48 protein-coding genes (1 of these 48 only partly in view) are annotated in these 57,671 nt (G+C 40.9%); 24 read left to right on the forward strand and 24 right to left on the reverse strand.

The features are described 5' to 3' along the window. Nucleotides 1–147: 147 nt before the first annotated feature. The 9 genes from rrp42 to MSHOH_RS14445 all read right to left on the reverse strand — a co-directional run bounded on the left by rrp42 (nt 148) and on the right by MSHOH_RS14445 (nt 8,122). Nucleotides 148–948 carry an exosome complex protein Rrp42 gene (gene rrp42, locus MSHOH_RS14405; RefSeq protein WP_048140629.1) on the reverse strand — a complete coding sequence of 267 codons (801 nt, stop codon included), beginning with the start codon at nt 946–948 and terminating at the stop codon, nt 148–150. Then, entirely contained in the window at nt 932–2,386 is a 1,455-nt protein-coding gene (rrp41, locus tag MSHOH_RS14410) for an exosome complex exonuclease Rrp41 (RefSeq protein WP_048140632.1), read from the reverse strand. The genes rrp42 and rrp41 overlap by 17 nt, the downstream gene beginning before the upstream one ends. A gap of 79 nt (nt 2,387–2,465) precedes the next feature. Next, entirely contained in the window at nt 2,466–3,248 is a 783-nt protein-coding gene (rrp4, locus tag MSHOH_RS14415; protein ID WP_048140634.1) for an exosome complex RNA-binding protein Rrp4, read from the reverse strand. An 11-nt stretch (nt 3,249–3,259) separates the two neighbouring features. Further along, entirely contained in the window at nt 3,260–3,952 is a 693-nt protein-coding gene (locus MSHOH_RS14420) for a ribosome assembly factor SBDS (protein WP_048140636.1), read from the reverse strand. A 78-nt stretch (nt 3,953–4,030) separates the two neighbouring features. Beyond that, complete coding sequence (psmA, locus tag MSHOH_RS14425) at nt 4,031–4,780, reverse strand: archaeal proteasome endopeptidase complex subunit alpha (RefSeq protein WP_048140638.1); 750 nt, start codon at nt 4,778–4,780, stop codon at nt 4,031–4,033. Between the two features lie 1,252 nt (nt 4,781–6,032). Beyond that, nucleotides 6,033–6,383: an Rpp14/Pop5 family protein gene (locus tag MSHOH_RS14430; protein WP_048140639.1), complete on the reverse strand. Its 351-nt coding sequence runs from the start codon at nt 6,381–6,383 to the stop codon at nt 6,033–6,035. Then, on the reverse strand, nt 6,380–7,099 hold the full coding sequence (rnp3, locus tag MSHOH_RS14435; RefSeq protein WP_048140640.1) for a ribonuclease P protein component 3: 720 nt from the start codon (nt 7,097–7,099) through the stop codon (nt 6,380–6,382). The genes MSHOH_RS14430 and rnp3 overlap by 4 nt, the downstream gene beginning before the upstream one ends. After that, nucleotides 7,092–7,535: an RNA-binding protein gene (locus MSHOH_RS14440; RefSeq protein WP_082089366.1), complete on the reverse strand. Its 444-nt coding sequence runs from the start codon at nt 7,533–7,535 to the stop codon at nt 7,092–7,094. Before MSHOH_RS14440 ends, rnp3 begins: the two co-directional genes overlap by 8 nt. After that, complete coding sequence (locus tag MSHOH_RS14445; RefSeq protein ID WP_048143511.1) at nt 7,532–8,122, reverse strand: 50S ribosomal protein L15e; 591 nt, start codon at nt 8,120–8,122, stop codon at nt 7,532–7,534. The genes MSHOH_RS14440 and MSHOH_RS14445 overlap by 4 nt, the downstream gene beginning before the upstream one ends. Nucleotides 8,123–8,478: 356 nt before the next feature. Here MSHOH_RS14445 and MSHOH_RS14450 point away from each other — a divergent pair, with 356 nt between their 5' ends. After that, nucleotides 8,479–9,006, forward strand: coding sequence for a hypothetical protein (locus tag MSHOH_RS14450; RefSeq protein ID WP_048140649.1), 528 nt, complete (start codon nt 8,479–8,481; stop codon nt 9,004–9,006). A gap of 157 nt (nt 9,007–9,163) precedes the next feature. Here the strand turns inward: MSHOH_RS14450 and MSHOH_RS22255 are convergent, their stop codons facing one another. Together MSHOH_RS22255 and MSHOH_RS22260 are read right to left on the reverse strand one after the other, a co-directional pair. Then, the gene (locus MSHOH_RS22255) at nt 9,164–12,451 is read right to left on the reverse strand and encodes a PAS domain S-box protein (protein WP_052730876.1); all 3,288 of its coding nucleotides are present in this window, start codon (nt 12,449–12,451) and stop codon (nt 9,164–9,166) included. A 432-nt stretch (nt 12,452–12,883) separates the two neighbouring features. Then, nucleotides 12,884–15,457: an MEDS domain-containing protein gene (locus tag MSHOH_RS22260; protein WP_052730877.1), complete on the reverse strand. Its 2,574-nt coding sequence runs from the start codon at nt 15,455–15,457 to the stop codon at nt 12,884–12,886. 405 nt (nt 15,458–15,862) lie between these two features. Between MSHOH_RS22260 and MSHOH_RS14465 the strand changes: the two genes are divergently transcribed. The 5 genes from MSHOH_RS14465 (at nt 15,863) to MSHOH_RS14485 (ending at nt 25,698) form a co-directional block, all read left to right on the forward strand. Beyond that, entirely contained in the window at nt 15,863–17,779 is a 1,917-nt protein-coding gene (locus MSHOH_RS14465) for a DUF2207 domain-containing protein (protein ID WP_048140651.1), read from the forward strand. A 242-nt stretch (nt 17,780–18,021) separates the two neighbouring features. Further along, nucleotides 18,022–19,806: a DUF2207 domain-containing protein gene (locus MSHOH_RS14470; protein ID WP_239450988.1), complete on the forward strand. Its 1,785-nt coding sequence runs from the start codon at nt 18,022–18,024 to the stop codon at nt 19,804–19,806. 24 nt (nt 19,807–19,830) lie between these two features. Beyond that, complete coding sequence (locus tag MSHOH_RS14475) at nt 19,831–20,385, forward strand: LemA family protein (protein ID WP_239450989.1); 555 nt, start codon at nt 19,831–19,833, stop codon at nt 20,383–20,385. 433 nt (nt 20,386–20,818) lie between these two features. Continuing rightward, nucleotides 20,819–23,560: a DEAD/DEAH box helicase gene (locus tag MSHOH_RS14480; RefSeq protein ID WP_048140658.1), complete on the forward strand. Its 2,742-nt coding sequence runs from the start codon at nt 20,819–20,821 to the stop codon at nt 23,558–23,560. A 668-nt stretch (nt 23,561–24,228) separates the two neighbouring features. After that, nucleotides 24,229–25,698, forward strand: coding sequence for an NAD(P)/FAD-dependent oxidoreductase (locus tag MSHOH_RS14485; RefSeq protein ID WP_048140662.1), 1,470 nt, complete (start codon nt 24,229–24,231; stop codon nt 25,696–25,698). Between the two features lie 1,068 nt (nt 25,699–26,766). Here MSHOH_RS14485 and tnpA read toward each other — a convergent pair. The 3 genes from tnpA to MSHOH_RS14500 all read right to left on the reverse strand — a co-directional run bounded on the left by tnpA (nt 26,767) and on the right by MSHOH_RS14500 (nt 29,380). Beyond that, nucleotides 26,767–27,231: an IS200/IS605 family transposase gene (tnpA, locus tag MSHOH_RS14490; RefSeq protein ID WP_048137183.1), complete on the reverse strand. Its 465-nt coding sequence runs from the start codon at nt 27,229–27,231 to the stop codon at nt 26,767–26,769. A gap of 1,284 nt (nt 27,232–28,515) precedes the next feature. Next, complete coding sequence (locus tag MSHOH_RS14495) at nt 28,516–28,980, reverse strand: Fic family protein (RefSeq protein ID WP_158024189.1); 465 nt, start codon at nt 28,978–28,980, stop codon at nt 28,516–28,518. Further along, on the reverse strand, nt 28,952–29,380 hold the full coding sequence (locus MSHOH_RS14500; protein WP_162197642.1) for a Fic family protein: 429 nt from the start codon (nt 29,378–29,380) through the stop codon (nt 28,952–28,954). Before MSHOH_RS14500 ends, MSHOH_RS14495 begins: the two co-directional genes overlap by 29 nt. A 552-nt stretch (nt 29,381–29,932) precedes the next feature. On the opposite strand from MSHOH_RS14500, the gene MSHOH_RS14505 reads away from it, so the two are divergent. From MSHOH_RS14505 to MSHOH_RS14525, 5 genes are all read left to right on the forward strand, one after another. Further along, a complete protein-coding gene (locus MSHOH_RS14505) occupies nt 29,933–30,412 on the forward strand; it encodes a hypothetical protein (RefSeq protein ID WP_158024191.1) in 480 nt (159 codons plus the stop codon). A gap of 351 nt (nt 30,413–30,763) precedes the next feature. Next, a complete protein-coding gene (locus MSHOH_RS14510) occupies nt 30,764–31,123 on the forward strand; it encodes a transposase (RefSeq protein ID WP_048136859.1) in 360 nt (119 codons plus the stop codon). Nucleotides 31,124–31,128: 5 nt separating this feature from the next. Next, nucleotides 31,129–31,569, forward strand: coding sequence for an IS5/IS1182 family transposase (locus MSHOH_RS14515; RefSeq protein ID WP_052730774.1), 441 nt, complete (start codon nt 31,129–31,131; stop codon nt 31,567–31,569). A gap of 184 nt (nt 31,570–31,753) precedes the next feature. Next, complete coding sequence (locus MSHOH_RS14520; RefSeq protein WP_048140670.1) at nt 31,754–32,254, forward strand: hypothetical protein; 501 nt, start codon at nt 31,754–31,756, stop codon at nt 32,252–32,254. A 226-nt stretch (nt 32,255–32,480) separates the two neighbouring features. Further along, nucleotides 32,481–33,218 carry a hypothetical protein gene (locus tag MSHOH_RS14525; protein WP_048140672.1) on the forward strand — a complete coding sequence of 246 codons (738 nt, stop codon included), beginning with the start codon at nt 32,481–32,483 and terminating at the stop codon, nt 33,216–33,218. A gap of 204 nt (nt 33,219–33,422) precedes the next feature. Here the strand turns inward: MSHOH_RS14525 and MSHOH_RS25885 are convergent, their stop codons facing one another. Then, entirely contained in the window at nt 33,423–33,650 is a 228-nt protein-coding gene (locus MSHOH_RS25885) for a tyrosine-type recombinase/integrase (protein ID WP_052730878.1), read from the reverse strand. 634 nt (nt 33,651–34,284) lie between these two features. Between MSHOH_RS25885 and MSHOH_RS14535 the strand changes: the two genes are divergently transcribed. Continuing rightward, nucleotides 34,285–34,464: a hypothetical protein gene (locus MSHOH_RS14535; protein ID WP_048140674.1), complete on the forward strand. Its 180-nt coding sequence runs from the start codon at nt 34,285–34,287 to the stop codon at nt 34,462–34,464. Nucleotides 34,465–34,948: 484 nt separating this feature from the next. On the opposite strand, the gene MSHOH_RS14540 is transcribed toward MSHOH_RS14535, so the two are convergent. The 3 genes from MSHOH_RS14540 to MSHOH_RS23940 form a co-directional block, all read right to left on the reverse strand. After that, entirely contained in the window at nt 34,949–35,674 is a 726-nt protein-coding gene (locus tag MSHOH_RS14540; RefSeq protein ID WP_048140676.1) for a hypothetical protein, read from the reverse strand. A gap of 190 nt (nt 35,675–35,864) precedes the next feature. Beyond that, the gene (locus MSHOH_RS14545; RefSeq protein WP_048140678.1) at nt 35,865–36,704 is read right to left on the reverse strand and encodes a DUF6602 domain-containing protein; all 840 of its coding nucleotides are present in this window, start codon (nt 36,702–36,704) and stop codon (nt 35,865–35,867) included. A 280-nt stretch (nt 36,705–36,984) separates the two neighbouring features. Continuing rightward, nucleotides 36,985–37,152: a hypothetical protein gene (locus MSHOH_RS23940; RefSeq protein WP_158024192.1), complete on the reverse strand. Its 168-nt coding sequence runs from the start codon at nt 37,150–37,152 to the stop codon at nt 36,985–36,987. Nucleotides 37,153–37,439: 287 nt separating this feature from the next. On the opposite strand from MSHOH_RS23940, the gene MSHOH_RS14550 reads away from it, so the two are divergent. Beyond that, nucleotides 37,440–37,700 carry a hypothetical protein gene (locus MSHOH_RS14550; RefSeq protein ID WP_048140680.1) on the forward strand — a complete coding sequence of 87 codons (261 nt, stop codon included), beginning with the start codon at nt 37,440–37,442 and terminating at the stop codon, nt 37,698–37,700. A 586-nt stretch (nt 37,701–38,286) separates the two neighbouring features. On the opposite strand, the gene MSHOH_RS14560 is transcribed toward MSHOH_RS14550, so the two are convergent. The 3 genes from MSHOH_RS14560 to MSHOH_RS14570 all read right to left on the reverse strand — a co-directional run bounded on the left by MSHOH_RS14560 (nt 38,287) and on the right by MSHOH_RS14570 (nt 40,289). Then, complete coding sequence (locus tag MSHOH_RS14560) at nt 38,287–38,796, reverse strand: hypothetical protein (protein ID WP_048140684.1); 510 nt, start codon at nt 38,794–38,796, stop codon at nt 38,287–38,289. Between the two features lie 157 nt (nt 38,797–38,953). Further along, nucleotides 38,954–39,691 carry a M48 family metallopeptidase gene (locus MSHOH_RS14565; RefSeq protein ID WP_048140686.1) on the reverse strand — a complete coding sequence of 246 codons (738 nt, stop codon included), beginning with the start codon at nt 39,689–39,691 and terminating at the stop codon, nt 38,954–38,956. A 316-nt stretch (nt 39,692–40,007) separates the two neighbouring features. Continuing rightward, nucleotides 40,008–40,289: a type II toxin-antitoxin system RelE family toxin gene (locus tag MSHOH_RS14570; RefSeq protein WP_048140688.1), complete on the reverse strand. Its 282-nt coding sequence runs from the start codon at nt 40,287–40,289 to the stop codon at nt 40,008–40,010. A gap of 1,278 nt (nt 40,290–41,567) precedes the next feature. On the opposite strand from MSHOH_RS14570, the gene MSHOH_RS14580 reads away from it, so the two are divergent. From MSHOH_RS14580 to MSHOH_RS14625, 10 genes are all read left to right on the forward strand, one after another. Continuing rightward, nucleotides 41,568–43,232 carry an ABC transporter substrate-binding protein gene (locus MSHOH_RS14580; RefSeq protein ID WP_048140691.1) on the forward strand — a complete coding sequence of 555 codons (1,665 nt, stop codon included), beginning with the start codon at nt 41,568–41,570 and terminating at the stop codon, nt 43,230–43,232. Further along, on the forward strand, nt 43,210–44,070 hold the full coding sequence (locus tag MSHOH_RS14585) for a class I SAM-dependent methyltransferase (protein WP_048140693.1): 861 nt from the start codon (nt 43,210–43,212) through the stop codon (nt 44,068–44,070). The genes MSHOH_RS14580 and MSHOH_RS14585 overlap by 23 nt, the downstream gene beginning before the upstream one ends. A 27-nt stretch (nt 44,071–44,097) precedes the next feature. Beyond that, nucleotides 44,098–45,081 carry an ABC transporter permease gene (locus MSHOH_RS14590; protein ID WP_048140695.1) on the forward strand — a complete coding sequence of 328 codons (984 nt, stop codon included), beginning with the start codon at nt 44,098–44,100 and terminating at the stop codon, nt 45,079–45,081. Further along, nucleotides 45,078–46,007 (forward strand): ABC transporter permease, encoded by a 930-nt coding sequence (locus tag MSHOH_RS14595; protein WP_048140697.1) that lies wholly within the window; start codon nt 45,078–45,080, stop codon nt 46,005–46,007. The genes MSHOH_RS14590 and MSHOH_RS14595 overlap by 4 nt, the downstream gene beginning before the upstream one ends. A gap of 2 nt (nt 46,008–46,009) precedes the next feature. Further along, nucleotides 46,010–47,731 (forward strand): dipeptide ABC transporter ATP-binding protein, encoded by a 1,722-nt coding sequence (locus MSHOH_RS14600; protein WP_048140699.1) that lies wholly within the window; start codon nt 46,010–46,012, stop codon nt 47,729–47,731. A gap of 175 nt (nt 47,732–47,906) precedes the next feature. Continuing rightward, a complete protein-coding gene (locus MSHOH_RS14605; protein WP_048140701.1) occupies nt 47,907–48,512 on the forward strand; it encodes an ATP-binding cassette domain-containing protein in 606 nt (201 codons plus the stop codon). Next, entirely contained in the window at nt 48,509–49,231 is a 723-nt protein-coding gene (locus MSHOH_RS14610) for an ABC transporter permease (RefSeq protein WP_048140702.1), read from the forward strand. Before MSHOH_RS14605 ends, MSHOH_RS14610 begins: the two co-directional genes overlap by 4 nt. A 240-nt stretch (nt 49,232–49,471) precedes the next feature. Then, nucleotides 49,472–51,394, forward strand: a complete 1,923-nt coding sequence (locus MSHOH_RS14615) for a hydantoinase/oxoprolinase N-terminal domain-containing protein (protein WP_048140704.1) — start codon at nt 49,472–49,474, stop codon at nt 51,392–51,394. 167 nt (nt 51,395–51,561) lie between these two features. Continuing rightward, the gene (locus tag MSHOH_RS14620; RefSeq protein WP_048143515.1) at nt 51,562–53,559 is read left to right on the forward strand and encodes a hydantoinase/oxoprolinase family protein; all 1,998 of its coding nucleotides are present in this window, start codon (nt 51,562–51,564) and stop codon (nt 53,557–53,559) included. Nucleotides 53,560–53,843: 284 nt separating this feature from the next. After that, nucleotides 53,844–54,395, forward strand: coding sequence for a pyruvoyl-dependent arginine decarboxylase (locus MSHOH_RS14625; RefSeq protein WP_048143516.1), 552 nt, complete (start codon nt 53,844–53,846; stop codon nt 54,393–54,395). 150 nt (nt 54,396–54,545) lie between these two features. Here MSHOH_RS14625 and MSHOH_RS25295 read toward each other — a convergent pair whose 3' ends face one another. Together MSHOH_RS25295 and MSHOH_RS25300 are read right to left on the reverse strand one after the other, a co-directional pair. Further along, the gene (locus tag MSHOH_RS25295; protein ID WP_338037944.1) at nt 54,546–54,836 is read right to left on the reverse strand and encodes a tetratricopeptide repeat protein; all 291 of its coding nucleotides are present in this window, start codon (nt 54,834–54,836) and stop codon (nt 54,546–54,548) included. A gap of 92 nt (nt 54,837–54,928) precedes the next feature. Further along, on the reverse strand, nt 54,929–55,066 hold the full coding sequence (locus MSHOH_RS25300; protein WP_239450990.1) for a hypothetical protein: 138 nt from the start codon (nt 55,064–55,066) through the stop codon (nt 54,929–54,931). Between the two features lie 242 nt (nt 55,067–55,308). On the opposite strand from MSHOH_RS25300, the gene MSHOH_RS23945 reads away from it, so the two are divergent. Further along, nucleotides 55,309–55,470: a hypothetical protein gene (locus MSHOH_RS23945; RefSeq protein WP_158024193.1), complete on the forward strand. Its 162-nt coding sequence runs from the start codon at nt 55,309–55,311 to the stop codon at nt 55,468–55,470. 165 nt (nt 55,471–55,635) lie between these two features. Here the strand turns inward: MSHOH_RS23945 and MSHOH_RS14640 are convergent, their stop codons facing one another. After that, nucleotides 55,636–57,671 carry the 3' end of a DUF3320 domain-containing protein gene (locus tag MSHOH_RS14640; protein ID WP_048140708.1) on the reverse strand. Its footprint extends 3,742 nt past the window's final position, so the window shows 2,036 of its 5,778 coding nt (coding positions 3,743–5,778); the start codon falls outside the window, past its right edge; its stop codon occupies nt 55,636–55,638.

The raw sequence follows: 57,671 nt of genomic DNA on the forward strand, positions 1-57,671 counted from the left end.
AACGTAAATGTTAAGCCAGAAGGGATAGAACCCGGAGCCTTCTGCGGGACGGTTCACCCTGAGGCAAAGGTCTTCTATCACCTTAAGACATGCACTTAGACCGTAATACTGGCATTTAATATTTATATTTAATTAATCCTGCCTGATTTACTCGCTTTTTGCAAGTCCTTCAAGATAGAGCGCACGAAGTTCGGCTGCCTTTTCGAGTGCCAGGTCTATTGCCTCGAAAAGCTCTTCCTCGGTAAGAGGGGCAGGACCCATTTTCTGCATGCCTGCAACAGACCCGTCCGAACTGGAAACTATGGTCAGTTTTGTTTCACAAACTGCTTCCTCATCAAGGGAGGGATCAACCATCAGCTTTGAGCCTATCTTTGCAAGGGTTATGCCAACAGGCATTTCTTTCATTGCAAGGGGCACATTCTCGCCCAGTCCCTGCTGTTCATTCGGGACCATAGTGGTCATGAGGGCTGCAATTGCAGCAAGACAGGATGCATCAATGATATTTCCGTCATCATTCAGGATATGGACATCTATAAAGACAATCCATACGGATTCTCCAACCGTTATGCAAAGCTTCTTTATATCAATTGCGCCTGATTCCCTGATTCCCCTGTCAACAACCCTTGCCATTTCGATTGCTTCTTCTCTAGGAGGCCCGGGCTCAAACTCAGGAGAAGCTATGGGATTAAGTTCAAGGTTGGTGATGATCACGCCTTCATCCTGGGAATCCGGGAACGGGGTTCCGGTCTGAAGTTTCACACCTACAAGCACCTGGGTGTTTCCGAGGGTGACCTTCGCGGAGCCTTCCGCTTTGGAAATGACATTTGTTTCAAGCTTTAAATCCCTGAAATCTTTAAACCCACGCCCATCCTGGCGATTTCCTTTAATCAGCAGATTGTAAATGTAATCCTTCTTAAGTGTGGCTATGATTTCACTCATCTTTTTCACCCCTGGTTCCGGCTTCAGAGGGGTCTTTTACTACCTTCCAGGGACCTTCGGACTTTTCTTCTTCAGGTTCTTCTTCAGGTTCTTCTTCTGTTTCTACTGCTTCAGTGGAAACTCCTTCGGTTTCAACCTCAGGTTCGACCTCAGTCTCTGGTTCTACAGGTTTTTCTGAGACAATGGTTTCCTCAACTTCAGCTTCTTCTGAGATCTCTTCCCCGGAAATTTCCTCGGTTTCGAGTCCTATTTCCTCTTCAGCTTCTCTGGAAGCAGCTTCTCTCTCGAGCCTGGCTTCAATCTCGTCAAACTCTTTCAGTTCAGGAGCAGCTTCAAAAGAGGCTTCAAATTCAGCTTCGTCTTCGAGAGCTTCCTCTTCAAATTCTTCCTCCTCGAGCTCTTCTCCCAAATCTTCCTCTAAATCTTCCTCCAAATCTTCCTCTAAATCCTCTTCAGGCTTAGCTTCTTCCTCAAAAGCTTCCTCTTCAAACTCCTCTTCTTCGGTTTCGAACTCTTCTTCAACCTCTTCTTCGAGTTCTTCTTCAAAGTCAGGAATTACCTCGCTGGCAAGGACTGCTGATTCAACTGATTCTTCTGAGATCTCTGCTCCAGGTTCTTCGGTTTCCTCAAGCGCTTCTTCAACAACTACTGCTTCAGGAACAGACTCTGGTTCTTCTTTTTCGCCTTCTTTCTCAACTTCTGCTGTTTCTTCAGAAATTTCTTCAACAGGGGTCTCAAACTTCTTTCTCAGGACTGCCTGCTGGATTTCAAGAATCTCCTTGCAGCCCTTCTTTACGAGTTCCAGGCCCTTCTTGATTTCTTCAGGAGTCAGGTGCCCGTCCATCTGGATAAGGGTAATTTCTCCGTCCTGGGTCATTGCTACAGGGAAATCAGCTTCTCCATAGTTGTCCTCTTCTTTGTTAAGGTCAAGCACAATCTGCCCGTCAACTTTCCCGAAGGCACAGGAGGTAATGAGTCCCTTCATGGGAATTCCGGCGTCTGCAAGGGCTATGCTTGAAGCATTGATTGCTGCTGTTCTTGTCCCTGCGTCAGCCTGAAGCACTTCTACAAAAATATCAATTGCTGTTTTCGGAAACAGCTCGGCCATAATCACAGGTTCGAAAGCTTCCCTGGAAACCTTTGAAATTTCGATGCTCCGCCTGCTGGGTCCCGGACGAGCGCGGTCTTCCACGGAGAATGATGCCATATTATATCTGTAACGGATAACTGCCGCATCTGCGCGCTGGCTGCGGCGGGGATGAGCTTCCCTGGGGCCAAATACACCTACCAGGATCTTGTTCCTTCCCCATTCAAGATAACATGAACCGTCGGCTCGTGAAAGTACGCCGATCTCAATTTTCATGGGCCTTATCTCATCTGCACGTCTCCCATCAAGGCGCAGCCCATCGTCAGTGATTAATGTTAAATTTTCAGGTTTATTACTCATACTTTAATCTCCAAACAACTCCTAAACCAAAATACTCTTTAGAGAAGCTTACCTAAATTCTCCTGACTCTATCCGGAACTCAATCCTTCGGGTCCAGCAGTACATCGATCTTCCTGTATATGTCTTCGGAATGATCTTCCTTTGCCACACTCACACCTTTCTTCTCATTTTTAAAAAATTTAACGGGCTTGGACTCTTTCTTTTTCATCCGTTCATTTTTCAAAAAATTGTAGATCCGGTCTGTCAACCCGGAACGCTGGGCTTCAGCTTCGATTTTCCGGAGAGCTTTGCTCAAAAGCTCTATATCCTCATCCTTTCCATCGATCCATATTCTGCCGTTCTGGCCTACGAAAATGCTGCAGTTTGTCTCTTTCTTCAGCATTGAGATCATGGAACCGCCGTGTCCTATTACACGGGGAACTTTCACAGGCTCAACTTCAACAATCTGACCTGTTTTGAGTTTATGAAGGTTCGGATCCCTCAGAGCGAGCTCTATTTTCATGGAGCTATCCACATCTTTTACCCTGAGAATTACAGAATCGCCTACATCCAGAATTTCAGGCATTTCTCGGGATTCGACTCTTCTAGGATATTCGGATACATGGAGCAGACCGTCGTAAGGCGCTGCAATATCCAGTATCCAGTTGGATGGAGTAACCACAATAACGATCCCTATCACCACATCATTCACTGAGGGGATATACGCTCCTGCAAGTGGGATCACTCCAACTTTATCCTCTTTACGGTTCTCAATACCGCAAAGCGAAGAATAGATCTTGTCGTTCTTGACATACGTCCCGTATCCGGCTTTTTTCTGGTTCTCGGATAACAGGTCACCAGGGATCACTATTTTTTTATCCATCCAACGTCCTCTTATAAAAGTTTAGTCTGAGCCTCTCCCTTTGTGAGATGATTTATAAGAGCGTAAAAATCAGTCTGGACTCCTGCAGGAATCCTTACCACTGCAATCCATGAGCCGTCACGCTGCCATTCTTCCTTCGTAATGGTTCCGGCTTTGGAAATATCTCCATATGCTTTGGGGGCATACTCGGGAGGGATTTTTACAGCAATATTAATTTCTTCAAAGCGTATAGGGATAAGCGGGCGAATGGCTTTCATTGTAATGGCTACCAGCTGATCCACGCTTTTTAAAGGGTCTATGTGCACCTTTGCCTCTTCCATTGCTCTTTCTATCCTTGCGGGAGGGTGTGGTGCTCTAGTCTGAGGGTTTATAGCATTTCTGGAAATGGTATAGATAACCTTTTTCTTTTTCTCTTCAAGCATTCGTTTTCTCTGCTCAGCGGTAAGCTGAAGCTCTCCGCTTTTCAGGATCACGGCAGCAATCTCAAAGGGGTCGGTTGTCTCAAAAGAGTTGAGAATATCGGACTCCGCTGCCCGGTCCCCTCTGTTTGCATCTTCGAAGATAGTTTCAACTGCCAGAATGTTTTCGAGGTTTACTTCTTCACCTCGCTTATAGGCCAGAGCCCCTTCGGGTTCTACCAGGACTTCGAAATGTTTGCTGCCTCTTTTGAGCCGGGCAGTCACTGCCTCGTCCAGGGACACCATTTTCGAATACCTTCTCTAAAATATAGGGTTTGAGAATCAGAATTCTCTGATTACTCATTCTCTAAATACTTATAGGTTTTATTCTTTGCTTTCGGTTCCCTTGTGCTTCTCAAGGATCTGCTGAACATAGTTCTCAACTTCTTCAGGGCCTAATTTCCTGAACTTCTTATCCTGAAGGGACACAACACCCACTTCAAGGGTTCCGGCATCAAACTTGCCTTCAGCAGCTTTGTAGAGCGCATCCATACCAAGGAGGATAGCAGCATCAATATTCATATCTTCCCTGTAGTCTGCCTCAAAGACCTCAACAACTGCATTTCTACCTGCGCCTATGGCTGTTGCCTTGTACTCAAGGAGAGCGCCGCTCGGATCGGTCTCAAAGAGTCTTGGCTTGTTATCGTCCACGCCTGCGATCAGGAGTGCAGTTCCGTACGGGCGAACTCCTCCGTACTGGGTGTATGTCTGCTTGTGGTCACAGATTTTCTTGGAGATAACCTCCACACCTATGGGTTCGTCATAAGAAACCCTGTTTACCTGGGCTTCCACACGGGCCCTGTCGACAAGAGAGCGGGCATCTGCCACAAGCCCTGAGGTTGCGGCTCCAATATGATCGTCAATCTGGAATATTTTTTCGATTGATTCGGCTTCCACAAGCCTGCTTGTTATTCTCTTGTCAACCAGCAGCACTACCCCATCGGCTGCCTTAATTCCTACGGCTGTTGTTCCCCTTTTGACCGCTTCGCGGGCATATTCTACCTGGAAAAGTCTTCCGTCAGGGCTGAAAACCGTGATTGCCCTGTCATAACCCATCTGTGGTGCCATCTGCATATTCCGTATCTCCTTGCCTTAATTTATGTTCTATATTGTTTCAATTTTCCCGGCCAGAAACCGGCATTTTTCCTTAGGAATCTCAAATCCGCAGAATCGTGAGCTAAACCACCGCATGCCCGAAAAAGGCTTTGGTCAGTAAGCGTTAACCTGTGCGGATATCCTGAAAGCTCAGGAACTTAAAGTCCCGGACCCAGTGTTCAGGTAAGGAAACCGATTTTTGATTTCCTATAACATGTTTCTTCCTTATTAGAGTTTTTAACCATTTATGCGGGACTTTCAATCCTGAACCGATTTTTTGGACGAAACCAGAGGAAAATACCCCGGTTACAGGGAGTTTAAAGGCACTTTTACCCTGTAAAGCACGTTTATCAGGTATAACCCGGACTTACGCACTTATATTAGTTTTTTATGTTTTTTTACAGAGTCTGAAAGTCCATTCCAATGTTAACTATGTCCGTTAATAAAGTGTATTTACTCAGTTATAATGCTTATGAGAGTCCAGGGCTTTTCTGGCGTTTAATGTCAGATTTGAAACCTGTAAGGAGGAATTTCCCCCTGCAGTCCCTCTAAACCGAAATTCTGGAGTGCCTCCGATCCAGACCCTCAGATCACTTGTGCATAAACTACCAGGAGTCGATGCACAGCTGCTCTTCTGTCAATCAGTTCTGCCAATCAATATTATATTTTGTTACACTAATACTCATTCATTATAATATATATTAGATAGCTTATACGACAATTCCTGCAGTTTTCAGCCCTGATGACTTCAGCCTGAAATTCTTTTGCAAATAATTACTTTAAATAATTATTTTAAATAATTACTTAATACTGGATGATTGTACACCTGCAGGTTTCTGTCATTGCTTTAAGGTAGATTTTTTCCGGGTCATGTTTCATATAAACAAGACCGGATATAAGCAAAGCAACATATAAACCCTATGAGCCAGTTTATGTCTATTGTATGTAGAGGATATAGAATATCTGTATTTTTAATTAATTTTAAGCAGAATTAGACATGCTCAGCTTCCTAATAAATGTTCTTATGTAATTGTAAACTTTTTCATCAAACTTTTTAGCAAATATTAAAATTCTGCCGAATAACCGTCTGGTATAATTTTTAGATTAAAAGACGAAAATTCAGGACTCCAGGCCTCAGCCCTGATTTCTTCAGGTTTCAGGGCAAGTTTCCAGGACCCTAAATTCGGCTCTTCATAGTCTGACCCAGATCTTTAAAAGCCAATCCTGAAACTCAGGAGCTTAATTTACTTTCATTCTGCAGAAACTTCTCCGTAGCCCTTTTAACAGTACCGGAAGTTCCCAGTACATGGAGAGTTGCCCTTCTTCCGTTAATGCGGGTAAAAGCAGCAAGAGAGGCTCTTGTTTCCTTAACCTTTGTGTGGGAGCACTGGATGATTCCTTTTCCATTTTCAAATCCCAGTACCTTAATATCGCAGTCGCTGGTAGTAACATCTCCAAGTAATGATGACGCAGAAGAGATAACTTCTTTAACAATGTCACTTCTACTCGCAGGCTCTTCTGAGATCAGCTCAAAAGCAAGATAGCGCTTTTTAGCGCGGAGTGAAGGAAGCAGGCGCTTCAAAAGATATCCCCTCCTTCAAGAACTTCAATTCCTTCCCTTACATACCCGGGACCTGGGCGGTTCTTTTTCAGAATATTTTCCGGAACAGTACTTATAGCATCAAACGCCTCATCTTCTTCAAGCCCGCAGACCTCAGCAAAAGCAAGAGTTTCCATAGGGGAGCGCAGATCAAAGCAAGACATGGCATCACTGCACAGTACAAGAGAAAACTCGTATTTTCTGGCAAGCTCAAGATTTGCCTTAAGGTCGGACAGCATACGAATGCGCCTTGAACCCCTGGAATGTAAAAGAGGTCTCAGGGTAATGCCTATTGCAACCCCGTTTTCAGCAGCTGCTTTTGCCAGCACCTGGTTTAATCCACTGCTCCTGTCAAAAGCCGGATGATTCAGGATATCTACTCTGGAATTTTCAAGCGCAGCCCTGTTGACTGCTTCGGAGCCTCCGTGAACAATCAGGACATCCGTTGAGTTCCTGAATTTTCCAATCAAACCGTGAAGCTTCGAAGGGTTCTCTTCCACAAGCTCAATTCCCCTGAAGACCTCAAAACCCTCGATCGAAGGCAGAGGCGGTTTCTTATCAGGGAGTTTGTCAGAATGGTTAGCAAGTGCAATCCCGCTATATCCAAAATGCCGGGCAAGGGAAGCTAGCTCCTCAATAGTATTATCCCCGTCCGGAGCTGCATGAACGCAAAAATCATAAAACTTAGGTTTACCCAAACAATTCCTCCACTATGGCTCCGGCTTTCTCCCTGTTCTTCGGGTAGGTCTCGATCTTGACCTTTGCAATGATTGCATCCGAGGAGTTTGTCAGTTTTACCTGCTGCAAGTATGCAGCCTGCTTGTCGAAGCGGAGGTGAAAAACCATATCATCGTCCAGCCTTTCAGGCATTTCTTCCCTGAGCATGTCCACATCTTCTTCCGAAAAATTTCTCCGGACAAAACGGGCAAAGTTCAGGCATTCTGCCTTCTTTTTAAGCTGCACGCTAAGGATAGTAATAGGATTTCCGTGGTGCCCTTCAGCCTGGAGCTCCTCTACGAGTTTGCTCCCTTCCTTTACGCAGGCACCGGATAAAAAAAAATCCAGAGCCTCGCGGACTCTGGATGTGTCTTCGGTTGCGTGGGCGATCACACGCATTGTTATGTGGTGAATCACTTGCCTCGACTCTTGTGTACACGGATGCTCGGCCTGGTCTTTTCAGTACCCTTGCCACGTGTGGACATGCCTCTACCTTTCCGGCCTGCACTGGTCTTGCCCCTGGTGGCTCTGCCCCTGATGGACGGGTCGCAGATCCAGTTCAGGTTTTTGTCGCTCTTTATTACAGGGTGGTGAGGGTCTACAAGGATGACTTCAAACCACTTGTGCTTTCCGTCTTCTCCTACCCAGTAGGAGTTAAGGACCTCAAGGTTCGGGTATTTGCGGTCAGCACGGGCTTCAGCGATCCTCTGGATGCTCATTCCACCTGAGACCTTGTTCTTTCCCAGCTTCTGGGTTCTTCTTCCACGGTTTGGCCTTACATGACCAAGCCCTCCGCGGCGTACATTTACCCTGGCGACAACAATGCCTTGCTTGGCTTTGTATCCAAGGGAGCGTGCTCTGTCGATTCTTGTGGGCCTTTCAATTCTGGTCACAGACCCCTGCTTTCTCCAGACCTGTAAGCGCTCCCAGCGGAGTTCGTTCACATAGGTCTCATCAGGGTTTTTCCATGCATCACGTACGTATCCGTAAAAAGATTTTACCAATTTAAACACCAAGTTTCACTTATGTTTCACGGTTCAGCCCTGCCAGCAGGACCACATCCCAACGGGATCTAATCCCGAAAATGAAACATGCGATACAACTGAATCATCTGATTTAAAGCTTTGCCTGCAAAGTAAACGGTCAGAAAACCCCGGATAAACCCTAATATGAACAGATTTATATAAGTTGCTGATTTATATAAAACTGTTTGATGTAATTCAGGGGGAGATTGCAGCAAACTTCATCTCATTAATAACTTGCGTTGTTAATGTGCGTAGTTTTACTGTACGCAGTTTTCATATACTGCATATAATTTGTGATTTTTCACATCGGTAATTCTGGCTTCAGGAGGATATTTATGAAAAAAGGAATTTTGCATCTGGCAGTAATTATTCTCTTAATCTCAGCTGTCCTAGCAGTCCAGCCTGCACTGGCCGAACAGGACACTGGGTGGGAAACAGAAGAAAACCTCTCCGTATCGGACATGCCGGAATCACTTGCAGACAGCGTAAACTCCCTTTTCGAAATAATAAACTCAGTCCTCGTTCCCCTGAATAATTTTTTACAGGCAACAATAGGATTACTGGATTTTATGAGTTCCATGCTGGAATCTCTGGAAAAGGCTCTTGGGGTTATTGATTCAAACACGGAACTGGCAAACTCAAGTGGAAATCTGGAGCTGGTTCTTGAATCAATAAACCAGAGTAAAGAAGGACTGAACATGAGCAAGGAAATAATAAGCTTTGAGGTTGAGGCTGTAAACTCTACTCTTGAAGACATTAACTCTGATAAGGAATCCATGGGTTCGAACTTTAGCAACCTTCAAAAAACTCTGGAAGATATGAACTCTACCTATGAAGAAATGGAGTCTTTTCTCAGCCCGTAATTTCATATTGAAGCCTGATAGCAGCATGAAAGTAAAAAGAAAAAAAGCAGAAAAGGAAGCTTGAGAACAAAACGAAGAATGATGAACACATGATTGGGCCTTTGTTTGTCAATTCTCCTCTTTTTATCTTTTAGTTCCACATAATAAAATAGCTGGCTCACATTCCAGTATCGCGAAACCATATCGTAAATTTTGTCCCATGATCTCTTTCAAGCTCTATACAGCCGTCTATCTGTTCAACAAGAACATTTACAAGCTGGAGTCCAAGAGAGTTCAAATTCTTAATATCCATTTCTTCGGGAATTCCTTTCCCGTTATCCGATACTATGAGTATATGCCGGAAACCGTTTTTTTGCATACATTCCTTATCTGGAGCTGAAATCTCACTCCTGGGAGCAGAGTTATCAGTTCTTCGAAGGTTTATCTGGATTTTTCCTCTCTCTCCAGCAGGAAAAGCATGTTTAAAAGAGTTTGAAACCAGTTCGTTTACAATAATTCCAAGTGGTATTGCGGTATCCATGCCAATATCCACCTGTTCAAGGTCAAGCTTGAAACTGATATCCCTGTCTCTGGGACTATATGAAGTGAAAAGCTCTGAAGTCAGTTTCCTCAGGTAAGCCGCAAAGTTAAGAGTATCGATTTTATCTCCTTTATATAACTCTTCGTGAATGAGAGCCATAGAAATTACCCGGCTCTGGCTTTCCATAAAAGCCTCGATAACATCAGGAGTCTTGCAAGTTTCAAGGTGAGAGAAGGTTTCTGCCTGAAGGTCAAGTAAGGATGAGATCACCTGCAAATTATTTTTAATCCTGTGGTGAATTTCTTTAATCCGGATTTTTTCTATTTTTTGAAGGGCTTCTTCGGCCTTTTTTCGCTCGGTAATATCATATATCGCACCCTGGTACTTATCCAGAGTTCTGTCATTTCCAGGAATCTTCTGGTAGATTTCGTGCACCCATTTAATTTTACCATCTCTGCGAACTATACGGAAATCAATTTCTCCATAGGCTTTATGTGGAGAATTCCTAACTTCTTCCTCTTCTTCATAAATACGGGGCAGATCTTCGGGATGAATGATCTCCTTCCAAGACTGCCTGGACATGAATTCTTCTTCGCTATATCCTGTAATTTCTTCAACGGTCCCGTGCAGGAATACAGGAATGAAGTTCTCATCTGCCTGAAAAGCGATTCCCTTGAAGTTTTCTATGAATGAGCGGTATCTTTCTTCACTCTCTTCTAGTTTCTGCTGGGCAAGCTTTCTTTCAGTAATATCCTGAACTATTCCCTTTACTCTAATAGGGTTATTATTCTCATCGAAAATAGCCTCGGATTGCATATGGACTGTACGTTCTTCCCCATTAGCCAAGACAATTCTGTAATCAATGCTGTAAGGTTTCCTTATTTCAGCTTTCTTGGTGACATTGTAGAAGATGTCTCGGTCATCTGGATGTATATAATTCGAATATTCATTGTAAGATGGTGCTAGTTTTTGAGGATCGCGTCTGAAAATACGATACATCTCTTCAGACCAGTATGCTTTATCAGCTACAACATCCCACTCCCAGTTCCCAATGTGAGCCATTTTTTGAGCTTCAGAAAGACTTCTTTCACTTTCTTTCAATGAATTGTAAGCTTTCTCAAGCTCTGCTGTACGCTTTTTGACTTTTTCTTCTAAATTGTCTAGAGTTTCTTTCAGTTTAGTTTCTGCTTCTTTCCGCCTGGTAATGTCGGTGAACATAGCCATAGAGCCCATAAATTTGCCATTGCCATCAAAAAGGGATTTAGAACTTACAATTGTACATAGGGGTGAACCATCTTTACGCAGGAATTTGGACTCATAGCTCTCATCGACACCCTGTCGTCTCTTTTCCAGATTTTGTTTGATGATTGCCTTATTTTCTTCATCGGTAAAGTCCCATGCATATCTGCCAATCATTTCATCCTGAGTATATCCTGCCATCTCAGCCATTCTTTTATTAATATAAGTCGTCCTGAATTCGGAATCACTTATCCATATACCTTCGCTGGCTGTTTCTATAATATTCCGATATTTCTTCTCGCTCTCTTGCAGTTCTTTCTCTATCTTTTTACGTTCTGTGATATCTCTAAGGATGAGTGCTAATTTCCCATTTTCAGGGCTAAAAATGTAAACATCAAGGTATTTATCCTCCACATGGCTGAAAATCTCAAAATGAGTTGGCTGGCCCGAAAGTGCAACTTCGCAGTATTTTTTGAGTGCTGTGGCGCTTATGCCGGAAAACACCTGAAGCATAGTTTTGCCTAATATCTGTTCCCTCTTTATGCCCAAAATGAACTCAAAAGCCGGGTTTACCTCAAGATAACGATAGTCATACGGTTTACCTTCTTTGTTAGATATGACTTCTACAAGACCGAAACCTTCGGTCATGTTTGTGAAGAGCATCCGATAACGTTCCTCACTTTTCTGCAGAGCTTCTTCCGCCTCTTTGCGCTCTGTAACATCTCTGATAATAATGACAGTTTTTACAATACTATTCTTATCTTTGAAGAATGAACTCGTTATCTCGCCTGTAAAGATCGTACCGTCTTTCCGCCTGTGATTGAGCTCTCCCTTGAACCTGCCGGTCCTGGCTCTTTCCTCCAGCATAGACTTGAGCCTTGGATCGGATGTATCTACAGTCCCATTTCTTCCAGCCCGAATAATCTCTTCCTCTGTCATCCCAAACATCTGGCAGGCGGCTGGATTGGCTGCATGAATAGTTCCATCGGGCGATGTGATAAAAATAGCATCTATACTGTTATCGAATACTGCCTTATACCGGTCTTCACTCTCATGCAGTGCCTGCTCAATTCGTTTGCACTCAGTATCATTTCTCCTTCCAGAATTTTCTATTTGTTCCCATTTTCTTCCTTTCTTGGCCAGAAAGAATTGATGACTTGCAACAATGTCAACAACGTTGACTACCTTGAACGCATCCAGGCAATAAGCACACATAGCTATTATCGGGTATCTGGCCATGACAGAGTCCAGTCTTCTCTCATAATTAACAAAATCATTCCAGTTTTCTTTTTCCAGCCAGCAAATATTCTCAAATAGCCTCAAACCATTATAACCATTGGACAATGACTTATTTGCTCTTTCAATCAAACTGTCTAAGGCTCTCTGCGAATCGAAATCTTTGTTTTTAAAATACCAGACAGAATGGGGAATGATTTCAATTTGTCCTTTCTTAAGATAAATATCAATATCAGAAGCGGCTGCTTTCAATGTCTCTTTTATCTTCTCTGCTTCCGTGAGCTGGGGTATGATCCATACGCAAAGTTCATTATTTTCCAGCCCTGCTTTTAAATAAGGAATAAGTATATCCATTAAGTCTTCTTTTGTCTGGTAAAATTGACAGAAGTGTGTTCCCCAGGGCACACCTCCAATAATATCAATGCCAGAATTTCTGATATCATTTTTCATCTACTTGTCTCCGACTTTAAGAGATAAAGTTAAAAATCATTGATTCAAAACTCCCAATCTATGTATACCACTACCTATAATCCAATATCAACTTGGCCTGTTCTCTCTAAGTCCCTAAAAAAATCCCACAATAGTATTCAGTTTCCTCATGCAGCATATCCTGAAATCCTTCTTCAACAACTGATCACTGGATTGCCGGTGCACTCTCATTCGTTTCAGGATAATTAAATAATTTATAGGCAATTACTGATTATGTTAATTCAAAATACCCTCTTTTTATGGCAAAATCGCAGGTTTAATCCAGACAACAAAACTTTGTAAACACCATCTTTACCGAAAAAACGCTTCATGGATAATTATTGTATATTCTATTTATAATAATTTGCTCGATAAAAAATATATAATTATATTTTCTACATGAAAACTGCTGGTTCATGTTTCGATATCGTTAAACCATATAGTGAATTTTGTTCCCTGATCTCTTTCAAGTTCTATACAGCCGTCTATCTGTTCAACAAGAATATTTACTAACTGCAGTCCAAGAGAACTGGAGTTCTTAAAATTAATTCCTTCAGGAATTCCTTTTCCATTATCCGATACTTCAAGTATGTAATGGAAATCGTTTTTTCCGCTGCATTCCTTACCTTGACTGGAAGTATTGTTCTTGAAGGCAGAAGTATTGTTTTTGAGGGAAGAGGCTTCCGTTTTGCAAAGATTGATTTGGATTTCACCTTCTCTTTGGTAAGGAAAAGCATGCTTAAAAGAGTTTGAAACCAGTTCGTTTACAATGATTCCGAGGGGTATTGCAGTATCCATACCAAGATAAACCTGCTCAAGATCAAGCTTGAAACTGATCTCCTTATTTCCAGGATTGTACGAACTGAAAAGATTTTCAGTTAGCTTTCTTAGATAAGCTGCAAAATCAAGTGTATCGATTTTATCTCCTTTATATAGTTCTTCATGAATGAGTGCCATGGAAATTACCCGGCTCTGGCTTTCCATGAAAGCCTCGACAACGTCGGGGGTCTTACAAACATCAAGTTTGGAAAAGGTTTCTGCCTGAAGGTCAAGTAAGGATGAGATTACCTGCAAATTATTTTTAATCCTGTGGTGAATTTCTTTAATCCGGATTTTTTCTATTTTTTGAAGGGCTTCTTCGGCCTTTTTTCGCTCGGTAATATCCTGAACTATTCCCTTTACTCGAACAGGGATATTCTGCAGATCAAAAATAACCTGGGATTCCATATGGACTGTACGTTCTTCCCCATTAGCCAGGACTATCCTGTAATCAATACTGTAAGGTTTTCCATTCATAGCTTTCTCAGCGGCATTCCTGACATAATCTTGATCTTGGGGATGCACATAACTCAAAAACTCCTGGTAAGTTGGATACGATTCTTGAAGGTTACGTCCGAAAATGCGATACAGTTCATCAGACCAGTATGATTCTTCAGTTACAATATTCCACTCCCAGTGTCCAACGTGGGCCATTTTTTGAGCTTCAGCGAGACGTTTTTCGCTTTCTTTCAAAGAATTGTAAGCCTTTTCAAGCTCTGCTGTGCGTTCTCTAACCAGTTTCTCTAAATTGTCGAGCGTTTCTTTCAATTTAGTTTCTGCTTCTTTTCGCTCGGTAATATTAATAAATGAGCCCACGCTACCACGCACACGCCCGTTTAAGTCATGCAGCGGGCTTGCTGATGCGAGAATGGTTCGCCATTTTCCATCAGGCAGCAGCACATCTATCTCCATATTGCGTACGTCTGTATTTTTTAAGGCGGCTTGCTGTAGGGGTAATTCACTGGCGGTCAGTTCGCTACCTTTGTAAAAGAAGCGTACCGACTGTGTAAGTTTAGCTGAGATATTTTCTCCTGCTTTGGTATTGTAAAGTTCGTTTGCCATTCGATTGCCTGTGATATTATAACCTTGCGGATCGTGACCAATCAGGATGGCTACAGGTGCTACTTCCATTATAGTTTCCATTTCTTCTGCTCGCTGCCGAGTTTTTTCTTCCAGCTGCTTGCGCTCGGTAATATCTCTAAGGATCAGTGCTAATTTCCCTTTCTCTGGACTGAATACATAAATATCGAGATATTTATCCGCCACATAGCTAAATATTTCAAAATGAACCGGCTGGCGTGAAACCGCTGTTTCATGGTACTTTTCGAGCGCTGTGGGGCTTACGTTAGGGAATAATTCCAGCATAGTCCTGCCTAGCATCCGTTTCTTCTCTACGCCTAAATATCGCCCAAAAGCAGGGTTTACCTCAAGGTAACGATAATCGTACGGTTTACCGTTATCGGTATAGAGAACTTTTACAAGGCTGAACCCGTCGGTCATGTGTGTGAAGAGCATTCGGTAACGCTTCTCGCTCTCCTGCAGCTCCTGCTCAGCTCGCTTGTACTCAGTAATATCTTTCCTTTCTGAGCTATCCTTTTTCTCCCATTTTCCTTTCTTCCTGGCCAGGACGAATTGATGATTTGTAGCAATATCCATTATATCGATTGTACTGCACATCTCAAGGGAATAAGCGCATAGCGTTATTATCGAGTATCTGCCTGTAATAGAATCCAATCTTCTCTCATAATCAACGAAATCATTCCAACTTTCTCTTTCGAGCAAGCAAAAATTTTCTGCTGCTCTTAACCCCTCAAAGCCGACGGCAAGACTTCTGCTGACTTTTACAACCCAGCTGTCTATGGCTTTCTCGAAGTTGAAAACGCCTTCTTTAGAACACCAATCAACATAAGGAATGAGCTCAAATTGTCCATTTTCCAGATAGACATCAAAATAAGGAATAGCTTTTCTAAAGACTTCTTTTATCTCTTCGTCATTTAAAGATCCTGATGTGATCCAGATACAAAGTTCATTATTTTCCAGCCCTGCTTTGAAATAAGGAACAAGTATATCTAATAAATCTTCTTTTGTCTGATAAAACTGGCAGAAGTGGGTACCCCAGGGTATGTTTCCAATGATTTCAACACCAGAAACTCTAATGTTACTTCGCATGTTTCTCTCCGACGTTCGAGTACAAGGTCGAAAGGTTTTTGGTCTTTGTTTCAATGCACTTCCAATCAATAATATTGTTTTATGCTGTTTTAGCTAAAATTCAGATTTATCCATCTAAGTCTAAGCATATCTTTGTAGAGATCAATTGTATCATTAGGTATTATATAATTAAATGATTATACAAAATAAGAATTAACCGTTTACTTGAGAAGACTACAGATTATACTACTGCACTTGAGAAGACTACGGATTATATACCGTATACTCAAGAGTAATTCAATTTCATAGATTGATTTTTTTCTCAATATAATAGGTTAAAAAAACTGGGTTCTGGAACCAAGCCTTAAAAGGACCCTGGAGAATACCAGTATTCAGGAATAAGATGGGGTTGGAGGGAAAACTTGATTGAGGATCTCAAACGGTTCTTTTGAACCTGCCAGAGGATCAAATATCAATATGGTATTGAAAGTAACTCTCCTTTTACTATTTGTTATTTTTCTTGTACCTTTAGCCAGTGCAAAACACTACACTCTGGAAGAAGCTGTAACGAATATAACTATTGATCCCAGCGGTGTGGTTCATGTTGATGAAGCAATTTCATACACATTTGACGGAAATTACAGCTATGTTTATAGAATGCTCAACACCTCGACAGAGGAATCTATTCAGAATATCGAGGGATATTGTTCTGATAATGCATGTAAGTTCAGAGCCGAACGGATTCCTGAAGGGTACAGGTTAATAGGTGAGCTTCCAGAACCTACTCCAAAAAATTTGACTTTTTTTGTTTCTTACGACCATTATGGGGCAGTCAAAGTCCATAATGATACTTCCGAATTTCACAAGCACTGGGGAGAAGAATGGGAAAAACCCCTTGGAAGCCTGAAAGGAAGCATTACTTTTCCGGTAAAAAACGAAAGTGAAATCCATTACTGGACTCACCCTGCTATCTACACGCAGGAAGAGAGCATTGAACATAATGCCCTCAATTTAAAGACAAAAGAGATACCCCCTTCTCACTGGTATGAAATCAGAGCTGTTTTTCCAAGAATCGAATCCCCGAATTCCAGCTTTGTTCAGAGAGATGATGCAAAAAAACTTCAAGAAATATTAACTGCAGAGAAAGAATACCAGCAGAAAGAGTTGAGGTTAGAAAGCCTTTATAGAATAACTGGTTACTTTTTGTTCTTAGTCCTGCTGTTTCCTATCCTTATATACTTTGGATATGGAAGAGGGTTAAAAACGAATAACAAAGAGAAAATAAATTACGAAGAAAGAACAGGTCACAGAAAGAAAACAGATTATGAAAAGAAAAGTAACTACAAAGAAAAACATGACAGAAAGCTGCCTGCAGATTCCAGACCCGCTGTGGTTAACGCCATTATGAAGGGAAGAATGGGTATTCCCACAATGGATGGATTTACTGCTACGTTCATGGACCTTGCTAACCGCGGTTATATTTCTTTAAGGAATTTAGAACCCGAAGAGATAGGCTCGTCAGACATTCCGGAGTCCGAGCCAGAAGATTTTATGATAGAACTGAACCACAGTATATATTATAAAGATAAAGAAAATCTATCTGAACTGGAAGATTTTGAAGAAGATGTACTTCACCTGTTAAAAGATCATGCTTCTGAAAGAAAAGTCTCCTGGAGGGAACTTAGAATGAAGCTTGATAGCAGAATGGATTTTTATCAGTTTATTACTGCCTGGAGTAAAAAAGTTCAGGTTCATACTGAGATTGACAGGTTCTTCAAGTCAACAGGAAACAGATATATGAACCGGTTCTCTCGAGGCGTTTTAATATCGGCAATTGTTTATTATATTGCAATTTCCGGATATTTTCCTTCGGATGAGTTTCCCCAAGTGTCAAGGATCAATACGATGACTGCTTTGATCGGGATTTGGGGATTCGTCATGACAAAGAATTCCGGGATGTTCGTAAAAATATTTGGACGCTGGACTCCTGAAGGGAACCTCTACTATGAACGCTGGGATAATTTTAAAGAATATTTAACAAACCTTTCTACTCTCAAAAAATGTCCTCCTGAATCAATAAAGACCTGGGACTTATATCTGGTGTATGCAGCTTCTCTGGGAGTTGCAAAGCAGGCCTTTCAGAATATGTCCCTGATTGTTCCTTTTGAACAGTTTAAAGAGAGCTGTTTCCTTCCTATAAGTCACTATTATAATCAATCTAATAATCAGTCTGGCTACGGACATGGAAATACCTGCTCCTCATCCTGTTCAGATAAGGGTGAAAATGGAGAAGATAAAAAGACAGGTAGTGGCTCTGAGGATAGGAGCCGCGGTGCCGAATAAGTACTCCTGAAACCTTGAGAACCTCAAAAAAACCTGTTAGAGCTAACAGATTCGGATTAACCAGCTTTGATAGAGGCTATATTTCCGGACTTTCCTCAACTTTTTTATTTTTCGTGTTTTTTAAGAAAAACTCTGATAAGATATTAGTATTCTTAACATAATATAGATCTGGAGGAATCTGGCTGAGGTTTTCACATGGTCCTGTTGAATCTCTTATAGAGGCAAATGTTAATTTTACAGTATTGAAAGTAATTCTTCTTTTTCTGGTTATTCTCTGTCTGGTACCCTCAGCCAGTGCAAGAGACTATGCACTGGAAGGAGCGACAACAAATATAACTATAGATTCAAGCGGCATAGTTCACGTAGAGGAATCGATTTCATACGTGTTTGAAGGAAATTATAATGAAGTTTTCAGAACACTTGATGTGCCGCCCGGAGAATCCATCCGGAATATAGAGGGACATTGCTCGGATGAAGCCTGTACTTTCAGAGTTGAACCGACTTCCGAAGGCTACGAGTTAATAGGCGAGCTTCCGAATTCTACTCCGGAAGAAGTGACTTTTTTTATTTCCTATGATCACTATGGTGCAGTCAAGGTCCACAAAGATATTTCCGAATTTCACTACAAGCTCTGGGGCGAGGAATGGGAGAAACCTCTTGGAAGCTTGAGAGGAAGTATTACCCTTCCTGTGGAAAACGAAAGTGAGATCCAGTATTGGATTCATCCGACCGGTTATACGCAGGCTGCAAGTGTGAAACAGAATGTTCTCAATTTAAAAACAAATGAAATTCCCTCATACCAGTGGTATGAAATCAGGATTGCTTTTCCAAGAATAAAATCTCCCGATCCAAGCCTGGTCCAGATAGACGACGCAGAGGGCCTTGAAGAAATATTAGCTATTGAGAACGAATACCAGCAAAAAGGCTTAATCTTAAAGAACCTTTACAGGCTGACAATTTTGCTTGCTCTCCTCGCCCTGGCACTGCCGTTTCTCATTTACTTCAGGTATGGGAGAGAACCGAGAATTGATTACGAAGCAATATATGAAAGAGAACCGCCTACGGATTCAAGACCTGCCGTAGTCAACGCCATCATGCAGGGGAGAATAGGCACTCCTACGATGGACGGATTTACTGCTACGGTTATGAATCTTGCTAACCTTGGTTATATTTCTCTTCGCACTATAAAATATGAAGAAAGCAAGGCACTGGGCCTGTTCAAGTCCGAGTCCGAAGATATTTTGATTGAACTTGCCAGCCCTGACTTGTATACGAAAGCTAAAAGTGACCTTACCAAACTGGAAGACTTTGAGAAAGATGTGTTCGATTTACTGAAAAAACATGCTTCAGGAAATAAAATTTCATGGGCTAAACTGAAAAAAGAGCTTGGAAAAGGGACTGATTTCTATAATTTTGTGCTCGATTGGAATAAAAAGGTTGAAAGACATATTGTAGTTGAGAAACTCTTCCGGTCCACAGGAAATACATATATGACCCTTTTTGGTGCGGCAGTTTTAATAGCGGCAGTTGTTTACTTTATTGCAATTCCCAGATTTTTCCCATCAGATACATTTCCCCTGGCGTCAAATATGAATATACTGGTAATTTTAATCGGAGCTTTCGGGTTAGTTATGATAGTTTTTTCAGGGACATTCGAAAAGGTACTTGGACGATGGACTCCCGAAGGAAGGCTTTATTATAAACGCTGGAACAACTTCAAAAGATATCTCACAGACTTTTCCGCACTTAAAGAGCATCCCCCTGAATCGATAGAAATCTGGGACTCTTATCTGGTGTATGCAACAGCTCTTGGAGTCGCAGAGGAAGTCCTTAAAAATATGTCTTTAGTCGTTCCTGCTGAACAGCTGAGAGCAAGTCACTTCTATTACGTGCACCACAGCTACGGTCAATTCGGTTCCGGTTTTGGAAGGGCCTATTCTTCATCCTCTCCGTCCTCAAGCGGAAGCGGAGGCGGAGTAGGCGGTGTGGGCGGTGGCTCAGGTGGCGGAGGCGGTGGAGCCCGATAAACTATTTTTGATAAATGGATGGTGATGTACTTGTTATTAGAAATTTTGATAGTAGCAATAATAGTTCTGAATTTACTTTTTGTTATAGTTTACAATAACCTTATTAAGCAGAGAAACAGGGTAGAAAATGCCTGGGCCCAGATAGAAGTCCAGCTGAAAAGGCGCTATGACCTCATTCCGAACCTTGTAGAAACCGTGAAAGGATATGCAAAACACGAAAAAACTCTTTTCGAAAACATTACAAAAGCCAGAGCTGCGGTAATGTCTGCACAGAATGTCAATGAAACTGCAGAAGCATCAAACTATCTTTCCTCAACCCTTAAGTCCCTGTTTGCAGTAGCAGAGAACTATCCTGAACTGAAAGCAAACCAGAACTTCATCCAGCTCCAGAAGGACCTTCTGGAGACCGAGAACAAAATCGCCTATTCAAGACAATTTTACAATGACACGGTTATGAAGTACAATATCAGTATTCAGACAATCCCCAAAAACATTGTTGCATCTCTTATGGGATTCACGAAAAAAGACTTATTCGAAACCCTGCAGGCAGAAAGGGAAGCTCCTAAGGTTAACTTCTGATATTATGTGCTGTAAAAGAAGGGCAAGAAGAAAGCAGAAATTTGAAAAGAAGAAGTTTTTGATGCAATTAATTCTACTTTGTTTATACATGGACAGGGTTTTAGCGGCTTCATTTTTTAGCTTTTTCAGTAGCTTTTTATTTTTTTTCTTTTCGGGACATGCCGCTTTCCTGCGTCGAGCGTGACAAAAATCGGGAAGTGCATCCGGGTAGGCAGTCAATAGATTAATATTACTCCAGGGCAAGCTGAATTGCATCTTTCATCTATTCTATCCCGTGCCACCTCACTTGGCGTTGGGCTTAGATCAAGTTAAAGCATAACCTTCATCCGCACCGAAAAAATAAAAATTAAAATCTTAACTCCAGAACATTAGCCCCTTAGTGGGTCACCAGAACATGACATACAATAAGAGTAGAATAAAGTGGAGTAGAAAAATGGAAATTTCCCGCCTGCTAAATGAAATAAAAGCTTCCAGCCGATACGAAAACCAGATAGTCCATATTGAAGAAACTCCTGCAAGGGATGCCCTTTATGCACCGCTTGAGCTGAAGGCACAGGTAAAAACTGCCCTTTCAGGCATCGGGATTGAAGCCCTGTACTCCCACCAGGCTGAAGCTATAGAAAAGGTTCGGGAAGGAAAAGACCTGGTGCTTTGCACTAGCACAGCAAGCGGAAAATCCCTTACTTATATGGTCCCTATTTTTGAGGCGGTCCTGAAAGATCCTGAGGCTACTGCCCTTTATATTTCTCCTCTGAATGCCCTTGTAAATGACCAGTTAAAGGCATTCCTTGAATTCGAAGGGGCGCTGAATTCCGGGGCAGGTATAGCCCGTTATACCGGTGCTCTGACCGCAGATCAGAAGAGGAAGATCAGGGAAGGGCAGACAAATATTGTTTTTACAAACCCTGAAATGGTCCATATGAGTTTTCTTGCCTGGCACCATCTCTGGAGGCGCTTTTTTTCAAACCTCAGATTCATTGTTGTTGACGAGAGCCATTACTACAGGGGAGTTATAGGAAGCAATATGGCAAACGTGCTTAGAAGACTCCTCAGGGTTGCGGAATATTATGGGGCTTCCCCGCAATTTATCTGCTGTTCTGCAACCATAGGGAACCCGAAAGAGCATACTGAAACTCTGCTGGGAAGGGGAGCTGAAGTTGTTGAGAATAATGGGTCTTCTCAGGGTTCCCAGAAATTTGTATTCTGGAACCCGCCTCTTTACCTGAACGGGAGAGGGTGCACTGTCAGGAAAAGCAGCTTTTCCGAAACCTCAACTCTTTTTACTCGGGCAGTCCAGACTGGGCTCCAGACCCTTGTTTTTACCCGGTCAAGGCAGGGAGTGGAGAGAATGTATAAGAGCTGCAGGGAACTTTTGAGGGAGCGCGGGCTCTCTTCTGCAATCTGCTCGTACAGGAGCGGCTATTTTGACAGGGAAAGGGAAGAGATTGAAAAGAAAATGAATTCAGGAGAGCTTAAGGGTGTTATTTCCACAAATGCCCTCGAACTCGGGATAGATATAGGAGGGCTTGATGCCTGTATCCTTGACGGCTATCCGGGCACGGTTATGAGCGCAAGGCAGCAGGCAGGAAGGGCGGGCAGAAGCGGGAATGAAAGCCTTGTCCTTATGGTAGCCGGGACAAACGCTCTTGACCAGTATTATATGCGAAACCCCGACGACTTCTTTGCAAGAAACAGCGAAAATGCGGTGCTTAACCCTAAAAATCCCTATATCCTTGCAGGTCATCTGCTCTGCGCAGCAAAGGAAATCCCCCTCAGAGAATCGGATGAAAAATATTTTGGCAAGGGATATTCAAGAGTTGTGGAGCTCCTTGAAGCCGAAGGACTGCTCGCAGGAAGTGACCTGAAATACTCTACTGATCCTTTTCCTTATAAGCACGTCTCTCTGCGGGGAATAGATAATAATACTTACTCTCTTCTTGCCTTTGAAGGTGAAAGGAGCTTTCCTATAGAAAAAGACATTGAAGAAACTCTGGCTTTCCGAGAATGCCATCCTGGAGCAGTCTACATGCACAGAGGAGAGCCGTTCTATATAAACAGGATCGACCATGAGAAAAAGGAAATCTATGCTGTAAAAACACACGACAGCTATTATACAAAACCCATGATAGATTCGTCAGTCCTTGTGCAGGAGACCTATGCGGTAAAGCCGCTCCTGCGCGCTCCTGAGGTAGAGGTAGGGCTCGGGGAAGTAGAGGTAACGGACAGGATAATAGGTTACAGGAAAATTCGGACCCACAGCGACGAGACCATGAGTGCCCACGATATCGAAATGCCTCCTGTAACCCTCCAGACAGTTGCACTCTGGCTTAAGCTTCCTGACAGGCTCCAGGAACTCATAGGGGACCATAAACTGGATTTTGCAGGCGGGATACATGCTGTTGAGCATGCAATGATTTCCATGTACCCATTGCATCTGCTTGTGGACAGGAGCGATGTAGGTGGGGTCTCAACTCCATCCCATCCCGACCTGGAAAGTAAAAGCGGGATTTTCATTTATGACGGGCACAGAGGAGGGGTCGGGTATGCCGAAAAAGGCTATGACCTTATCGAAGAGATCCTGGAAGGTACCTTAAAAGCCATCGAGAGCTGCCCCTGTGAAAGCGGCTGTCCAGGATGTATCCAGTCCCCCAAGTGCGGGAACAACAACGAGCCTCTTGATAAACATGCGGCAATCATGCTACTTCATGAACTCCTGGGGAAAGATCCTTATATTCCTCCCGAGAAAAAAGAAAAGCACCTTTCCGAAGCCAGAGCTCTGAGGCAGGGTCCTCAGCAAAAAAAAGATGCAGAAAATTCCCTTGACAGGGTGAGAAGGCAGCTCAGGCGGGAAACCATAAAACAGGAACCTCAAGCAGGGAAGGAGAAAAAGGAAAAAACCTTCATTGCTACGGACGAAAACGGTGGAATGATCGGAGTTGTCTCAGCCCCCTCTCCGGAAAAAGCTGCAGCAAAAACATTTCATCAGAAACTTGCAGGGCAAAAGGGAGCTACGAGAGAAAAGCCCCTCGAGATCAGGATCAGGGATCTTGGAGCAAGCAGTGATTACCACTTCAACATCTGGACTGAGCTTTTCGAAGCCACAGAAAATGAAATTCCTGAAAAAGGAGAAGGGAAAAAGGCTTTAAGGAAACTGATTATTAAAAAAATCAACTGAAGAAAGGGATAATTTTAGGTTTCAGACTTCAGACCTTACCGTTTTTTTATTCCACACTTCTCTCTGGTTTTTTATTCCACACTTCTCTCTGGTTTTCCTGTTTTTCTGTTAAATTTGTTTCAATTATATCAGGCGTTTTTTACTTTTGTTTATTTTCTCTGATTTTCTCTTTTCTGGACTTTGAGATTTTACATATTTTTATTTATACTTAGGAGGGGGAGTGAAAATTTTTTATACTGATAACTCCATATATGTTAGATAGTGGGAAATAAAATAAATAAAGTGGGAAAAGGAGGAAGGTTATTTGCAAAAGTTATTTTTTCTGATGGCATTTACCTGCCTATTTATGGGCTTTATGTTTGCAATTTTTGTCAGCCAATAATTGCTGCGTTTTAGAAAATACCTTATAAATACCTGAGGAAGTAGACTGTGAGAATTTACGGGCATAACTTCTGTATCCCGGTACTGTATGGATGCGGTCTTTTGTCGAAGAGATTCCATTCAACGGAAAAGGGTACTTTACGGAGTAGGGTGTAAATATAAACAGGAATATAATAATTTGCTAAGCACTGTGGGGAATTCAAGAAAAACAAAGGAATTTCTGTTGTAGCCTAAGGAAATTAGCAGGTTGTTAAGGACTTAAAGCGAGAATTCCAGGGGAGCTGCCCATGGGTAACGAAGATCAAGCTATTGAGAAAGAAAAGATAAGATCCGCATATGATGCTGTAATTATAGGGGCAGGACCTGCGGGGATGTTTGCAGCTTACGAGCTTGCAGCCGGGAGGCTGAAGATTCTTGTTATTGATATGGGCAGGGATATTGACAAACGCCTCTGTCCCATGAAAACCCAGAGTTACTGCATGCACTGTATCCCGTGCGAAATCATGTGCGGGGTTGGAGGCTGCGGGACGTTTTCGGACGGGACACTAAACCTGCGGCCCGATATTGGAGGAGACCTTGCAGCCCTGACCGGAGACCAGACCGAAGCCTGGGAGCTGGTGGACAGGGTAGATAAAGTTTTCTTGAAATTCGGAGCACCTCAGGGTGCCCTTCTTACCGAAGGTCCGGAGATAGAGGAATTAAAACGCAGGGCTGCCTCGGCAGGAGCCCGGTTTATAGAGATCAAGCAGCGGCACATAGGTTCGGACAATGCCCCTGCAGTTATAGGACGCTTCAAACAGGACCTGGTCGATAAAGGTGTAAGTTTTCTGATTGAGACTGAAGTCCATGATCTGCTGATTGAGGGTGGAAAGTGCAAAGGTGTTATCCTCTCAGGGGGAAGGGTTATCCGTGCAAATTATGTACTCCTGTCTCCGGGAAGAAGGGGCTGCAAGTGGGTCTCGGAAATGATCGAAAAACACGATCTAAAGGCCCGTTACGGTGGTATTGATATAGGAGTAAGGGTGGAAGTTCCCGCAATTGTTATGGATCCTGTTACAAAAATTAACCGTGACCCTAAATTCCATATCCAGAGCCGCCGATATGATGACTTTGTCAGGACTTTCTGCACCAACAGGCGCGGTTTTGTTGTAAAAGAGGAGTACGAAGACTTTATTGCAACAAATGGTCATTCGATGGCAAATACGGAGTCCGAAAACACCAATTTCGCATTCCTTGTCCATATCGAACTGACCGAGCCCATGGAAAACACAACCAAATACGCCCGCTCAATAGCAAAACTCGCAACAACTATCGGCGGAGGAAAACCTGTCCTGCAGCGCATGGGTGACCTGAGGCGCGGACGCCGTTCCACAAAAGAACGTCTTGCCAAAAACCTGGTTATAAACACATTGAAAGATGTCACACCAGGCGATATCTCAATGGCTCTTCCGCACAGGATAGTTATGGACATAATCGAAGGTCTCGAGACCTTAAACGAGATCATTCCCGGTGTTGCTTCTGACTCAACCCTGCTTTATGCTCCTGAAGTCAAGTTCTATGCCATGCACCTGGATGTAGACCGCCAGATGGAAACCAGCGTGAAAAATCTGTTTGCAGCAGGAGACGGTGCAGGACTCTCAAGAGATATAGTCAACGCCGCTGCAACCGGAATTATGGCTGCAGAAGGGATTATGAAAAAAGTCAGACAGGATATGAATAAGCTCGAAGACGATGAAAAACAAATTCAGAAGGACTGAAGATTTTAAAAAACTGTTGGCCTTGTTTATTTTAATTTTGTTTAAAAGAGTTTGCGTTCCCATCTGAAATACCTGGAAGTTCCGAAAGGCATTAAAAGATTTAACTTTGAAGTTTTAGTTTGGGAAGAGGTTTGAGGTATTTGACTTGTGGGTTGTGGGTTGAGAGTTTTCGTTTTTTAGTTCTTTTAGTGTGGGTAAATATTTTGGAGTAGGTGTTTGCTTGCTAGTGGGGTGTTCAATTGATGAGAACGCAAGTTATACTACGCACTCGGGGTATATATTATTTTTAACGAATAATTTCGACGCATGTGTATAACCATTAGTTAATCAAAATAACTTTAGATTAGTGATGTAAGGTTATATAATTAGTAGAATAATATCTAAAAATTATAAAAAATGCTGGAAAGTAAGAATTATAGTGAAATTTTGCCATCGGGTATGAAGATGGAAAATCTACTAAAAATCATTTGATTTATTTAACTTTGAAGTTTTAGTTTTATTTTAAAAGAGTTTGCGTTCCCATCTGAAATACCTGGAAGTTCCGAAAGGCATTAAAAGATTTAACTTTGAAGTTTTAGTTTGGGAAGAGGTTTGAGGTATTTGACTTGTGGGTTGAGAGTTTTCGTTTTTTAGTTCTTTTAGTGTGGGGTAGATCTTTTGGAGTAGGTGTTTATTTGCTATTGGGGTGTTCAATTGATGAGAACGCAAGTTATACTATGCACTCGAGGTATATATTATTTTTAACGAATAATTTCGACGCATGTGTATAACCATTAGTAAATCACTATAGCTATTACTTTACTGATATAGTATTTATAGTTACAAAATTCATCCCATAACAGAATTGTTGAATCCAGACAGTTACTGTTTTCTAGGTATGTATCTTAACTCAACTGTATAAATTTTGAAAATTTCTTTTCAACACTTTTTTCTATCTTTCCAAAAGATATCTATGATAGATACAATATTAAAAAAGTGGCAATTAAAAACAAAAATCAAATTACGGGCGGCCACCCCACCCTAAAGGATGGGGTATGCTTCGGGCCGCCCGCCCGGTTGTTCTGGTAATTAGAAATCATCAAGTCTTCTTTGCTTGGATCTCATGAACCTATGCAATCGAGACTCTTCACTCGGTTTTCCTTGCGATTCTTTAATGTAATGCTTAATTGTATCAGCAGTTACGTTTCCAACGGATCGATAGAACTTTCCACTTGACCATAGATTTCCACCCCAATATCGTTTTTTAAGATCAGGATGAAGCTTGAATAAGCTGTAAGAACTACCTCCTTTCAAATACTGAATTACCTCTGACAGAGAATTACTTGGATGAAATTCAAGAAACAAATGAACATGATCATCTACTACTTCCATTGCATGTATTTTGTAGCCATTTTTAGCACAAATTATACTGAGAATCAACTCGCAATCCTTTTTAATTCTCTTATTGTAGAATATATTGTATCGATACTTAGGCACCAACACGATGTGGTAAGTAATCTGACCATAGCCATGGCTAAAACTGCGTAATTCCAACTTATATCACATCCTAGCCAAAGGTGGCTGGCACCACCTCTGGTTATGGTGCCAAAAAAACCTTATTTTACAAAAAAAGTGAGGATTTAGATAATTAAAGTGAAAAAACGAAGAGGCGAGGGTTCACTTCATCCCCGACCTGAAGGACGGGGTATTCGTGACCCTCTGCGCTCCATTAGTAATAAATATATATGTAAATACTATTCGTAAAAATGCTATGTGCATGTCTCGTAATTAAGAAAATAGTTTGCGTTCCCATCTTAAAAACCTGGAAATTCAGAAATTAGTTATAAGAGATTTAACTTTTGGTTTTCTAGTTTGGGAAGAGGTTTGAGGTATTTGACTTGTGGGTTGTGAATTTACCGTTTTTTAATCATTTTAGTGTGGGTAGATTCTTTTTGGAGTAGGTGTTTGCTTGCTAGTGGGGTGTTCATTAGATGAGAACGCAAGTTATACTACGCACTCGGGGTATATATTATTTTTAACAACTAATCGCAACGCAGAGATATAATCAGTAGAGAATCAAGATAACCTTAGTTCAATAGTGAAATGTCACAGGAGTGATATAAATGCGGCATGAGAAGACTGTTTTTATGTAAATCTCCTCATGAATGAATGTTTTTAAGCACTGTTGCAGATCAAAGGCGATTGTGAAAGATTTTGTTAGCAAGTGCAGCCACCGAAAAAACAGAATTGGATAAGCCTATTCCATTACAGGTGGTGACTATTCAATTGAAGTAAGTTAAACTTTGTTTCAATTTATTAACCTCATAAGAAAAGTTAGGTAAGAAGGGGTTATGGCCTGAAAAATAAAAAAGAAGTTGTAAAAATCTTCCAAAAAAAACATATTCACTATCTTTAACGTGTCTTTTCACCGAACGCAGCTCGGGCCAGTCCGAAAAAGCACAAAAGAAAACAGATTCTTAGCACATAGAATTCCTTGAATATTCAATTTTTGAAAAAAGGACGTTAATATCTATTTTTTTCCTTAAAAAAGGAGTTAATCAGCTAGAAAAAATCCAAAAAAATAAAAGGCTTCTTTGAGCCTGAATTCAATAAATCTTTCTGCTTTTAAAAAACAGAACAAGAAGCTAATTTTTCATTTTTTTTCTTTTTGGGACTGGCCGCTCTCCTGCGTCGAGCGTGACAAAAAGGGCAACACGCTGTTAAATGAAATAGAGAACGTAAAATCTCTCTGTCAGATACAGGCCATGAATGGGTCATGAATGGGTCACTAATTCCATATATTTTAGATCAAAAATTAAGGATATAATAGATACTCTGTCATTTTTCACCTATTTGTTTGAGAACATTCTTATCTACCATATTCTGAAGATCACGTTTTGCCGTAGAAGCACTTACATTACGAATTTTCTGATATTCTTTATTTGTTATCTGTCCATTCTCTTTGAGATATCCAACAGCTTTTATCTGACGGCTACTCAGTCCTATTTGCCCGTACTTTTCCTTCATTGAACGATCACTGCTCAGTTTCTTGACCTTATTTTCTACTCTTGAGATTTCAACTGCAATGCCGAAAAGGAAATATTCCAGCCATCCCGTAAGTTCTCCTCTTTTTGCATCGGCATCAGCAAGAGCTGAATAGTAAGCCTGGCGGTCTTCATTGTAGTACTCTTCAAGGGCAAAAAATTTCTTTGTATCACAACCTCTTTTTGTCAAAATAAGTGTGGAAATAGCCCTTGCAGTCCTGCCATTACCATCAAGGAATGAGTGAATTCGAGCAATCAAGAAGGGATCTGGTGAGTAATGAGATTTCTTCGGGTTCTGGTGAGGTGTAGGTTATTTTTCCTGTTTTCGGGTTTCCGACAACTATCCTAACCTTCCGGTAGTTTCCGGCAGAAGAGTCCGGCAGGGTACCTTTTACTGTAAGCCTGTGGATTTCGAGGAGGATATCTTCAGTAATTGTAGCGTTTTCTTCAAGGCTGTCTATATAACCAAGCACATCAACATAGTTCTGGACTTCTTTTTTATCCTTTTCGCCTGCAAGGACGTCTTTTCCTGCAATAAGCAGGCTTACTTCTTCAAGAGTAAGCTGATTCCCTTCTATACTTGTTGTGTGATGAGTCTGTTTTATAAGGGCTTCTCGCTGGAGCTCTCTCTCCCATGCCGGAATGAGGTGACTATTCAAAATGACCTCCCGGGCAGCCTGAATTCTCGCAAGCAGACGCACGATTTTATTTGTATATTTAAAAATAGGCTGAAACATAACCAATTTTCCGATTTTTGTCCCTATTAAAGGAGTTACTCTTTTCATTATTAACTTAGCGATACTTTATTTCAAAACCCATAGAAATCTGAGGATGTTAATGGGGACTGCTACCTGAGGTAAAAACCATGTCATCAAACCTTCCTAAATTAGTTTTCTTGAGCGAAGCGAAAAGGACATCTGGCTCCCGAGGAGAGACTAGGGAAGTCGAATCTCATGGACTTGTGTGACAAAACGAATCCAAACTAAGGAAGACTCAGGAAGATAGTGAGAAACTTATGGAAGTGATTGTGAAGGGATTTGCTAATGGAGCAACTGCCTGAAAAATAAAAAAAGAGTCGTAAAGCATTACCGAAAAAACAAGCTCATCATCCTTAACCTATCTTTTCACCGAGCATTATTTCGAACAAGCCCGAAAAACGTAAGAATCAAACTTTCGATAGTTTGATATATCTGTTAATTTTCTCTAAAACTATGGTCATTGATCTTCAGGTAGAAGAGAAAGTTAACGTTTTAGAGCCCTGTAATAAGAATAAAGAAGATTGTAATAAAAGTAAAGAAGAATTTTTGAAATGGAACTATGAACAGTGTCAGACTGGCTATCACTCTAGAGATCAGATGACAATTGATATTTTTTATAAAATGAGTCAGATTTTTACATTCCTTATAGCCTTACTTGCGGTATCGTTCTTAACTCAACTTCGTGGAATCTTGATAGCGTATATAATTATCGTTGGTATATTTGGGTTTTTATCACTCAGTTCTCTCTTATTGCACCTTCAATCTATGGTAAGCTGTAAAACTGCATTAAGATGGGGATGTAAGTCTATTGAAGAGGAGTTAGTGAAAAATTACCCTGGGAGCGAAATACCACATCATTGGGAGCTTATTGATAAAAGAAGAAGGCAAGGAATAGAAAAAAATCGCTTATTACGTATCTTGTCAATTTTTTAGCTCGAAAGAAGAGAGAGTTAATAAAAGATCTGAGAAAGATGGAGTGACTGTTATCTGGTCAGGAATGATTCTAGTCATTCTCTGGGTCGTTATCGTTTCACTAACATACATCTATGCTTAAGCCTTATCAGAAAAGTAGAATAATTACAATGTAAGGTAACGACGAAAGTTATTAAACTTTGCCAAAAATTAATCCTATCGGTTCAGCTCAATATATTATAAGCTAGTCCTCTGAATGAGCGAAGAAATTAGGGAAGTGGTGAAATGGACTCTACCTATCTGGAAAGGCTTGCTTTTATAATAGAGCCTATCCCAAAAGTAATATTATGCTGAAATTATAAATATAGTTATATGTCATTCCATGAAATCGATGACGTTCTATGGGAATCAATAGAGCCTTATCTTCCTCCTCAGAAACCACATACAGGAAGACCACGTGCAAATATGAGGAAGTTAATGAATGGTATTTTGTACGTTGTTATGACAGGTTGTACATGGAAAGATGTTCCTCGCCGCTATGGTTCTAAATCAACCGTTCATAGATTCCACCTCTACCTCTGTGAACATGGAATTTATCAGGAAATCTTTAATGAACTTTTAAACAAAGGTTATGATTTGAAGAAAATAGATCTCTCTCATTGTTTTACTGATACAAAGGATATTCCGACTAAAAAAGGGGGAATATCGGCTACGACGGTCATAAAAAAGTAAAAGGAATAAAATTAAGCGTTTTAGTAGACTTACAGGGTCTACCTCTCTCTATAATTGTTGTTCCCGCAAATGAGAATGATTCAACACTTTATATACCTACACTTAAAAATTTCAAGATAAAAAGACCTGTAGGAAGGCCTGTTAACAGGCCTTCAAAAGTAACAGCTGATGGAATGTATGATACAGCTAAAATTAGAAAATATAACAGAAAAAGAGGAATAAAGTCCAATATACCAGTAAATAAAAGAAATAGGAAGAAAAAGAAGATAGGAAGACCAATAAAGGTAGATCAGAAAGAATACAAAATGAAAAGTATAGTAGAAAGGTTCTTTAGCTGGATAGAGTCATGTAAGAAAGTATTTCCAAGATATGAAATAAAAGAGGAATCATATCTAGGAGTCGTAATGGTAGCAGCAGTAATTAGATTAAATGAAGTTTTGGGATAGGCTCATAGTTAAAAAGGGCTTGCCCAGCATTAGAGACTTTCCTGTAGGCAAATTTGGAAAACTGGTTACTGTAGACAGGGCGGAAATAGAAAGTTTCAGGAGTATAAAAAACGTAATGGAAGAGTAATTTGATTCCAAACTTGAGAATGGAGAGCTGGGCTGGATAAAGTATTTTTTAGTACCAATGCAGGACGGGGAATTTCTGGACTTTGAGACCATGCATCCGATAGGAAAATTGATATTCGTTTTTGTCGGAAGTACACATGACAGGCTTAAAGACTTCTATGAATTTTGCAGCTACTCAAATATACAGAGCAAGCCTTATCCGGGAATGGATCCGCGCAGAAAGATCTCAAACAAATGTCCTGATTTCCTGAGCAGACTGAGAGGGTATGTAAATATTCTCAGACTAAACCAAGCGAATGAAAAAGACGAAACCTATATAATCAGCAGAGCAATTCAGTTACACTCTTTAATTGAAGAAAATGCTCCGAAAGTTATGAGGGAAAACAATGCACATGTCAGTTGCGGAATATTAAATGCCCTGATTAATGTGCCGGAATATATGCACGGAGTTCGCTCAATGCAGGCAATTGTAGAAATGAGCATACTTCACGAAAAAAACTCATGGGAAACGGCTTATCTGCCGCCAAAAGACCAGCTGAGCTTCATATTAAAAGCATAGACGAATTTTATAAACTCTTAGCCCAAAAAAAGGACTCATGTGTAGATATTAAATAATATTCCCTACCAGTATTCCCTGTTTTTCAGATTTAATAATATTATTTAGACATATGACAACTTCCGATTAAAATCGCAACTTTTTTAACAATTGAGGAAATATTGTCGAGTAAATATACACTAATATAAAAAACGGCAGAAGGATTAAAGATGAAAGAAGGGCTTTTGAATTGTATAACCAATCTGAGTTCGGCAATCTCGAAAATTATCTCCTCGAAAAGAAATCCTTTAAAAAGACCAGCTGTGAACATACTCTTAACACTTATGTTTTTACCGGTGAGGTTGAGCTAAAAAAACACAGATTTAAGAAGTTTTCCCTTCTGCTAATAAACACATATGATGAAAAAGCCCTTGAAATATTGAGCAAATTTTTTTTCCTCCTGTGTATAACTATAGCTCTGGTTACAATAATTAATTTTCTTGGTAATGACATTGCAGACTGGTTTTATATTTTGGGTATAGTGTTCTCTCTTATTCCTCTCATTATCTCTCTTTGTATACAGAATGTGCTTGAATATTATCAGGATACTTTTTGCAAAAAATGCGGAAACAAGCTTGCCTGTGAAGAAGTAGGCGAACCGATCATGAAGGAAACGAGCAGTTTTGGAGACTATACACTGACAGTTACAAGGCACTGGAAGTGCAGATACTGCGGAAATGTGGACACAAGAGAAAGCTCTGAGAATATCTTTGCAGAACAGGGAGAAATGCTGCCTGCAGTTTCCCTGAAAGGTATCGAGTGCAGGAAGTGCGGTGGAATAGGCACGATTGTTGAAACCAAGAGACCAGATATAAAAGAGATTGGAAAGAAAAGACTTACCAGAAGGTACTACAATTGTACGTTATGCGACCATGAGGACATCAGTGAAAGTGAGGAAATAACCTTTCACGGCACTCACACTGGTTAACTAAAAAACCGGTTTTTAGCAGAAAAAGGATTATTATCCTGACCTTACAGCCCGGATCTTGAACGTCTCTTGAAGCAAAAGTAAAAAAACTGAAAATATTAAGTCTATATTATTCTATTTTTCCTAATTCCCTTTGAGTATCAGAAATTGAAATATCCAGGTACTTCATAGTCGTTGACAAGTTCTTATGTCGGAGATACTTGCTCACTTTTGCGAAAACATAATGTAATCGCTTGGTCGAAGGTTGCAATGTTCACAATATCTTTCAATCCTTTTCATCACCCTGTTATCACAGGGAGCTTTCTGTATCTCCGTTTCATCCCTGCTTTTACCACCCCAAATTTCAATGCACTCGTTCTTTTTATCGAGATCACGAACTTTTACATTGATTGCTTCGCTAACTCGCAATGCAGGTGTATAAAGCAGATACATCCGTATTTCATACTTTTCAGCAAGTTCAGGCTAGCTAAAGGTTTGATGTAATTCATCGGGTTGTAACCATTGTTTATTATATCTTGTTAAAAAATTAAAAATTTTTTAGAAATATATAAATATTGTTATTCAAGTGCAAAATGCATCAACAACTTCAAAATGATGCATTCATGTTTGCCTGGATATACACTATATTTCAGTCAATAGCGAAAATGAAATAATGATGAAAATGGGAGTTTACCGGAACGCAACAAAAGGTATCTTATGGTGTATTAATACAAAATTCTATTTTTTATAACAATTTAATCATAGGTTTTACTACAAAACCTGTGTGTTAATGGAACCAAGAAAGAAGATACTTTGTTTGCATAATAATAACTTTTCATGCTTGTGAATAACTAATAAGTTAAAAGTTGAGTTTAGAAAAAAATTAAGTACTTGTATAAATAATATATATTCAAATAATCCCATTGATAAGCTATCCGGAGAATCTGGAAAAGAGTTCTCAATTAAAAAAGTAAAGGAAGCTATGTGACAATAAGCTATTGCCTTTGAGTCACATTCCTCTTTCGAGAAATGATCTTTAAGTCTATTGATAGATTCCGTGATTGCTTAATAAAAGAACGGTGTAAACATGGGTTTTTTTGGAGAATTATTTGAAGATGTAACTGGAAAAAGTAAAAGACCTGAAATTAAAGGTAGTAGATTTGAAAATTTTGTGTCTAATGAAATATTTACCGACATCTTATTTGATCTTGTAGAAATGACAAGGATTTTGATTCGAACAAAGAAAGGTTCGAAGAAAGAAGCCTGAATCCAGATTTTCTTTTTAGAGACAAAAGAACTGGAGAAGAATTTTGGGTTGAGGCTAAACATCGAAATGGTCTTTTTAAGAATAATAAAGGACAACTTGTTTGTGAAATATGCAAACAATGGCAATTAGACAGATACAGAGATGTAGAGAAAACTACTGGAAAAAAAGTGTATATATGTTTGGGTATTGGTCAAGACCCCAGATATCCAGAAACAATTCATTTAATACCTGTTTCTGATGCTTATCCTCAATTGTTCCAAAGCAAGCTCAAAGAAACACTGTTATGGAGAAACCCTGAGTTTTAAGACTTCAAATGGAGCAATTGTTGAAGTAACATCTAATCTTTAACAACTCTAATAATTTAGTGCAAGGATGGAGTTTTAACCCACGAAATCCTTAGATGACAGTTCTAGAGAATTCGTATGCTACTATAATTTTTAATTTTTTTCAAAAAATTATCCTGTATAAATAGTTCAGAAATGACTTATCCTTGATTAGTGGCCATTTTCCCTTTGTTTATCAGTTCAGGATGATCATTTTTCTTGTTATAGTTCTGAGCCGAATGTATGAATAGAGTTTCAAATATATCTATAAATTTTTTATTTGTGTCTTCAAAAGGAAGGATTGCAAACCAGATACTTTCTTTTTTGAATAATGAGAAATCTAATGCTCCATATAGACGTTCACAGGACTGTATTGTTATTTTTTGCTCTTCTTCTATCCGTTCCTTAATCATTTTCTTATCGTTCTCAAACGTTGTTCTAAAAATTTCTAACTGTAATGGATAATAATCTCTTAAAATTTCAGAAATACTACACTGAGTTGGATATTTACGTATTGTACCATTATTTTTAGATATATATCTGCTAAATAATCTTTCTTCAAATGATGCTTCCGTTTTGCCTATATATCGGGGTATGTCATCACAACCCCAAAGGTAAATTCCTGGTTGTTTAAAAAGAGGATCGGTTTTATAGCCTGATGCTGCCGTATAAGGTACTTTATGTAAAAAAAGGTCATCCTTGCACTTACATAGACCGTTGTTATTTAATTCCTGTATCCATATATCAAATATTTTGTCACAATGGTTTTGCAAAGATGTGGACAAACTATAGCTTAAACTCGTAGAACTACCAAAAATATCTTTTAATACTTCTTTTCTTTCAGGTGTTGACTCTATTTTTTCTTCTAGCGATTCAAGGTACTTCATATAAACTAAACGAACTATAACATATTAATAATTTTAGATGAGATTCGGCCTAGATTTTAAATAAGAACTCAAAAACTACGTATATAGAAAACGAGGATTAAGATCAGGAAAACATACAATTAGCAGGAAAAAATATAGTGTGGATTAGGGTGAAAATTTGTTTAAGCCCTTTTTTGGGACGCATATAGTATCAATTCTTAAACGTAAAGACAGATCCTTTTCTTTGAAGTTCTCCTAAATATGGAGCATATTGTATGGGCATAATACATGGTAAATATGTCTGGAAAAAATGCCTACTTGTAATCAGATAGAAAAGCAATAAAGCATCTTCTGTTGAAACCATGACTAAATCTGAATTTTCTTCTGGTAATGCTTCAAATTTTGATATATCGGGCAACCAATTTGTTATAAGTCCTTTATTCAGAACACATATAGTATCAATTCTTAAATGTACAGGTAGGTCTTTTTCTTTGAATTTCTTAGAAAGATAATTGTAAAGAACCTCTAAATTATCTGCCTCATAAGCAAAAATGTAATAATTAACAGGGCAAATCTCCAATTCTTTGCCATATTGTAAAATGTTTATTCTTAGATTTTGAGGTGGTAGTACATATGCCGCTTTTTCAAGTTTTTTTACGCTTTCCATATTCACTATACAGTTATCAATTTCTTGCTTATTTAATTTGGTTTTAACTTCAATAATTGCATAAACACATTCGATTGGTATCACACGGATTTTTTTGTTACCGTTTTTATTCTCATAAAAAATAGGCGTCTTTGCAGAATCTGATATTATAATATCTAATTGTCTACTTATACCGCCTTTCGTATCAATTACGAAACCAGTTGATATATCTAAAGATTTTGGGAGATACTGAATAAAGAAATTTCTAAAAGTTTCTTCATTAATTTGACCTTTTTCTCCAGAGTGTGGAATAGCACAACGTACCTGGTCTAACTCTGCTTTCATTGAACTGGAAATGTTTTTAAAAATTTCCCGAATATCCACTTGGAAATCTTGACTAGCCATAGAAAAACACAGTTTTAATTATTATTATTGCTACATAGTTTTTTTCCTTTTGATGGAAGGATAGAAATATTATCTACAAATGACAGGGTTCTCTCCCTAAGCACTGATGGCTCAAGTTTTAGCTTTTCGGAAAATCAACTCCTAAACACGTTTTATTTGTCTGGATTCCTGCTGTTTTATTGGCTTTTCTTTTTTCTTCAAAGAACCTATAAAGAGTCTTTTCTATGAGTACCCTTAATTTATAACATCCGAAGCTATACCCTTTAAGAATAATTTCTTTTTAGGTTTTCTCACTGATCTTTTTACCTTTAGCCTGTTTATACAAATCTAAAGAGTATTCCGGCCTTTCTGGTGGATTAAAATCAAAAATAGGTTCCAAACTTTCAATGTAATCTATAATAGCTTCAGGATTTGAAGCACAGAGTTCAAGAATTTCTTCACGATTCATAACAGTAAAAAGGAACAGTTTTATATCATTTTTCCGAAATGTAAAGAAATTGAACTCAATTCTTTTTTATAACCTGATGATCGTACCTATGTGCTCTAGGTTGACTTTATCTGTGATCTCTGTGTAAACTCAGCGACCTGAACCCCATAATAAAGGAAGATAATTTAAATATACAAAAGCGTACATGCCGACAAGAAACCTAAACCTATTTCCTAAAGAAAAACTAAAAGCACAGCACAGCTCAGTGGTAGTTTATTAATAAACTATGAAATGTAGGAGTGAGTAAAATGAGTGAATACGAATTAACTGACATTGAAAAAAAAACCCTGGATAATTGGATAATATTAAACATAATCCCACAAAAATCACCAAATAAAAATTACACTAGTTATGCACTTAAAAATTTATTTGAACAAGCACCAGATGGTTTCTTTATCACAAATAAGCAGTTTAAAGAAGCGATGGTCAGATGTAATTTCTTACCTGTAAATAAAAATAAATTAAATTGGGAATTCCGAATTTCCCTAAAATCTCCAGGGTTGAAATAATCTAAATGAGGTTATAAACCTAACATATATTGAAAAAGCTTATCCAATTTTCCCAAGTAAAGGAAACGTTTCCAACAGAGTTCCAAAAAACGCATTTCTATTGATAAACAAAATATGTTTTGTCGTTTACTATGGAGTTAGGGGACAAGTATAAACGACAGACAAAAGGATACATACGATATATACAACGGACATAAGACAAAAGACTCTCAGTATTTCAAATATTCTGATTTTTATTAAGAACCGTCTGCCCAATCGGAGTCAATTCGAACTATCCAAATGTATCTAGATCCTTGGGTTCACCAGGAAAACTATGATCCCTAATTTTCTGTTTATATTCAATAAGACCTAAGTCAAAAACGGATTGATATTGATGATCAGTGTAACCTCTTTCACATACGTCCTCAAACAAACCATCAAAACATCCATATGGGCAAACTTGGGACGAAAGAAAAGAAAGTAGATCTGATATTTGTGATTCTTTATCAAAAATACCTCGTTCTATCAATCCCTTTACTCCACCAATCTCCTCAAAGCTAATATTTCAACTAATAATACTTTTTTTATTTCAGGTTACAGAAAGATTTCAGGCTGTCGTGAAAAAGATGATATAATAATCATTACCGATTTTTATTTCGCAAGCCCCTTTTTCATCAAGGAAATCAATTGTCCGTTCCCACTCATCAGGATTTGCACTAAAGTACTCTCCGGGAGATTCAATAGCTTTTTTCAGGACCGGATATTCATCAAGTTCTTCTTCGGTCACGATAACAAATTCATCAGGCACAAACTCCAGTTTTTTGGCTTCAATAGATTTGGAGTACTCGTGATTGAGAGCTCCGAAAGCAAAGAAAGCTGCAGAGATAAGGAGAAGAGGCACGAGAGACACAACAAATGCTTTAAGGATAAAAACTGGAGACCATTCCCTTGAAATTAACAGCCCGATTGCAAAGAGGATTCCATAAATAACAAACATAAGGTATATCGACTTGGGTGGGTGAATTCCAGTGAGAGCGTATCCACTAAGGAAAAAAGTAAGAATTCCTATGAAAAAGAAAAGTAGATAATTAGAACCTTTATTGCTGGAGTTATTCACGGGCACTACTGAACAATACGCTTTAAGATTATTTAATGGTTAGTACTCTTTAAAAAACCAGAATACTGAAGAGAAGAACAAAATTGAAAAATCTCAAGGCCAAAACTGAAAACCAAAAAATAAAGTAATAAAAGAAAAAAATATGAAAATAATAGACTTAAAGCACATATCTCCAGCCATCTTTTTTCAGGCTTTTCCTGTGCACCTCATAGCCCGGCATGAGCTCCCCGACGAGCTTCCAGAACCTTGCAGAATGGTTTTTCTCCTTTACATGGCAGAGCTCATGTACAACCACATACTCTAGCTGTTCCGACGGAGCCATTACAAGCTGAAAATTAATCCTCAGGATATTGTCCGCAGAGCAGCTTCCCCAGCGTTTCTTCTGGTGCTTTACCTTAAAAGTCGGAGGATCTATTTTCAATTTTTTTGAATAAATTCTCAGGAACCTGTCAACTTCCAGTTCTGCACAGTCACTATAAAAATCCCATATTGTCTTTTTTATCAGGGCTGGCTTCAGTTCCTCAGGCGCATTTTCAGGAATGAAGACAGTAATTTCAGACCCGCTAAAGGAAGCAGAAGATTTTTTGATTCCTTCCATAGGTAAAACTTTCAGGGGATATTCTTTGCCCAGATAGAGATATTTTTCTCCGTCAGTATATTGTTTCTCCCTGATGGGCAGCCTGTTTGCCTCAAACCAGTCAAGTTTTTCCCATACCCAGCCAGCCTTCTTCCGTACCATATCTTTGATAACCTCACGGCTAAGCCCATGAGGGGCTCGAAATTCAACTTTGAGATCCGGGCGGACTACTATCGCTGCTTTCCTTCTCTTTTTGCTATAGACTATTTCGTAGTCTAATGTCCTGCCGCAAGCTTTAATACTGTCGTTTTTTCTCATAGCTGGTCTCTCGCCTGATTTTTGAGTTTTGTCCTGCTTCTTATTTTATATTAAACTCTGCTTAAACCTGCCTCTTTATTCAAGACTTATGGTTTATGGTGAAACTCGTTGTGCTTAAGGAAACTAAACTGCTGATATTTCTGACCCATAAAAAGTAACTCACTCTAGCAAACGATTCCTGTCCTGCTCAACGAAGGAGAGCGGCCTTTCCCTTAGTAAAAGAGAAGAAAAAAAGTAAGCTAAAAGCTAAAAAATCGGCTTTAAGGAGTGAAGAGATATATTTTGAGAAATGCCCGGATATTTCTTAACACTTATTTCAGGCATAAGCGATGTCCATATCATATGCCCGTGTATAATGTTCAAAGATTAAAAAGGTAAGAGTGTTGCTGGTACTGTCAAAAGTATAAACCAATACGAAGGGTCCTATATGAATCCTCCATTTTCCCTTAAACTCAGCCTCAAGAGGATAGCCCATTTCCGGTTTATAAGCCAAGAGAAGAAGGCGTTTTTTTACATAATCATAGACCGGCCGATCGAGGCTGTATAGCTTTTTAAGGTTTCTGCGAACCGACGGATGAACTGCTACTTTATACGTCATTGTTCTACCTTTTTGAGAAATTCGTCAATCTCAAACACAGGCGAGTGGTGCTCTAAGCAGTCCTTTTCTGCCTTTCGGACTTTTAAAGAAAAGGAGGGCTGAAAAGTAGTCTCTGCAGGGTAGCTGATCTCATTAAACTTTATTTCCAATTCCTTCAGTTGATTAAAAATCTCTGCAAGTGTCGTACCTATCCCTCAATCAGTTTGTAAGGACTTTTAATAAGTTCATTCATGCTTAAATGGGTTTTTGAGGCGTTCCTGAGCAGGTACCTTAAAGAGGAGATTAATAGTATCAATTATATAAATATTGGGCTTTAAATAAGGAAATCCTAACTGAAACCCTGGCTGAAATGTAACTGAAAGCTGCTCATCCCAGGTTCGTCAACCTTTTTTAAACCGGAAAGGGCCCTATTTTAAACTAATTACTTGCCGATTTGTCCCATATTTTTCTTTTAAAGCCACGTAATCTTATAACATATTTCCGTTTTGAGAAAATGAGTGGTGTTATTGTGAACTTCTGCAGAAAGTGAGTGAGAAGATTCTCGGCGCATTAAGGGCACAGTTAAGTATGTTATCAGAAGAGTAAGAAAAGAGAGTAGACAACATACTCTCCATTGAGCATCATAACAGATAAACAACTGGTGTTAACATAGACTGAAAGTATAATTAGGAGCCAAATTTTTAAGAAATTATTGTCAAATTGAATAGGATTTTGCAATCAAATTTGACATAACCTTCATTTTAAGTTAATTCGTAATACTTTTATAGTATCATGTAATACAAAAATACACTGTTAATATCCTTAATTCATATTAGTATTTAGGTTCACATTTGTAACTCATTTGGTAACAAATATAAATATTACCGAAAATGTACGAAATGTTCACACATATTAATAAAAAAATAATAACATATTTCAGGAACCATAGGTGCCTGTTAAATTTACTATAGTTTAAATGAAAAAATAGAGTCTGGAAAAAATGGAATAAAGGACAGAGGGGTACAGTTTTCAGTACTCTCCTTATTTTCAGTATTGAAAGGGTCTTGATTGGTTTTCCTCGATTTCTATTTTTTCATAGTTATAAAATGTGAGTTAGATCTATATAAATGCATATTAAAGACCATAAATGACTATAAATGGACCGTGTTGATATTTTTGATACCCATCTGTTTCGTAAATATCCTGATTCAAATTTATCAGATGATTAGAAGGATGATTCACAATCAGCAGGATGATTCACAATCAATAGGATAATTCACAAAAATAGGGTGTTCTGTAATGGAGAAAAAAAAGTTATCAGTATTATTTTCTGTTTTCCTGACAGCCCTGATCTTAATGACGTCGGGCTGTACTGACAAGGACAGTGCTCAAGCCGAAACACTGGCAGAGGAGACATTGGCTGAGAGTACTTCTAACGGATCACAGCATGCAGATGTTGTTCATCTGAGCGGTGAAGATTACGGCTATCCGCAGCCATTCACGATATATCCGAGGGGTCCCGGATCCTCAAAGGTTGGAATGATTTTTGACAGTCTGTTAGAAAGGGATGAAATAGGTACAATTCCCTGGCTGGCTGAAAGCTGGGACGTCAGTTCGGATGGAACAGAATACACATTTCATCTCCGTGAGGGTGTCAGCTGGAGTGATGGAGAACCTTTTACGGCAAACGATGTTAAATTTACTTTCGATTATGAGCAGGAAAACATACCCGTATCAGGTGGAATTGAGTCCGGAATTATAGATAATGTTCAGGTCATTGATTCCAGTACCGTCAAATTCGTACTTAAGCAGCCTGCTTCAACCTTCCTTTATAAGATGACCGGTTTCAAGATCATACCTGAACATATATACAAAAACGTTTCAGACCCCGCCAGTTTCCTTGATCCGCAGGCAGTCACAGGTACTGGTCCGTTTATTCTTGATGAGTACAATAAAGAGCATGGGACATACCGGTTTGTAGCAAACGAGAATTTCTGGGGACCGAAGACTTCCGTTAAATCCGTTGAGTTTATTCCGGTCAGCGACTCAATGGTAGCTTTTGAACAGGGGCAAATAGATTTCACAAGTATATCACCTGATACTCTTGACCGGTTCACATCAGACCCTGATATAAGAATAGTCCAGCAGCCGGCTTTCTGGGGTTACCAGTTTTATTTCAACATGAAAAAATGTCCGGAGCTTAATGACAGCAGAGTAAGGCAGGCCTTTGCTTATGCTATTGACCGTGATGAACTTGTTAAAAAGGTTGCAAGAGGTGCAGGGAAAGCCGGCAAAATGGGCATACTCTCTGAAGACCACATCTGGTATAATCCTGACCAGCCGGAATATGGCTACGATCCGGATAAAGCCGGAACCCTGCTTGAAGAGGCCGGATGGACTGATACGGACGGGGACGGAATACGTGATAAAAACGGGGAAAAACTGTCATATGTATTGTCACTTAGCAGCGGCGAAGTCCGTATCGGTGAACTTATAAAAGAAAGACTGAGTGAAGTCGGAATTGACGTTCAGGTGAAAGCCCTGGAAAGCAAGTCCCGTGATACCAATCTAAAGAACGGAGATTTTGAACTTTTGATCAGCGGCTTTGGCGGCTGGGGACAGGATGCAGATTACCTTCGTACAAGGTACTGTGATACGGATTCACAGTCATCAAACAGTGTGTCGTCCGGAGCAGCAGTGTATGGTTACCACAATGACACCCTGAACGCCCTTGGTGCCCGGGAACTGCAAGAACTCGACGATGAGAAACGGAAAGAAATAGTATACGGTATGCAGACCGTACTTGCGAGTGATATCCCCGCAATACCGCTCTATTACACTACGTCGTATGATGCATGGAGAATTTCAAAATATGACGGCTGGATGAATATGTACGACCACCATGCAAGGACACACAGCATTCTTTCGTATATTGAGAGGGATGGAATTGCAGCAAAAAGATAATATTAACAACCTGATCGAATGCTGGAAAAAAGCCACGGAAAACGGGCTGATCCATGATGAGGGCAGGATGGCAGAGTTCTGGAACAAACGTTCTGAAAACTATGCCAATAATCTTGGAAAAGATAACAGAAAGAAGAGAACCGATGAAATCCTCAAATTCCTTGAAGAAGCCAGTTTTAGCCCGGAAGGTTCCAGAGTCCTGGATCTCGGGTGCGGACCAGGCACCCTCTCCCTTCCCCTCTCAAGGCTTGGAGCAGAGGTGACTGCACTTGACATATCTTCCGGAATGCTCAACAGACTGAAAGACACAGTAAAAAATGAGTCTCTCCCGATAGATGTAATTGAATGCTCCTGGTGGACGGCAGACATAGATAACCTTGGGCTCCGGAACAAATACGACCTTGTAATTGCATCCATGACTCCCGCAATAAAGGATATTGAAAACTTTGATAAGATGATGGCCTGCTCAAAAAATCTCTGCTATTACAGTAACTTCCTTAGAAGAGTTGAGGATAAGGCGTATCGTGATATCAGGAGTTCGATACTCGGGGAAAAATCCGAGAATAATATGAACGGTGTAATTTACCCATTCATGTATCTTTACCTCTCAGGCTACAGGCCATCGCTCAGAATAAACCATTCCGAATGGAAAGATGAAACAAACTGGAGAGAAGCGGCCGATCAGGCAATGGAGTTTATTGGACGAGGCCGGGATTTTGATAATGAAACAAAGGAAAAAATAATGGACTATTATCAGAATGCTTCACCGAATGGAATTTACCGTTCCGAATCCGATGTATATACCGGTATGATGGTCTGGGAAGTTAACAGCAGATAATCGGGTGTTAAAGGAGCAGATGATTGGATGGAAAAGGATAGGAATTCGTTTATTTTCAGGTTGTTATCAACCCTTTTTGTAATTCTTGCCATAAACTTTTTTCTTCCAAGAATGATGCCCGGAGACCCGTTTTCAACCACTTCCGCAGATGAGGTTGGGGAAGAGATTATCGTAATGACGGAGGAGCAGCGGCTTTATTACATGAAATATTACGGACTTGACAGGCCGCTTAATGAACAGTTTTTGGTATACATGAAAAACCTGATGACGGGCAACCTGGGAAAGAGCATTTATTACAAAATGCCTGTCAGGGATGTAATAATGCTCCATCTTCCCTGGACCATATTGATCGTTCTTGGCGCTACAACAATCAGTACAATCTCCGGTGTGGTTCTGGGAACACTTTCGGCAAAGAACAGGAAAAACGGGAGTGACAGGATTATGATGACGGGGTTGATTGCCTTTGCGGAAATTCCCTCATTTCTGCTCGGCCTGATTCTTCTCCTGATTTTCAGTGTATATCTCAGGCTTTTCCCGCTTGCGGGCGCTGTTACTCCTTTTGCGGACTATAATGGTCCTGCAGAACAGGCATGGGATATACTGTACCATGCATTTCTGCCTGTTGTGACCCTTTCCCTTTCCCAGCTGACCGGTGTGTACCTTCTCACCAGAAACACATTGATTACAGTGACAACAAAGGACTATATCAGGACTGCACGGGCCAAAGGCCTGGGCGAAAAAACCGTATGGATCCGGCATGCACTCAGAAATGCCCTGCTTCCGGTAGTGACAAGAACAGGTTTTATGATCGGTATAATGATGGGCGGAGTTGTACTTGTTGAGAATGTTTTTCGTTATCCCGGTATAGGGATGACACTCAGAAGTGCTGTAGTCTGCCGGGATTATCCTCTTATTCAGGGTATTCTCCTGGTAATTGCGGTCTCCATACTTATCTGCAATCTGCTTGTCGACAAAATATACGGGAAACTTGACCCGAGAGTTGCGATATGATAAAGGATGTTACTGCCTCTGGAAATGCCAAAATAATTTCGTTTGCTCAGGCTTTGAATATTGACAGAACTGTCAGCAGTATAGCCAGGACATTCTCCAGGTTCAGTACTGAAGGAAAAATCGGTGTCTTCGGAATAATCTGTATCATTTTAATGGCAGTTTTTGCTCCCATGATAACAATTTATCCTCCCCAGAAAATCACAGGTGATTCCCTTGAACCTCCAGGTCCAGGACACATACTCGGAACCGATGAACTTGGTATGGATATCTGGTCACAGATATGCTATGGTGCAAGAATGAGCCTTACAATAGGGCTTGCAGTAGCCTTTGCAGCAGGTTTCGGGGGAGGGGCTGTTGGAATACTGGCAGGATATATCGGAGGGCACACTGACCAGGCGCTGATGAGAGTAATTGATGTGACAATGGCTCTTCCGAGTTTTCCTCTTCTGATTGTAATATCCGCTTTTCTCGGGCCAAGTATTCTTAACGTAATCCTTATACTTGTTCTTTTCAGCTGGGCAAAACCCGCACGTATTGCACGTTCTCAGACACTGGCATTAAAGAAGAACAGCTACATTATTGCTGCCAGGAATTACGGTGCAAAACCGTTTTACCTGCTCTGGAGGCATATATTTCCCGAAGTTATGCCTGTCCTGTTCGTGCTTGTCATCGGCATATCCTCCCACGCTATCATAGCCGAAGCAGGGCTTGCCTTTCTGGGTCTCGGAGACCCTACTTCCAAGAGCTGGGGGATGATGCTCAATCATGCAACCGGGTTCAGGTCGATATATTTTACACCTTACTGGCAATGGTGGCTGTTACCTCCGTTGTTCATGCTTATTTTTCTCCTGCTCTGTCTTGCGTTCATAAGCAGAGACATGGAAAGGATACTTGACCCGAAATTAAAGATAAAGAAAGGTTTCTGATTATGAGTCTGCTTAAAATCAATGATCTTAAATGCCACTATCTGACTGACATCGACACTGTCAGGGCTGTTGACGGCATTTCTTTTGAAATTGAAGAAGGAGAAATTCTGGGCATTGTCGGAGAATCCGGAAGTGGCAAGACTACCATTGCGCTTGCGATCATGGGGCTTTTGCCGGAAAATACATCCATTTCCGGCGAAATTCTTTACAGGAATGATGTAATCTCTTCTTTGCCTGAATCCGGGATGGACAGATTCAGATGGAAGGATATTGCAATCGTTTTTCAGAACAGCCTGGAGGTAATGAATCCTGTTATGAAAGTAGGCGTTCAGGTAACGGAATCAATGATAAGGCACCTTGGTATCAGCTCTGAAAAAGCCCGGAGTAAATGTGCTGACCTGTTCCGGACCGTCGGCCTTGATCCGAAATGGATGGATTCATATCCGCATCAGCTCTCCGGAGGTATGAGGCAGAGGGTTCTTCTGGCAATGGCTCTTTCATGCGATCCGAAGTTGCTGATTCTCGACGAAGTTACTTCTGCACTTGATGCGTTTACCCGAAAAGAGATCAGGGATCTCCTGGTTGACCTTCAGAAGAAAAACGGGTATACGATGTTAATGATCTCTCATGATATCACTTTTGTCTCTTCTGTGGCGTCCAAGATTGCTGTTATGTATTCGGGAAGGGTTATGGAAACCGGCCCTGTAAGGGATATTCTCGTATCTCCCCGTCATCCTTATACGAGAGGTCTTGTCCATTCGACACCGGATATTTTCGTTTATAAAGATTTATGGGGAATTCCTGGAGGTATTCCGGCAGGAGATGAGTTTAAGGGTTGTCCCTTCAGCCCGAGATGCACACAAAAAATCGGTATATGCAATAAAGTTTCTCCGATTCTGATGCCAGCAGGAAGCGGGCGGGAAATTGCATGCCATAGAGGTGGCATAGCAGGACTTCTGGAAGCAAAAAGCCTGAGCTTCAGTTATCGTCTTCCGGATGGAGAATATCTTCAGGCAGTTGATGAGGTTAATCTGGAAGTGAGGGAAGGAGAAGTTCTTGCAATTGTCGGTCAGACCGGTTCGGGCAAGTCAACCCTTGCACACATCCTTGCAAACGTAATCAGGCCCGATTGCGGAGAGGTATTGTTTATGGATGGAAATATCAGAGGGGGAAACTATGGAAGCAGGTTCAATGGCATTCAGATAGTGTTCCAGGACCCCTTCAGTTCAACCAGCAACAGGTTTACCGTGCTTGATGCAATCAAGGAGCCTCTTTATATCAATAAAATCGGGTCCAACGGAGATAGACTCCAAATGGTTAAAGACGCCCTTGAACTTGTTCATCTTCCCGGTAATGATAATTTCCTCAGAAAATATTGCGGTGAACTCAGCGGCGGGCAGAGGCAAAGGGTTGCACTTGCCAGAGCAATGGTCATGGAGCCAAAACTTCTTATTGCCGATGAGATAACTTCGGCTCTGGATGTCTCAACCTCTGCAAATATATTGCGTCTTTTAAAGGGCCTTCAGAACAGGAGAGGATTTGCAATGATATATATTTCACATGATCTCTCCCTGACACTGAAAATTGCTGACCGAATAGCCATTATGCACTCAGGAAAGATTGTAGAGATGGGAAATTCCCACGATGTAATGCTTTCACCTTCTGACGAGTACACAAAAAGGCTTGTGGGTTCAAGAATAGGGCTATGCTGTCATAACCATTGAACATCACAGATCCATTAAGCGTCACAGATCTATTAAGCGTCACAGATCTTCGTATATAATTTTCAAGTTTATGCTGTTCGTTTTTGCCAATGAAAGGTGAATTCTGAAAGGCGAGTTTTGAAAGGTGAATTTTGGATAGTTTTTCAAAAATCCCGGTTTGAAGGTCTTGTTTGATATGAGTGCAATAATAATTAAAGAGCTGACAAAAAAATTCGGGGAATTTACTGCTGTGGACAGTGTCTCATTTTCGGTTGAGACCGGAGAGCTTTTCGGGCTTCTAGGTCCTAATGGTGCGGGAAAGACGACTATTCTGAATATGCTTACCACTTTTCTTCTTCCTACGGCAGATGATGCTGAAATCGCAGGATATGATCTTAGAAGAGATCCCTATGAGATAAGGAACAATATCGGAATAATATTTCAGGACCCTTCGCTTGATATAGGTCTTACAGGGAGGGAAAACCTTGAGTTTCATGCCATGATGTACAATAGCAGTCCAGATAAGCGAAAAGAAAGAATCCGTGAAATGCTTGATGTTATCATATCTGACTATGAGAAAAATACTCCGGATATTTTTCAGACTGCCGGTAGTCTGGGTATAGGGATAAGTTCGATAAATTTCAGCAAACCAAGTCTTGAAGACGTTTTTATCCGCCTGACAGGTTCAACGATACGGGAGCAGGAAGGTAGCAGGAAGGCAGTCAGGCGTGATAGGATGAGAAGGAGGATGCTCCGAGGATTCAGGGAAGAGTTATCTATATTCTCTGGCGGCGTGAGATGATAAAGTATTTCAGGGCAAGATCCAGAATAGCGGGTGCTATTGGCATGCCGGCTTTTATGCTGATCTTTCAGGGTATGGGATTTAGAAAAGTGGAATTTCCGGGCCTGCCTGAATCGATAGGGTATTTTCAGTATCTTGTGCCAAGTATTATCGGGATTACGCTTCTTTTCACGGCTGCTTATGCAGGCATGAGTGTCATAATGGATAAACAGTTCGGTTTTTTAAAAGAGGTAATGGTGACTCCTGCAAGCAGAATCTCTATTGTTCTCGGGATGATCTCCGGAAGTGCAACCACATCAATCATTCAGGCAATTATCATTGTGATGATGTCGGTATTACTTGGTTTTAGACTGCCTTTTATTCCTGCGATTCTGTCCTCTCTCATGATAATGGTTCTTATATCGATGATCTTTATAAATATAGGATTAATTTTGTCATCAGTACTGAAGGATTTTCATGCGTTTAGTACGGTTATTAACTTTATTGCGTTCCCTCTGTTTCTTCTATCTGGAGCTTTATTTCCGATTTCAAATTTGCCTGCCCCTATAAGGGTTCTATCTTACTTTGATCCGCTGACATATGGTGTGGATGCCTTGCGAGAGGTATTAATCGGCCATTCTGAATTCTCAGTAATTCTGGACGTATGCATTCTTTTGACATTATCAGTTCTCATGGTCTTTGCCAGTGGTTATTTCTTCCGGAGGGCAGAGACGATATAAATGTCAGGATTTAAGCGGTTGAATAAAAAACAGGAGCATAAAGCACCAAACTATCTAAAGCATGCTATCACAGCATACTCCCATGTACCTATTTTTACCTCAAAAGTGCGCAGCTCCTAATATGATTATATATTTTTAATCTTTATTTATATCCGGCAAATTAATTTCAGGAATAATTTCACGAACCCCATTCATGAAAAACATTAAAAAATAACGAAAAAATCAACAGGAGATATTTAAATGCAGTACAGCATGGGCATTGACGCAGGAGGGACATACACAGATTCGATCATCATCCGGGATTCCGATGGCAAGGTGATGGATTCGAACAAAGCTCTTACTACATATCCGGACCTCCTTGAAGGAATTAAAAACTCCATTGACGGGCTGGATGAAGAGTATTTAAAAGACGTAAAAATGGTATCAGTCTCAACAACTCTTGCTACAAACACAATCCTTGAAAAAAATGGCTACCCTGTAGGTTTAATCCTTGTAGGAGATTACGAGATTCCGGAAAAAATGCAGGCTGAGTTTTATACTGTGGTAAAAGGAGGGCACGACCATCACGGAGCTGAACTGACTTCCCTTGATATGGAAGCAGTTGAGGCTTTTGTAAGCAAGGTAAAAGACAGGGTCTCGGCTTTTTCAGTCTCTTCATACTTCAGCATCCGGAACCCTGCCCATGAACTGGCAATTAAAACTCGTATCCAGAAACTTACCGGATTTCCCGTTGTCTGCGGGCACGAGCTCTCGCTTGACCTCGGAGCCTACGAAAGGGGGATCACAGCCTACCTGAACGCCCAGCTTATTCCTATTGCAAGCCAGTTTATCCTTTCCATCAGGGAAGAGATCAAGCGCAGGGGAATGGATGCCAGACTGCTCATGCTTAAATGCGACGGCTCTGTGGTGGGCATTAACGAAGCCCTGGAAAAACCCATAGAATCGATTTTTTCAGGTCCTGCTGCAAGCCTTGTAGGGGCATCCCATCTTTCAGGGCTTGAGACCTGTGCAGTTATAGACGTCGGTGGAACAAGTACGGATGTCTCTATGCTTGAAAACGGGCTTCCCGAACTCTGCTCGGAAGGAGCTGTGGTTGGGGGCTGGCAGACCAAGGTCAAAGCTATCCGCATGGAGACCTCGGCAATGGGAGGGGACAGCCATGTATGGGTTAAAAACATGAAAATCAATATAGGTCCCCGCAGGGTTATTCCACTCTGCGTTGCAGCTGTCAAATACCCCGGCTTTCTTGAAGTCCTGAGAAAAGGAAGGATCCCCGGAACTATGCACCTTGAAGAAAACGTGCAGCCCACGAAATTTTTCATAAGAACAGGGGTAAAAGCTTCAAACCTTGGAAGTTATGAGCAGGAACTCTTTGACAGGATAGGAAACACTCCCACATCCCTTAATGATATCTTCTGGGAAACTCAAAAAACTCTATCCCCCGGACTGCTCGATTCTCTCATAAGAAAACGCCTTATTCAGGCAATTGGTTTTACCCCAACCGATGCCCTGCACGTGCTCGGAGATTACAGGGGATGGGATGTGGAAGCATCGGTTGCCGGGGCAAAACTTCTGGAACGTTACACTCAAACAAACCATATTGAACTCTGCAGGCACATAAAAAAGGACGTTACAAAGAACATGGCACTGAACCTTATGTCCTTTGTCTTGAAAGATGTACCCTCTCAGGAAATCGAAAAAATTATCCTTTCGGATAGGTTTGCGCAGTTCAGGATGAAAATTCCTGTCGTGCTGATAGGAGGCCCTGTAGTCGCCTATACGGAGGAGTTAAAGCAGATTCTTGATGCTGATATTATAGTCCCCAGATACTCGGAAGTAGGAAACGCTGTAGGGGCTGTAGTCGGAAAGGGCATAAAAAGGATTGAAATTCTTATCAAGAGCACCTATACAAAAGACAGGAAGAGGCTTGTCCTTCTTTTTTCTCCCAGAGGCAGGGAAACATTTGGAAGCTATCCGGAAGCCCTGGAACATGCAAATTCCCTTGGAAGAAAACTGGTAATGGACTATATGACAGAAGCAGGGCTTGACAAAGGAAAAATTCAGATAGAAATTACCAGAAGGGATATTTCATTGAGTGAAGCAGGTACGATACCCGTAGAAACAAAACTTGTTTTTGTTGGAGTTGGAATGCCTAAAGTTTGAGTTCCTGACAGCAATGTTTATATTTTTTCCCTCAATAGTGCAAATAATACTAAATGGCTTACGAACAGCTTACAAATAATTAGGACATGTAATAAAATTCGGAATCTCAAATGGCAATTTATGCACGTCCCGAAAATGGAAAAAATAAAATCAGGAAGTTAAAAAAAATGGCATATAGTCTTGGCATTGATGCCGGCGGAACTTACACTGATTCCATATTAATCCGGAATTCGGATGGAAAGGTTATAAGTTCAAACAAGGCACTTACAACGTATCCCGACCTTCTGGAAGGGATCACGAAATCAATTGACGGGCTTGATCAGGAAAAACTGAAACTTGTGACAATGGTTTCGGTCTCCACAACCCTTGCAACCAACACAATTCTGGAAAAGACCGGGTACCCTGTAGGGCTGATCCTTGTAGGGAACTATGAAATCCCCGAGGATTCTGAGATTGAAAACTGTACAATGGTGCAGGGAGGGCACGACAGTCATGGAGATGAAGTAGCAGCCCTTGACCTATCTGCAGTTGAAAACTTTGTTTTAAGGCTAAAGGGCAGGGTTTCGGCTTTTGCGGTCTCTTCATATTTCAGTGTCCGCAACCCCGAACATGAGCTTCAGGTAAAAGCCCTGATCCAGGAACTTACAGGCCTTCCCGTTGTCTGCGGGCACGAACTTGCCCAGTCCCTGGGTGCTTATGAGAGAGGGGTTACAGCTTACCTCAATGCCCAGCTCCTTCCGGTAGCAGAGAGTTTTCTAAAAACCGTTGTCCGTGAGATAGAAAGGAGAGGGCTTGAGCCCAGAATAGCTATGCTCCGCTGCGACGGGTCTGTCGTAAGCATGCACGAAGCCATGAGAAAGCCAATAGAATCGGTCTTTTCAGGCCCTGCTGCAAGCCTGCTTGGGGCTTCCTACCTGTCAGGTAATGAAACCTGTGCAGTTATCGATGTTGGAGGGACGAGTACGGATGTCTCCCTGATTCATAAAGGGCTTCCTTACCTCAGTGAAACCGGAGCAGTTGTGGGAGGCTGGCAGACAAAGGTAAGGGCGCTCAGGATGGAGACCTCGGCAATGGGAGGAGACAGCCACATCTGGGTCCAGGGAAGCAAGATAAATGTCGGACCACGCAGGGTTATTCCTCTCTGCAGGGCTGCTGTCCTTTATCCTTCGTTCATGAGTACACTTAAAAAACGCTGGATTCCTGACAAGCTCAAATTGAATGAACACATCCAGGCAACAAAGTTCTTTGTAAGAACAAAGCAGAAGCCTGTTAACCTGACCAGGGAAGAAGAGGAACTCCTTGCCCTGATAAAAGATGAGCCTCTTTCTCTCAAAGACATTTACTGGGACAAAAATATTCTTCCTGCCAAAAAAGTAATGGACCTGCTTATCCAGAAAAGGCTTGTGCAGGCTATTGGTTTTACTCCAACCGACGCCCTGCATGTGCTCGGGGAATACACTGAATGGGATTCCGAAGCTTCTGTCATAGGGGCTACGCTGCTTGCAAACTTTATCGGGACAGAAAGGCAGGACTTCTGTTTAAATGTAAAGCGGCTTTTTGCTCGGAACATGGCAAAAGACCTCATTTCTTTCCTTATGGAAGGAGTTGACAGGAATGAAATTGAAAAAATGCTTGAAGGCAGCTTTTTTTCCCGCTTTAAGGTAGACATTCCGGTTGTGCTTCTCGGGGGTCCGGTTAGAGCTTATGTGGATGACCTGAAAAAACTGGTAGATTCAGAAATAATTGTCCCGGAATACTCTGAGGTAGGAAATGCGGTAGGAGCTCTTGTCGGAAAAGGGACTAAACGTGTTGAAATCATAGTCCGTACAACTTACAGCGAATCAAGGTATGACCTGAGGACAAAAGGGGTTTTTGTCTATACCCCTGTCGGAAGAAGGCATTTTATCGTGAGAAATGAGGCTCTCGAGTTTGCTGAGGAATTCGGAAGAAAACTTGTCCTTGATTATATGGCTGAATCCGGGCTTTCTCCTGACCAGGTCACAGTCAGCGTAGAAAAGAAGGATATAATGGTCCATGCAGGCGATATTCCTCTTGAGACCAGGTTTATTATCGAAGGGATCTCAAACTCTGATGTTTACGAGAAAGCGGTATCCGGGAATAAAACGCTTTCTATAAATTTTGATGAACTCGAGGGACAGACCTGATCAAGGGATTTGATCTCCCATAAGGACTTCAATACTTGAAAATTGGCAGTGAAAAAGGGTAAAGTTCATAACTCTCCTGTACATTTGGAACATGAAACATTCATTGGGAACATGAAATATTGGTTTAAGCTTACCGGTTCATTCGAAAGGTCACTCGAGACTGTAGAAAAGTTTTAAATCATTTATAAATTATCTATGTTCTATTGGTTGCCCAGACAATGGAAATCGCACAGCAGATGTACGAAGAGCAGATATATTTAATACAGAAATTTAAAGGAGTAAACATGATCCCTAGAAAAGCATTTATGACAAAAGGTACCGGGGTCCATAAGGACAGATTAGCATCCTTTGAACTTGCATTGAGGGATGCAAAAATAGAGAAATACAACCTTGTGAGCGTATCAAGTATTCTGCCTCCCAATTGCAGACTTGTGTCCAAAGAGGAAGGTCTTGCGGAACTTAGACCTGGTGCAATTGTCCATTGTGTTCTTGCAAGAAACGATACTAACGAACCTCACCGCCTGATGGCGTCAGCTATAGGAACTGCCGTGCCTGTGAATGAGGAAAATTACGGATACATTTCAGAACATCACTCTTTTGGAGAAGAAGAAATAATTGCCGGAGAGTATGCCGAAGACCTGGCTGCAACAATGCTGGCAACAACCCTCGGTATCGAGTTCGACGCAGAGATGGCATGGCATGAGAGAGAACAGGTATACAAGGCAAGCGGGCATATCTTCGACACCTTCAACATCTGCCAGACTGCAAAAGGCGACAAGGACGGAAAGTGGACTACGGTAGTAGCTGCCATGGTCTTTGTTACAAGTAAATGTTGAAAGGCGAGCCTCCCTTATCCTCATACTCCCGCTCTTCAGCAGTGGGCTTTTTTTTTCTATTTTTTGCTACTCCTTAAGTAAGTAGTATAATGCTATTGAATTAACCAATCCTGAGCCAAAGACTCAAGGATTTTTCTAACATTTTGGCGATCAAAGCACCGTCCTGAACTCGCGTTCCGCTTCCTGTAGCTTACCGAGTTCAAAAAAGAGATTTCCATAGTTGCAGTGGGTGCTGATATGTTCGGGTTCAAGTTCAAGAGCCCGTATGTACCGGCTCTCTGCTTCAGGTTTTCTCCCAAGCTCGAAAAGGACAATTCCCTGGTTGCAGAGAGAATTAACATGTCCGAGATCAAGCTTCAGGGCTTCATCAAAATCCTGAAGAGCGGTTTCCTTCCTTCCAATGAAATAAGCAAGAACTCCGGAAAGGAAATAGGCCTCAATCTACTGTTCTCCTTCTTCCAGGAGGGCGACGGCTTTCAAAAACACGTATTCTTCCCTGAACATTCCCTTTGAGTCACATATCTTTGCGATGTTCAGGAGAAGTCGGGAGAAACTCCGTTTTTCCTTGAAAACTGGACTGAAAACTCAACCCCTGCGTCGGGCTCACCCTCGTTTTTCCTGACCGATTCCACAACATTAAAAACAAGTTTATTAATTATGTCCAGATCCATAAAAACCAATTCCCTTAAAAAGTTTCTGAGAAAAAGCTTCAGCTTTCTCCTTATTTATCCACTGTTTTCAGCCGATAAACACTTTATTATATAATTCGGATTCAAGATAAGAGTTTCAAAAAAGTTATAGCCTGATCTTTGTATCTCCCTAATTCAAGATAGCACAGATAATTTTCAATAACAATATTGTTATTTCCGAAATCTGGCAACCTATCCACGAAGTTACATTGAAGACTATATACATGAAAATATTGCCTAATTTATTCATTCCTTTTACAAATATATCTGCAATATCCACAAGAATGCAGGGTATAATATCTGCTGTAGAATGCTTATTATTTTTTTTAAGTGTTGTGAACATAATTGCAAGAGAGATATTAGAGCCAGAATATATAACTATTTGAAAATTATCAATCATTACAAATTCATTAATATAATACAGTTTGAAAAGGATTTAAGTAAATAACTGGTAGAAAAAAAGGTAATATCATAGGCTTAAGAATAAAATTAAAGAAAAAGAGAAAAAAGAGGGAGTAAATAATTTAAAAATAAATTAACCTGTGTTCCCATCACTCTACAAAATAAATCATCTCGTTGGGAGTTCGGGTCAGCTCATTACTTTCTATCCCGGACTGAATGAGTTTCTCTATTCTGTCCCATGTGTTTTTGCGGGTTGTTTTAATTCCCAGTACCCTGGAGGTCTGGACTATCAGGTCTTCCATAGGGGTTGAGTACTGGTTGGTAAGGACAAAACGGACAGCTTCTTTTATCTCTTCGTCGCAAATCCATTCTATCTTTGCATATGATTCGGCATCACGTCTGCGTAAAAGGTCTGCAGGTCCTGATAGAGGCCAGCAAAATTCTCCTCTTACCTGAATTTTTCCCAGACCTTCGGCCAATGCTATGGAGTCAAGTATTCTCTGTTTGATTTTGTTGAGCATGCGGGGAAGTCCTGTGTGAGACCTTATTCTCTGGAGTATTTCCTCCGAATGAATGGGACCTTCGCATTCCACTATTTTTATAACTGCATCCTCCAGTTGCGAGTCAGAGATTTCGGAAAGGTCTGCTGACTGCGGGAGTCCGGAGGAGAGGCAAACCCTGTAAGAGGGCACAAGAGCTTCAAGGGAATTTCCTTTTCCTGACAGCTTTTCATCCCCATCTTTCACATTCTCAGGGGAATCGGGTTCGGTTATTTCTGAATTGTTAGCCTCAAGCATTAAGCCGAAACCGGATTTTAGTTCATCCTGAGGATCACTGCCGTGCAAGGCTTCAGATTCAAGTTCAGACTCAGATTTAAGTCCTGACCCGTCTTTAATTTCGTTTTCAATTTTCGTTTTATTTTCAATCCCAGGTCCGGGTCTGGCTTTCAATTCGGCTATGTTTCCAGACTCAATTTCAGTTTCAGGTTTTACTTCAGGTTCGGATTCAATTTCAGGTTCAGAACCCCATTCAAGGTAAGGATAGTCGTCTTCTTCCGGGTCCTCAGGTTCAGAGAAGCCTCCAGACCCGTAAATATAAGCAAACTCGTTAATCTTCCTGCCTCTTCGCTTCTTTTCCGAGCCAGCACTGAAATCAATCTCAGGGTAAGCCTGGAAAAAGTTTATTTTTTCAGGTTCAGGCTCAGGAATGAGGTCCGGTTCGTCTTCCATATCGGATTCGATATCCGAGCGCGGGTCAACACTGAACTTAAGAAGTTTTGACTTCTTTGTCCTTCTGACAGGTCTGTTTCTGGAGTTTTCGTCAGCCAGTGTAGCCAGAGACTCGGCTTTAAAAGTCATTTCGGGAAGGAAATCAGCTCCTGAAGAAGTCGAAACTCCTTTTTCCGGCCCTGAGAAGATATTCTGATAAGCTTCTTCATTTACTGCTTCGTCTTCGTACTCCCCATACTCTTCCGGTTCCTCTTCGTATGTTTCTTCCGGTTCCTCTTCTTCTGCTTCTTCAAGGGGAATTTTAGAGATACCTTTCTTTTTAGGCGAGAACTCGACTTCAACTTTCCTCACAAATGGTGAATTTCCCAAAATATTTTCTGAAAGAAAATCCAGCTCAAGGGAAGTTTCCTTCAGAGGCGTGGTCTCGGAAGCCTTTACTTCTGATTCTTTAAAGGAACCGCCTTCTGCAGGTAAAACCAGGCTGGCAGCAGGACCGACATTTATCTCATATGTTTTGGCGGTTTTTGCCCAGGCCGAAGGTTCGTTTATTGTTACAGCCGCAGGCTCGGGTTCGGATTTTGCCTGCAGTTTTGCCTGCTTGACAGCTTCCTTTACGGTTTCAAGCAGTTTTTCCCTGCATTCTTTTGGATGGAGATACCAATCCGTAGACCAGACCCTGTATATTTTCCAGCCCAGCCCTTCGAGCACCTGCTGGCGCAAACGGTCGCGGTCCCTTGCAACAGGTGAGGAATGGTAATCTGCTCCGTCGCACTCGATCCCGAGCACATACCTTCCTGGATGACGCGGGTCAGGGACTGCAAGGTCGAGCCTGTACCCGGCACACCCGATCTGTCTGTGGACTTCACACCCGTTTTCAGTCAGGAACTCGGAGACCGCCTCTTCGAAAGGAGACTCAAGCTCCTGCCTGCCGCAAGAAGGAGCAGGAAGCGTGCCGC

This window comes from Methanosarcina horonobensis HB-1 = JCM 15518, from assembly GCF_000970285.1.
In the GTDB taxonomy this organism is placed as follows: Archaea; Halobacteriota; Methanosarcinia; order Methanosarcinales; family Methanosarcinaceae; genus Methanosarcina; species Methanosarcina horonobensis.

Coding starts and splice junctions, on each gene's coding strand:
- MSHOH_RS14565 (WP_048140686.1), bottom strand. CDS start 39,691: ATGAGAAAAAACGACAGTATTAAAGCTTGCGGCAGGACATTAGACTAC.
- MSHOH_RS14605 (WP_048140701.1), top strand. CDS start 47,907: ATGAGTGCAATAATAATTAAAGAGCTGACAAAAAAATTCGGGGAATTT.
- MSHOH_RS14520 (WP_048140670.1), top strand. CDS start 31,754: ATGCAGGACGGGGAATTTCTGGACTTTGAGACCATGCATCCGATAGGA.
- MSHOH_RS14580 (WP_048140691.1), top strand. CDS start 41,568: ATGGAGAAAAAAAAGTTATCAGTATTATTTTCTGTTTTCCTGACAGCC.
- MSHOH_RS14625 (WP_048143516.1), top strand. CDS start 53,844: ATGATCCCTAGAAAAGCATTTATGACAAAAGGTACCGGGGTCCATAAG.
- MSHOH_RS22260 (WP_052730877.1), bottom strand. CDS start 15,457: ATGCGAAGTAACATTAGAGTTTCTGGTGTTGAAATCATTGGAAACATA.
- MSHOH_RS14480 (WP_048140658.1), top strand. CDS start 20,819: ATGGAAATTTCCCGCCTGCTAAATGAAATAAAAGCTTCCAGCCGATAC.
- MSHOH_RS23945 (WP_158024193.1), top strand. CDS start 55,309: ATGAAAATATTGCCTAATTTATTCATTCCTTTTACAAATATATCTGCA.
- MSHOH_RS25300 (WP_239450990.1), bottom strand. CDS start 55,066: ATGGATCTGGACATAATTAATAAACTTGTTTTTAATGTTGTGGAATCG.
- psmA (WP_048140638.1), bottom strand. CDS start 4,780: ATGCAGATGGCACCACAGATGGGTTATGACAGGGCAATCACGGTTTTC.
- MSHOH_RS14570 (WP_048140688.1), bottom strand. CDS start 40,289: ATGACGTATAAAGTAGCAGTTCATCCGTCGGTTCGCAGAAACCTTAAA.
- MSHOH_RS14420 (WP_048140636.1), bottom strand. CDS start 3,952: ATGGTGTCCCTGGACGAGGCAGTGACTGCCCGGCTCAAAAGAGGCAGC.
- MSHOH_RS14620 (WP_048143515.1), top strand. CDS start 51,562: ATGGCATATAGTCTTGGCATTGATGCCGGCGGAACTTACACTGATTCC.
- MSHOH_RS14590 (WP_048140695.1), top strand. CDS start 44,098: ATGGAAAAGGATAGGAATTCGTTTATTTTCAGGTTGTTATCAACCCTT.
- MSHOH_RS14475 (WP_239450989.1), top strand. CDS start 19,831: ATGTACTTGTTATTAGAAATTTTGATAGTAGCAATAATAGTTCTGAAT.
- MSHOH_RS14450 (WP_048140649.1), top strand. CDS start 8,479: ATGAAAAAAGGAATTTTGCATCTGGCAGTAATTATTCTCTTAATCTCA.
- MSHOH_RS14505 (WP_158024191.1), top strand. CDS start 29,933: ATGGTCATTGATCTTCAGGTAGAAGAGAAAGTTAACGTTTTAGAGCCC.
- MSHOH_RS14610 (WP_048140702.1), top strand. CDS start 48,509: ATGATAAAGTATTTCAGGGCAAGATCCAGAATAGCGGGTGCTATTGGC.
- MSHOH_RS14535 (WP_048140674.1), top strand. CDS start 34,285: ATGGGTTTTTTTGGAGAATTATTTGAAGATGTAACTGGAAAAAGTAAA.
- MSHOH_RS14510 (WP_048136859.1), top strand. CDS start 30,764: ATGTCATTCCATGAAATCGATGACGTTCTATGGGAATCAATAGAGCCT.
- rrp41 (WP_048140632.1), bottom strand. CDS start 2,386: ATGAGTAATAAACCTGAAAATTTAACATTAATCACTGACGATGGGCTG.
- MSHOH_RS14550 (WP_048140680.1), top strand. CDS start 37,440: ATGAGTGAATACGAATTAACTGACATTGAAAAAAAAACCCTGGATAAT.
- rrp4 (WP_048140634.1), bottom strand. CDS start 3,248: ATGGATAAAAAAATAGTGATCCCTGGTGACCTGTTATCCGAGAACCAG.
- MSHOH_RS14595 (WP_048140697.1), top strand. CDS start 45,078: ATGATAAAGGATGTTACTGCCTCTGGAAATGCCAAAATAATTTCGTTT.
- MSHOH_RS14545 (WP_048140678.1), bottom strand. CDS start 36,704: ATGGCTAGTCAAGATTTCCAAGTGGATATTCGGGAAATTTTTAAAAAC.
- MSHOH_RS22255 (WP_052730876.1), bottom strand. CDS start 12,451: ATGAAAAATGATATCAGAAATTCTGGCATTGATATTATTGGAGGTGTG.
- MSHOH_RS14540 (WP_048140676.1), bottom strand. CDS start 35,674: ATGAAGTACCTTGAATCGCTAGAAGAAAAAATAGAGTCAACACCTGAA.
- MSHOH_RS14600 (WP_048140699.1), top strand. CDS start 46,010: ATGAGTCTGCTTAAAATCAATGATCTTAAATGCCACTATCTGACTGAC.
- MSHOH_RS23940 (WP_158024192.1), bottom strand. CDS start 37,152: ATGAATCGTGAAGAAATTCTTGAACTCTGTGCTTCAAATCCTGAAGCT.
- MSHOH_RS14615 (WP_048140704.1), top strand. CDS start 49,472: ATGCAGTACAGCATGGGCATTGACGCAGGAGGGACATACACAGATTCG.
- MSHOH_RS25885 (WP_052730878.1), bottom strand. CDS start 33,650: ATGTATCTGCTTTATACACCTGCATTGCGAGTTAGCGAAGCAATCAAT.
- MSHOH_RS14585 (WP_048140693.1), top strand. CDS start 43,210: ATGGAATTGCAGCAAAAAGATAATATTAACAACCTGATCGAATGCTGG.
- MSHOH_RS14485 (WP_048140662.1), top strand. CDS start 24,229: ATGGGTAACGAAGATCAAGCTATTGAGAAAGAAAAGATAAGATCCGCA.